Source organism: Clostridium sp. AM58-1XD (genome assembly GCF_003464085.1).
In the GTDB taxonomy this organism is placed as follows: Bacteria; Bacillota; Clostridia; order Lachnospirales; family Lachnospiraceae; genus Lachnoclostridium_A.
The window spans coordinates 1-57,671 of the sequence record NZ_QSDR01000026.1 but is presented as its reverse complement, the minus strand read 5'-3'; the positions used below and the strand labels follow the sequence as shown (position 1 = coordinate 57,671).

Sequence of the window (57,671 nt, the reverse complement as noted above, 5' to 3'; positions counted from 1 at the left end):
GGGCAGCAGTCTGCGGATATTCGTAAAGATCCGGAACTGAACCAGGCGATTACCAGGAAAGTGTCGGAGACTCTGATTAATATGCTCCACAGCAGCATAGGAAACAGCGTGTTCCTGGTGCTGGACGGACCGGCGGCAGAAAAAGCGGATCAGATGCGGGCCGGGATTTATATCAGGGACCTGGATTCCAGCAGCCATACACAGGATAATTCAGATCTTCTTCTGGAGAGAGGGCTTCCGTCTATTTCAAAAGAGCTGGGGATCGCTCTGGACAGTTACTGGAATATCGGATTCTCTTCATTGGATCAGTTTCTGCCGTATGATCTGCCGGTGGAGTATGCAAGAAGCCATGGAGCCGGTCCGAAAGAAGCGGCAAATTATGGATATTTCAGCCGGCCGTTCGCCCTGTCTCCGGAAGATGTAGATGTGGTGACATATTCGGTCCCGCTGATTATGCCTGACGGCGATGTGATCGGAGTAGTCGGTTATGATATCACTCTGCCGCAGCTGGAAAAAATAATTTCCGATATGGAAACGGAACTGGACGGCAAAACGATCAACCTCATCGGTTTTCACCAGGCTGGTACGAACGAGGTAGAAGTAGCGGCGGTGAACAGAGGGGGATATGAGTGGTATTTTAAAGACGAACCGATTCTCGCCTTTGAGCAGGAAAGCAATTCAGAAATCCGTCTGACAAGTGATTTTAACGAAAATTCATGGTATGCCGGCATAGGGAAGCTGGAAGTGTATAATCACAACACGCCGTTTGAAGACAACGAACTGGTTCTTGTGCGCATGCGGCCCAAAAAGGAGGTCCTTTCCTTCTACCAGGAAATTCAGTCCATGCTCTTTGGTTTCATCATCGTCTGCCTTCTGTTGAGCCTGACGGGCGGGATTCTGGCCGGTAAGCGTGTGACGGCGCCGATAAAGAAAATGATGGATGAGATACGGGAAAAGCAGCAGCGGCGTAATATCCAGGGACTTTCACTCAAACGTCTGGGAATCAGCGAGATCGATGAAATGGGCGAGACAATCGAAAAATTGAGTGCGGAAGTGGAGAAATCCAGTTCAAAAATTTCGCATATTCTGGAGCTGACGGAAGTGCCGATTGGAGTTTACGAGTATCTGGATAAGGACTCTCCTGTATTCTGCAGCCGTACGCTGATTTCCATGCTCAATTGGGGGAAGACGGATAAGGACTATATCTATATGCCTCCTGGTGAATTCCATGAGCGCATGAAAGAACTGAACAGCTACCTGTGGAAAGCCAGCCCGCAGATTTATTACCTGGATAAGCCAAAGCCTCACTGGGTCAAACATCTGACTGTGGAAAATAAGGGAGGCAGGGGTACGCTGGGAGCGTTTATGGATGAAACTGCCGGCATTTTGGAGAAAAAGAAGCTGGAATGGGAGCGGAACTACGATATTTTGACCAGCATTTATAACAGACGTGCATTCCGGGAAGAAGTGGAACGGATTATTGCAGAAAAGGCAATAGAAAGCTTCGCTGTCGTCATGTGGGACCTGGATAATCTGAAGTATATTAACGACACATTCGGCCATGAAGAAGGCGACAGGTATATTGCCAGATTTGCCGGAACTTTAAGAAAGCTGGAGCGGGAAGGCGGAATTATCAGCCGTTATTCCGGAGATGAGTTTGTAACCATTATTTTTGATGAAAACGGAAAAGACAGGATTCGAAGCAGACTGAAGAAATTCATGGAAGAGCTGCAGGCGGATAATTCAGTCCCCATAGGAGATCAGAAGATGACGATCCGTGTATCGGCCGGGCTGGCATGGTATCCGGAGGATGCAGAAGATTATTCAACCCTCGTGCATTATGCGGACTTTGCAATGTACGTGGTAAAGCACAGCGTAAAAGGAGCGCTTCAGGAATTTGACAAGAAAACGTATGAAGGCAACTACTATATGCTGGAAGGACGGGAGGAGTTAAACAGAATTCTGGAAGAGAAGAGAGTGAAGTTCGCTTTCCAGCCGATTATTGACCGAAAGGGAGAAATTTACGGTTACGAGCTTCTGATGAGACCGCAGACGGATAAACTGAAGGGAATCGAAGAAATGCTCAGGCTTGCGAAAGAGCAGGCCAAGAATAGCCAGGTTGAACGGCTCACATGGATGGAATCACTGAAAGTCATTCGAGAGAAAGTGAAAAATGGAGAGCTGCAGGGCAATGAAAAACTGTTTATCAATTCCATTGCAAATGTCAGCCTGACTTCTGGTGAACTGAACGAGATCGAAGCAGCGTATCCGGATATACTTCCTAGAATCGTTATGGAGATTACGGAAAGCGAACCGCTGTCTGCGAAGTCTGCCAAATTTAAACGCGATTACATCGACAGATGGAATGCGATGGTTGCCATCGATGATTTTGGAACGGGGTACAACAGCGAAGCAAATCTCCTGGAAATGCGGCCGCATATTGTCAAGATCGACATGCACCTGATTCGGGATATCAATGACGACGCCAACAGGCAGCTGCTCCTGCGCAACATCATGTCCTATACGAGGGAAGCGGAAATCAAGGTACTGGCTGAAGGCGTGGAAACAAGAGAAGAAATAGAACTCTTAATGGAGTTTGGAATCGACCTGTACCAAGGGTATTATATTGCCCGGCCGCAGCTGGAAATTACAGGAATTCTTCCCGAAATAAGGGAAGAGATCAAAAAAATAGAAGAAACCTGCCAAAAACAAGGATGAAACTGAAAAAATAAGCAAATTAGTATTGATATTTCAAGATGCGGTATGTTATAATGCTAACTTGAAGTGTAACGCCCTGTAGGCAGGCGGTTCACATATAGATCAAGGAGGAACCCATATCATGAGTTTACAAGTAGAGAAATTAGAAAAGAACATGGCAAAGCTGACAATCGAAGTACCGGCAGAGCAGTTTGTCGAGGCTATTAAGACTGCATATAACAAGAATAAAAACCAGTTTAATATTCCTGGTTTCCGTAAGGGAAAAGCGCCTCAGGCTATGATTGAGAAGATGTACGGAGCAGAAATTTTTTATGAAGATGCCGCTAATGAAATCCTGCCGGTTTCTTTTGACGCTGCTGCAAAGGAGAGCGGACTTGATATCGTATCCAGACCGGACATCGATTTAAAGCAGATGGAAAAGGGAAAACCGTTCATCTACGAAGCAACCGTAGCGTTAAAGCCGGAAGTAACTCTGGGAGAGTACAAAGGTGTTGAGGTAGAGAAGGCAGCTGCAGAAGTGACAGACGAAGATGTTGAAAAAGAGTTAAAGAAGGTACAGGATCAGAATTCCAGACTGATTTCCGTAACAGACAGACCTGTAGCGGACGGCGATCAGGTAATTATCGACTTTGACGGTTCTGTAGACGGACAGCCATTCGACGGCGGCCAGGCAGAGGATTATCCGCTGACAATCGGAACTCATTCTTTCATCGATACGTTTGAAGAGCAGTTAGTTGGCAAGAATGTAGGTGAGGAATGCGAAGTAAACGTTACATTCCCGACAGAATACCATGCAGAAAACCTGGCAGGAAAGCCGGCAGTTTTCAAAGTAAAGATCAATGAAATCAAGTACAAAGAGCTTCCTGAGTTAAATGATGAGTTCGCAGCAGAGGTTTCCGAGTTTGAAACTCTGGACGAATACAAGGAAGATATGATGAAGAAGCTTCTGGATGCAAAGCAGAAACAGGCTGCAACAGAGAATGAGAACAGGGTTGTTGAGAAGGTTATTGAGAATGCAACGATGGAAATTCCGGAAGCAATGATTAATACTCAGATCAATAACATGATCAACGACTATGCCCGCAGAATGCAGAGCCAGGGATTATCCCTTGACGACTACATGAAGTACACAGGCATGACCATCGAAAAATTAGGAGAGCAGATGAAGCCTCAGGCTGTCAAGAGAATTGAGACACGTCTTGTTCTGGAGGCAGTAGCAAAGGCTGAAAATATCCAGGTTTCTGATGAGGCGATGGACGCAGAAATCGAAGGAATGGCAGCAGCCTACAAGATGGAGCGGATAAGCTTAAAGAGTACATGGGCGAGGCAGAAATTGCACATATGAAGGAAGACCTCGCTGTTCAGAAGGCAGTAGATTTCCTTGTGGCAGAAGCAAAATTAGTTTAACCAAAAATGAAAGGGAGGCCGTTGCAGGGAGCTTTTGCGTAAATGCAGCAGCCTCTTTCCTTAGACAGGAGGCAAAACATGAGTTTAGTACCTTATGTCATCGAATCCACCAGCCGTGGAGAACGTTCCTATGACATTTATTCCCGTCTGCTGAAAGACAGAATTATCTTTCTGGGCGAGGAAGTGACAGACGTGTCCGCAAGCCTGATTGTTGCTCAGCTTTTATTCCTGGAATCGGAAGATCCCAGCAAGGATATCAGCCTGTACATCAACAGTCCGGGCGGTTCCGTAACAGCAGGTATGGCAATTTACGATACGATGCACTATATTAAATGCGACGTATCCACGATCTGCATCGGAATGGCAGCCAGCATGGGTGCATTCCTTCTCGCAGGAGGCACAAAGGGAAAGCGTTATGCCCTTCCGAATGCGGAAGTTATGATTCATCAGCCGTCAGGCGGCGCTCAGGGCCAGGCTACGGAAATTCAGATTGTAGCAGAAAAAATTCTGCAGACAAAGAAAAAGCTGAACGAAATCCTGGCAGCGAATACGGGACAGCCATACGAAGTGATTGCGAGGGATACGGAGAGAGATCATTATATGACGGCGGAAGAGGCGAAAGACTATGGCCTGATCGATGCTGTAATTGCAGGCAGATAATAATTCCCGCCCTGCATTTCCGGATGAATCGTCCGGATAAGGATGCAGCATGTAACGTAAAACGAGGAGTATGAAAGAATCGAGGTGCGACGTTAATGCCAGGAAGACCAGACGATAAGGTCAGGTGCTCTTTCTGCGGAAAGACACAGGACCAGGTGAAGAAATTAATCGCCGGTTCCAACAATGTTTACATTTGCGATGAATGTATTGATTTATGTGCAGAGATACTGGAAGAAGAATTTGACGGCCATGGAGAAGAAGAGTTTGATCTGGCGAAATCAACCTGATGAAGCCGAAGGAGATCAAAAATTTTCTGGATGAATATGTAATCGGACAGGAGGACGCGAAGAAAGTGCTGTCCGTTGCCGTTTACAATCACTACAAGAGAGTTACTTCTAAGAAAAATATGGACGTGGACGTTCAGAAAAGCAATATTCTGATGCTTGGTCCAACCGGCTCGGGAAAGACATATCTGGCCCAGACGCTGGCAAAGATTCTGAATGTACCGTTTGCCATTGCAGATGCAACAGCGCTTACGGAGGCCGGATATGTAGGCGAGGATGTAGAGAATATCCTGCTGAAGCTTATTCAGGCGGCAGATTACGATATCGCAAAAGCAGAGTACGGTATTATTTATATAGATGAAATTGATAAAATCACGAAGAAGTCTGAAAATGTTTCTATAACGAGAGACGTTTCAGGCGAAGGCGTGCAGCAGGCGCTCCTTAAAATTCTGGAGGGCACGGTTGCAAGCGTTCCGCCTCAGGGAGGCAGAAAACATCCTCATCAGGAACTTCTGCAGATTGATACGACGAATATCCTGTTCATCTGCGGCGGTGCGTTTGATGGTCTGGAAAAGATCATTGAGCGGCGTATGAATGTGAGCGCAATCGGATTTAATTCGGAAATTCACGATAAGAACCAGATGGATATTGACGAACTGCTCCGAAAGGTGCTGCCGGAAGATCTGACAAAGTTCGGCCTGATTCCTGAGTTTATCGGCCGTGTTCCGGTAACCGTATCGCTGGAACTTCTTTCCAGAGATGCTCTGATCCGGATACTGAAGGAACCGAAGAACGCCCTTACAAAACAGTATCAGAAGCTGTTTGAGCTGGATGATGTAAAACTGGAATTCACACCGGATGCGCTGGAGTCCATTGCGGATCTGGCGGTTGAGAGAAAGACGGGTGCCAGAGGTCTCCGTTCGATTATGGAATCTGTAATGATGGATCTGATGTATGAAGTTCCGTCGGACAGCAATATCGGAATCTGTACAATTACGAAGGATGTGGTGGATAAAAAAGGCGAAGCGGATATCGTATACCGTGATACGACTGTGCCGAGAAAGACCATCGCTCAGAGATTCAAAAAGGATAAGACAGGCGAGATCGCCTGATTTAGACAATGCCTGGGGCGACCAGATATCATCTGTAAATACGGTGTCTGGCCGCCCTGTAATGTCTGATTACAAAAGGAGGAATAGGAATGGAAGAAAGAAAAACCATGCCAGTCATCGCCCTGAGGGGACTGACGGTTCTTCCCAAAATGATGATACATTTTGATGTCAGCCGGGCCCGCTCCATTGCTGCTGTAGAGAGAGCCATGATCGACGATCAGAAGGTTTTTCTGGTAACGCAGAAGAATCCTGACGACGAGAACCCATCCCAGGAGCAGCTTCATCAGATCGGCACGATAGCTGTCGTTAAGCAGCTGGTGAAACTTCCGGGAGGACTTATCCGGGTTATGGTTGAAGGTTTATTCAGAGGAGAACTTCTCTGCCTGGAATCTACAGATCCGGCTTTGACTGGAGAAGTTGCCGTTCTTACGGCACAGGAGGATGAACTGGATTGTATAGCCCGTGAGGCAATGGCCAGGGTTTTAAAAGATAAACTGGAAGAATACGGACAGGAAAACCAGAGGGCGGCAAAGGAAATACTGCCGAATCTGATGATAATTATGGAGCTGGACGAACTGATGGATCAGATCGCGATTCAGATTCCATGGGACTATACGGTCCGCCAAGAGGTGCTGGATCATATCGCGCTGATGGACCGGTATGAAAAACTTCTTCAGAATCTGACAAAAGAGATTGAAGTTCTGCGCATCAAACGGGATTTTCAGGCCAAAGTTAAGGCCGCAATCGACAAGAACCAGAAGGACTATATTCTCAGGGAACAGATGCGCATTATCCGCGAGGAGCTGGGAGAAGATAATCCGGATACTGAGGGAGACGAATATCAGGAACAGCTGAACAAGCTGTCGGCAGATAAAGAGACAAAGGAAAAAATCCAGAAAGAGATCAACCGATTTAAGACCATGCCCAGCGGAAGCCAGGAAGCCAACGTCCTGCGTACTTACATTGAAACACTGCTGGAACTGCCCTGGAACAAGGTGTCCAGAGATAATCAGAATCTGAAACATGCGGAGAAAATTCTGAATGAAGATCACTATGGCCTGGAAAAGGTAAAAGAGAGAATTCTGGAATATCTGGCGGTAAGAATCTTACGAAGAAGCAGAGCAGTACGATTCTATGTCTTGTAGGGCCGCCTGGAACCGGTAAAACTTCGATTGCCCGTTCGGTAGCAAGGGCGCTGAATAAAAAGTATGTGCGCATCAGCCTTGGAGGAATCCGGGATGAGGCAGAAATCAGAGGCCACAGAAAGACTTATGTGGGAGCTATGCCGGGGCGCCTTGTTGAGGGATTAAAGCAGGCAGGAGTGAGCAATCCGCTCATGCTTCTGGATGAAATAGATAAAGTGAGCAGCGATTATAAGGGAGATACAGCCTCCGCTCTTCTGGAAGTACTGGACGGAGAGCAGAACGTAAAGTTCCATGATCACTACGTAGAGACGCCGATTAACCTTTCCAATGTGCTTTTCATCGCTACAGCCAACACGACGACGACCATTCCAGGTCCGCTTCTGGACAGAATGGAGATCATTGAAGTAAACAGCTATACGGAAAATGAGAAATTCCACATTGCGAAGGAATATCTGGTAAGCAAACAGCTGGAACGCAACGGGCTGAAGGAAAATCAGGTGATTTTCGATGATGAAACGCTCCAGAAGATTATCCACAATTATACGAGGGAGGCAGGAGCCCGAAACCTGGAGAGAAGGATTGGGGATGTCTGTAGAAAGGCTGCTAGGGAAATCGTAGAAGACAAGGATAAAAAACGGGTAATCCATGTGAAAGTGGATGATCTGGAGAAATATCTGGGCAAGGAAAAGGTTTCCTTTGAAGATGCCAATGAAGAAGATGAAGTGGGAATTGTCAGAGGCCTTGCATGGACAAGCGTAGGCGGCGACACGCTGCAGATTGAAGTTAATGTGATGCCTGGAAAAGGCGAACTGAAGCTGACGGGACAGATGGGTGATGTGATGAAAGAATCAGCTCAGACAGCTATGAGCTATGTTCGTTCCATCTGCAGTACATATGGAGTATCGGATGAATTTTTTGAAAAACACGATATCCATATTCACATTCCGGAAGGCGCCGTTCCTAAAGACGGTCCGTCTGCTGGAATTACAATGGCTACAGCCATGTTTTCAGCGATCGCCGGCAAAAAAGTATCGGCAAAGACGGCGATGACAGGAGAAATTACATTGAGAGGCCGTGTCCTGCCGATTGGAGGACTGAAGGAAAAAATACTGGCGGCCAAGATGGCTCATATTCAGAAAGTGCTTGTGCCTGCGAAAAACAAGCCGGATATTGAAGAACTGTCTGATGAGATCACAGGAGGCCTTTCCATCATATTTGTAAAGACAATGGAAGACGTGCTGAAAGAGGTTCTTGTTTAAAGACCGCGCCGGCCCCTTTTGAAATGAAAGGGAAAAAAGAAAGGAATTTGAGTATGGTAATTAAGAATGTGGAACTGGAGACTGTCTGCGGCGTTACGAGCACGCTTCCGGATAACGAATTCCCGGAGTTTGCATTTGCGGGAAAATCGAATGTAGGAAAGTCCTCTCTTATTAATGCGCTGATGAACAGAAAATCCTTTGCCCGTACTTCATCACAGCCGGGAAAGACTCAGACAATCAACTTCTACCGCATAAATGATGCCTTTTACTACGTGGATCTTCCAGGGTATGGCTATGCGAAGGTGTCGGTGGAAGTGAAGGCAAAGTGGGGAAAAATGATTGAACGGTATCTTCAGAAATCTCCTATGCTGCGCTGTGTATTCCTGCTCATTGATATCCGTCATGAGCCGTCGGCCAATGATAAAATGATGTATGACTGGATTGTCCATAACGGATATGAACCGGTTATCATTGCAACAAAACTGGACAAGGTCAAGCGGAGCCAGGTGGCAAAACAGATAAAACAGTCCGCACGGGCCTCGGTCTTCCGAAAGAGGCGATCGGTAATTCCATTTTCCTCTGAAACAAAACAGGGAAGAGACGAAATATGGGATTATATTGAAGGTCTGATGGAAAATTCAGCCGGCTGATACAAGACGATCACCCAGTGCTCTGTTGAATTAAAATGGCCAAGTGCGGAAGCGTTAAGGTTGGTAGTTTGCCTTGTGAGTCAGGCCGTACCTGAGATGATACGTTCAATCTCACTTCTGCAGAAGAAAAAATCATGAAACAAGAAGGTTTATGGAATGCATGCTGAAGGAAATGTAAATCTTAATATTGTCTTGATATACATTAGGCCAGTGGTGTATTATGATATCAGCAGAGAAAAGGTGTTATGTGCATTGCAACACAAGCGAATCCCCGAAGAGTGGCGACTCTTCGGGGATTCTTTTTTCCTTTTAGGGAGGGAATATCCCAGGCTAGCTGTTGATAGTTACTTCCTGTCTAGCCATTTACCGATGTAATAGCAAATCACACCGGCCAGGACAGAAATGAGAAGAGATGTTATGTATTGCGCCACCCCCTTTCCACTGGAAAGAGTCAACAGCAGTATTAATAGAATCTATTTAGGAAAACAGCTAGTAGAATTTACTTAAAAATATAAGGTCATCATTAACTCGACACAATTCTGGCTCCAGAAATGATATAAAAATAGGGCATGAAACAGAATAAAGCATGAAATCACAGAGTCGGAAGTTAAGATTCTGTTGGCTCTGTTTTGACAATCTTTGAACCGCTGTTCATGGACAACAGCTACGGCTGCCATTCGGAAAGAAGTGCAAAGCCGCCATTCAAAAGATAATCATCCAAAGCGCATTTATATCGTCTCATCCATCCACTTAAGACATTCCTCATAAGCCTTCCGGCCCTCCGGCTGTGTGGTATCACTGTCAAAATCGTGGTCCAAATTATATACGGGATAAAAACGGGAACGGGGAATCTTCCTGGACATGGTTTTGGAAATCCGGAAGGGGACGTCGTGATCGGTGGAGCTGGCGGTCAGAAAAGCGGGAGGCAGACCGACCAACTGTTCCGGAGAGAGAGAGCACGAGGCCAGTTCCTCCGGACTGCCCAGCAGACTGGTCCACGAGCCGCTCTGGCGGGCGTAAAGATAAAGGAGAAGCCGCGGCGACTTTAAGGTGTCTAAATCAGGGGAGTTTTTGACCGCCAAAAAGGCGTCGTTTCTGGTCACAGTGGCAAATGAAGTCTGATAATACGCATTCTCCCTGGAAAATTCCGGTTCCTTCAGGCCGTGATATCCGTAGAAAAGGAGCAGGCCCAGAGGTGCACGGAAATTCTTTTGAATATTCGCCTGAACATCAACTAGAACACTGTCCCGAACCGCTTCATGAACATCCGCCTGGCTTAACGCATAGGCGGTCATCAGGGCCAGATAAGCTCCGGCGGAGCGGCCGAAAAGGATATATTCCGGAGACGTTAGTCCAGGGAGCTTTTGCCAGCCGTCAAGAAACCAGGACAGGCATGCCTGACAGGCTTCAATAATCTGAGGCACGGTGGACTCAGGAGCCAGCGGATAGTCGAACGCCAGAAAATCATATCCGTCTGCCAGAAACAGGTTCAGATACCGGACGGGCAGATCTTTGCGGCTGCCGCAGAGCAGGCCGCCCCCGTGAAAATACAGGATCGTTTTGTTTCGTCTGATTCCTGACGCAGGATAGAAGTCGGCTTCCAGGGAGAGTCCGGAAAATGAAATCGTATATGTATCCATAGATATCAGTCCTCCTGACGGAGCAGTTTTAACAGGCGGAATGCGATCTGCGCCTGAAGAACCTGTTCGGAATCATCAAAATCAAAATTCAGAATATCCTGTATTTTTTTCATCCTGTAGTGAATGGTTTTCGCATGAAGATACAGCCGCTTTGCCGTTTCGGAAAGATTCTGCCCCGCGTCCAGATAGGTGGACAGTGTTTCGGACAGCTCCGGATAATCTCTGGAAAAGACCTGGAATTTCTGAGGTATAAAATCATCCAGGCGGCTTAAATTATCACCGCTTAGGAATATTTTATAAATTCCGAGATCGTCGTAGGAAAGAATATTGCCATGTTTTCCAAAAAGCCGCATGAGGCGCTGGATTTCCAGAATCTGTCTGCCTGCATCCGGAAGGTGGAAGCGGTTTGTCTCATTGCTGATAGCGATATCATACTGGAAGGAAAACTCATGGTATTCCTGGCGGACGGATGAAAAGATACTGCGTATCATGCCTGAAGAGAGGCAGGCTGCTTCCTGACGGAAATTGACAATCAGTGTCAGGGAGTCTTCCTTTTCCTCGAAGGCTGTATCGTAGCCTGCCGTTTTCAGCCTGGTGAGGAATGTATGGAAGATTCTGTGAGACTGATCTCTGCGCCATGATTCCAGTTCAGACGGACTGTCCTCTCCCAGAATCAGCCGGAGAGCCATAGCCTGATAGCGGGGATAGTGGTTTAAATGAAGACGATCCAGAGCACTGTCTACTTTTTCCGCAGAATAAAGGTTTTCCTGGAGAAGCTCATTTACAAGAGCATTTGCGTGGAGGAAGAGATTCTGTTCCACGGAATGGCGTTTCAGGAATTCCATCTGCAGGAAAAAGACGAAGTTTTCAACAGTCATGAAATCATCGCTTGTGAGAAGAATTCCATTATTATGAATTAACAGTTCAAAATCTTCGTTATCTACATTTGGAATGGATACGCCGATCCAGTCTGCGGAGAAGAGCTCCGAAGAAGCCAGATCAGGGGAAGAACCAAGGAGAATTCTGTTGTGAAAATAGTTGAAATTCATATACTTTGACGGCGGAAGCGGCCATTTTCCGATTATACGGAAGGAACCCTCCGCAGGGGCTGTGCTCACAAATAACCCCTTTGACGTATTAATGAGTGAAATATCGTAGGAAATAAGACGCTTCAGTTCCCTGAGAATTTCTTCCAGGGATGGTTCTTTCATCGCGAATTTCATCAGCATCTGGTGAACGGAGTAATGTTTGTCCAGAATTGCTGCGTTGGAATTAATGATCGGGCTTAGAATTTCCAAAATGATGGTCTCGTATTTTGTGTCTTTTGGAATCTGAAGAAGGGGAAGGCCATATTCTTCGCAGCTTTCAATCAAACATTGAGGGATGTCGAAGAGCAGGCGTTCCGGTTTGACGGCCAGTGCGCTGATTTCACAGGCACTGAGCTTTTTAATGAATTCCTTCAGGTCTTCTTCTGGCAGATCCTTCAGGGCAAAATAACTGGTAAGGATAATTTCCCCGGGGCGGCTCCATTTTTCCACGTCCAGAGCTTCCAGGACCATAACACCGGTGATGGGGGTGTTCATGCGGGATCTGCCGGCCATCACGAGGGACCCGGTAAGGGAAGGGAGTTTCAATGCTTCATTTAGATTCATAACAGCCTCCTGTAGTGGTGATTCGTAAGTATTTTACGAAAGGTGCTGAAAAAGCTTTTCCTTTTTTAGCAGCACCGTACTCTTTTCCTACCATATTATCGCCAGAAAGAAATGAAGTCAATAGTTATTCGATAAAAATTATCCTTTATGGATAAAAAAACACAAAAATCTTATACTTATGCGTGGATGAAAAAAGTGGGAATGAGGGGTATAATAAAAATTAATGACGCGCATGAATTGAAGCGCAATTAACAGGAGGCAGACAAATGATTTTTACCGTAGTAAAGAAGAATTCCTATCAGGATTCCATCAATCTGATGCTTCTGACAAACCGTATCAATACACTTGACGGCGTTGTAAGAAGCCAGATTATGATGGGAACAGACGCGAACAAGGATATTTTTAAAAATTCCGGCCTTTATAGTGAAGAGGTGGGGAAAGCTGCTCCAAGCGACATGGTTGTCGTAGTGGAAGCAGATGATGAAAAGATTGTGGACAAGGTGCTGGAAGAGACAAAGACGTTCCTTAACGATCTCTCAGTAAAGAAGAAAGAAAACAACGTCAGAACAGCCAGAAACTGGGATGAGGCGTCGGAACTGCTGCCGGATGCAAATGTGGCTTTGTTTTCCATTCCAGGGGAATATGCGGCTCCGGACCTGGAAGAGGCGCTGGATAGAGGGCTTCACGTGTTTTCATTTACAGATAACGTTTCCTTAGAGGACGAAATCAGGCTGAAGAGGAAAGCTCATGAGAAAGGCCTCTTTTTATGGGACCTGACTGCGGTACAGGAATTATTTCCAGTATCCCTGTGGCCTTTACAAACGTGGTAAAACCGGGGAATATCGGTATTGTAGGAGCTTCCGGAACGGGTATCCAGGAAGTGACTACGATCATAGACCGTCTCGGCGGCGGCGTTGTCCATGCGATCGGCACAGGCGGACGCGATCTGAATGAAAAAGTGGGAGCAATTACAGTTAAGGATGCAATCGCTGCTCTGGATAAGCATGATCCGACAGACATCATCGTAGTGATCTCCAAGCCGCCGGCTAAGGAAGTGCGCGATGAGGTAGTAGAGCTTCTTCAGAACGTGAGCAAACCTGTCGTTGCAATTTTCCTGGGCGAAAAACCGGATCATCATGAGGGTAACGTATATCTCGCCCATACGCTGGAGGAAACGGCACAGATGGCTGTAGACCTGGCAATGGGCAGAGAAGTAAAGAAAAATTACAGTACGCCGGCAGTAAGCCCGGTCGGACATGCTCTTTCTGAGGATAAGACGGTAAAAGCCTTTATTCCGGAGGAACTCTGGCGGCAGAGGCAGGAATGATGATTTCCGAAGCACTGGAACTTGGCGGCCTGATTAAAGAAGAGGGATATATTTTAAAGGCCAATGGATATGAAGTCATTGACCTTGGAGACGATATCTATACACAGGGCAAGCCTCATCCGATGATCGATCCTGAGGTGCGTATCAGGAAGATCAGGGAATACGCCCAGGATAAGGATACGGGTGTCATTCTTCTGGACTGCGTACTCGGCTATGGCTGCCATCCGGATATGGCAAAAGAGCTTGCGCCCATTGTGAAAGAATCCATGGAGCTTGCGAAAGCAGATGGTAGAGAGCTGTATTTCGTTGCTTCTGTATGCGGTACGGAAAGCGACCCTCAGGATTATTATCAGTCTGTAGAGACACTGAAAGAAAGCGGAGCATTTGTGGAAGAGAGCAATGCCCAGGCAGTTCGTCTGGCGCTGAAATTAAAAGGAATTGACTGCGTTGAGGAAGATAAGGAAATGATCCCTTATGACGGACCGAAGTTCGAAGTCCCGGCCGTTAGCGAGGCCATTCTGGATCTTCTGAATACGAAGCCGAGAATTATAAATGTAGGTGTAGAAAGCTTTAATGAATCTATCGTAAAGTACCAGGGCAAATCTGTTCAGTTCACATGGAAGCCGGCAGCCGGCGGCAATAAAGAGATGATAAAAATTCTGAATATCCTGAACAGAATGAAGGAAATTGACGAATACAACAACGAGGTTGTGGACCGTCTGAAGGATGCTCAGCCATTCCTGATCGATGTCGTACCGGCTAAGACGGTTATTCCGGAGCTGAACGGCAAGGTTCTCCTCCACGCAGGTCCTCCGGCGATCACGTATCCGGAAATGACAGGGCCGATGCAGGGCTCTTGTGTCGGCGCAGTATTGTTTGAGGGATGGGCGGAAAACGAAGAAGCTGCAAAAGCGATGCTGGAAGCAGGTGAAGTTCAGTTTATTCCGTGCCATCACGTTCATGCGGTCGGACCGATGGGAGGAATTACATCGGCCAATATGCCGGTTATGGTAGTGGAAAACCGTCTGGACGGAACGAGAGCGTACTGTATTATGAATGAAGGAATCGGCAAGGTGCTCCGCTTCGGCGCATATTCCAAAGAAGTTGTGGACAGGCTGACATGGATGAAGGACGTTCTGGGACCTGTTCTGGGTGCTGCCGTTAAACAGATTGAGGGCGGTCTGAACCTGAACGTAATTATTGCCAGGGCAATTACCATGGGAGATGAGTTCCATCAGAGAAATATTGCAGCATCTCTTGTGTTCCTGAAAGAAGTAGCTCCTGTGATCGTCAGCATGGACTGGGATGCTAAAGAAAAGGAAGAAGTAATCAGCTTCCTGGCGAAGACGGATCAGTTCTTCTTAAACGTTATGATGGCTACTGGCAAATCCATGGCTGACAGTGCGAGAAAGATCGAAAAGGGATGTATCGTAACGGCCATGACGAGAAACGGACGCAACTTCGGTATCCGCATCAGCGGAATGGGAGACCAGTGGTTTACGGCTCCTGTCAACACGCCGAACGGCCTGTATTTCACAGGATTTTCAGAGAAGGATGCAAATCCTGATATTGGTGACAGCGCAATTACGGAGACTGTGGGCGTAGGCGGAATGGCTATGGTAGCAGCTCCAGGTGTGACACGGTTTGTAGGTGCGGGCGGTTTCGAGGACGCGCTGAGGGTATCCAACGAGATGGAAGAAATCTGTATCAGTCACAACCCTAACTTTACGATTCCAACATGGGATTTCAAGGGATCACCTCTCGGGATTGATATCAGAAGAGTTGTAGCTACAGGCATAACACCATTGATCAATACGGGAATTGCCCACAGAAATGCAGGTGTAGGACAGGTTGGTGCAGGCACGGTACGCGCTCCGTTAGGCTGCTTTGAAAAAGCGCTGACCGCTTACGCAGAGCATCTCGGAATCATCGGCCGGCAGTCCGGAGATAAATAAGGATTTTATTGATGATAGAAATCATACATGGGGAGCTTAGCAATATGCTCCCCCAATGTTTTGAATCCTGCCTTATGGAGCCGGAATCGCTTCGGGAAACGGGAATCCGCAGAACAGGCAGAATCTGCGGGAAATTTCAGAACAGCTTCAATGTGGAGTTTTCTGCGATGCAGAACAATGGTGAAACGAGTTTTTTGCTTCACGTGGGGAGTCTTTCCAGACCGCTCTGCTGTTTCGGGCTGTCTGTAGCTGCAGAGGAGATGGAACGGCTGCTGCTTTCCTGTGAAGAGGGCTCTGCCGTGACGTTTAAATGCGGAAAGCTTATGGTTTATGGAAGAGGCGTACAGTTTCGCATGGATTTGGCGGACAGGGCAGGTTTCAAAAGAAAGAATCTGCGGATCAAAGAAAATGGAATTTCCGGCGTTTCAACAGCTGCTGGCCTGAAAACGGAATATGAAAACGGAATATTCGGCCTCCTGAAGAGAGAAATAGAGGGAGGCGGATGGCAGGGCAGAATGGGGCTTTCATGGGATAATGATTTTCGTAAATACGCGGCAGTTCTGGCAGGCAGAAGCGGAGCGGCGGACAAACAAAAAGCAGCGGTTTATTTCGCAGGAAGAGGCCGGGGACTGACCCCGGGTGGCGACGATATTCTGCTGGGATATGCAGCCGTGATGAAGGCGGCGGGGCAGGAAGAGGTATTTTCTCTTTCTGAATATCTGCCCCTTCAGCTGCGCCTTGGAACAACTGCAGTGAGCAGAGCTTATTTCAGAGCACTGGACGACGGATTTGTAAATGAGGATTTTCGTGATTTTCTGCTCTGCATTTTTGAAGGTGGAGAGAACAGAGCAGAAGAAGTCATAAAGCGGATAAAAGGCCTGGGTCATACGTCCGGGCACGATACGCTGTTTGGAGCTTATCTGGCTCTTATACGGCTGATAGAACAGGATAGGAAGGAATAGGATAAGATGAATGTACCGGTAACGATATTTACATGGATGATGGCGCTTCTGCCGATAATTCTGCTGCTGGTTCTGATGGTAAAATTTCAGGTTCCGGCAATGAAGGCGGCGCCTCTTGGTCTGCTGGTCTCACTTGTGACAGCTGTTGCCATTTATAAGGCAGGTCCCGGTCTTCTCATATATGAAAGCATAAAAGGAGCATGGAGCGCCATGGTGGTGCTGGTTGTTGTCTGGACTGCAATTCTCCTGTATGAGATGGTAAATGAGGCGAATGCGTTTCAGATTTTCAGAAAGGGACTTCAGAAAGCAACTCCGAACGAGCTGCTCCAGATTCTCATAATCGGAAGAGTATTCGTCAGCTTTCTTCAGGGAATTACCGGCTTTGGTGTGCCTGTAGCAGTTGGGACGCCGCTGCTGATCGGCCTTGGGGTCAATCCCATATGGGCGATCTGCATCTGCCTTCTGGGCCATGCGTGGGGGAATACGTATGGAACGCTGGCTGTTGCGTGGGATGCTCTCGTGCTTCAGACTGGAATTGCATCCGATCCTGCTGTCCTGATCCGGACGGGTCTCTGGGCAACAGCCATTATCTGGGTGTGGAATTTTGTGACGGGAATTGCAATCTGCTGGATGTATGGGAAGTGGGAAGGACTGAAAAAGGGATTCTTTGCCGTTGCGGTACTTTCTCTCGTTCAGGGCGGCGGTCAGGTAGCTATGAGCGCATTTAACTCTACGCTGGCCTGTTTCGTTCCGTGCTGTATTTCCTTTGCAGCCGTACTGATCCTAAGCAGGATGAAAATGTATTCCTCTCCATGGAAGATTGAAGACAGCCAGGTAATGAACCGGGAGACGGAGGGAGGCGCGGACGGTTCTGAGGAAGCAGATAAGGACCTGCCGTCTATGACGTTCCATCAGGCATTTTCTCCATATTACGCACTGACGATCATTACGCTGTTCGTGCTTCTGGTGGGGCCGGTTAAGAATTTCCTGGGACGGTGGCAGATTGGGCTCTCCTTTCCGGAGACGTCTACAGGATATGGCTTTACAAATGAGGCGGTAGCCAGCTTTTCTCCATTTGCGCCATTGACACATGCAGCGTTTTTCCTGCTCTTGTCAGCGCTGTTCGGCTACTTTTATTTCAGTAGGAACGGATGGATCAAACAAGGGGGCGGAAAAGCCGCCTTCCAGAGGACAAATAAAAAGACGCTGCCTTCTGCGATTGCCGTTACGGGATTTATCGTGATGTCAAAAATCATGGGAGGAACGGGGCAGACATCCGTTCTTGCCCAGGGAATTGCAGATGTTCTGGGCAGAGGATATATTATCCTGTCCCCGATTGTCGGTATGCTGGGATCATTTATGACAAGCAGCAACATGGCATCCAACATCCTGTTCAGCAATTTCCAGTATACGACGGCAAAGCTTCTGGGACTTGATGTCGCCGCCGTACTGGGAGCACAGACAGCGGGGGGATCGATTGGCGCCACCATGTGTCCGGGAAATATCGTTCTGGGTACGACGACGGGAGGCGTATCCGGAAGTGAAGGCGTGGTATTAAGGAAGGTCCTTCCTATTTCAGTAGCAATGGCAGTTGGTGTGGGCGTGTTCCTGTTCCTCGTATTTGTTGTATTTGGAGCGTAGAGGTGAGTCTATGAATAAAACAGTAGTTGTTGCAATCGGCGGAAATGCCATCACACAGAATAACCAGAAGGGCACTCTGGAAGAGCAGTTTGCCAATGTGGCAAAAGTCTGCGATTCCATCATCAATCTGATCGAAAGCGGGTACAGAGTAGTGCTGACTCACGGAAACGGGCCTCAGGTGGGGAATCTTCTGATTAAAAACGAGGCGGGAAAACTGATCGTTCCAGAACATACGCTGGATGTATGCGGAGCAGAGACGTCAGGAAGCATCGGATACATTATCGAGCAGTCTCTGCAGAACCGCCTGGTAGAGAGGCATATTGACAGAAAGGTGGCTACAGTCATTACAGAGACAGTAGTCGATCAGGACGACGAGGCATTTCATCACCCGACAAAGCCCATTGGCCCGTTTTTTACGGAAGAAGAAAGCGCATTTCTGGAAAAAGAAAAAGGATATAAAATGATTGAGGACAGCGGAAGAGGATACCGCAGAGTGGTGCCTTCTCCAAAACCTCTGGAAATCGTTGAAAAAGACGTAATCAAGACATTGAGCGACGCCGGATATGTGGTGATCTGCGCAGGCGGCGGCGGAATTCCGGTCATCTATGAGAACGGTAAGCTGAAAGGAATCGAAGCCGTAGTGGACAAGGACAGGGCGTCTTCCCTTCTGGCGGAAAAAATTGAAGCGGACTATCTGATGATTTTGACAGGAGTTGAGAAGGTGGCCGTCAATTACGGAAAACCGGATATGAGGGAGCTGGATGTGCTGACCCTTGCAGAAGCGGACCGGTATATGGCGGAAGGGCAGTTTCCTCCGGGAAGTATGGGGCCAAAGGTGGAGTCTGCCTGTGATTTTATTAAACATAGCAAAGGGCGCTTTGCATGTGCGATCATTACTTCTCTCGATAAGATGGAAGCCGCTATGGATGGCGAAACAGGAACGAGAATTGTTCTCGAAGATATTCGTTCATGACTATATGAGGTTGTTGGGAAATGGCAGTGACATGCCATGGAACAGCAGCCTTTTTTTCTGCGCTTTTAAGCAGAAACGTGATCTTACGATACGATAAAATGCAAAAATGTATTATAAATATGCATATAATAGCTGAACCATGCAGCCGGAAAGCCGGCGCCCCTGCTTAATCCAAAAAATGCCGAAAAAAAAGAAACGTCCGCTTGTGATATTGATTTGTTATGAAAAAAATGGAGAAAAAATCGTTTTATAAACGGACTTAACACCTGCGTCTGCACAGGCTTTCCGCAGCCCGGATTGCCCGCATAAAATAAAATTACAGGAAGATATTGCATTTTATTCAGATATGCTGTATAATTATGAAAATTTATTTTGTTGATGACTGAGAAAGATGTCTGTAAAGTCAAAGGGGAGAAAAATATGAAAGTTGGAATTATCGGTGCTACGGGATATGCAGGAGAGGAGCTTGTAAGGCTGCTGCTCCAGAGGGAAGACACAAAAATCGTATGGTATGGATCGAAAAGTTATGTGGGACAGAAATATGCCGCAGTTTATCCGAATATGTTCCAATTCGTACCTGATTTCTGCAGAGAAGACGACATGGAACAGCTGGCTGAAGAAGCAGATGTGATTTTTACGGCAACGCCACAGGGACTGTGTGCTTCGCTTGTCAGTGAAGAAATCCTGTCAAAGACTAAAATAATCGATTTGAGCGCAGATTACAGAATCAAGGATGTGGAAATCTATGAACAGTGGTATAAAATAAAGCATGCATCGCCTCAGTTTATCAAAGAGGCTGTTTACGGGCTTCCGGAAATCAACAGGGAAGATGTAAAGAAGGCCAGACTGATCGCAAATCCGGGCTGTTATCCTACATGTTCCTTCCTGACCGTATATCCTATGGTGAAAGAAGGGATTATCGATGAAAACACTCTGATTATCGATGCCAAGTCCGGCACATCCGGAGCGGGCAGAGGTGCAAAGGTCGACAACCTTTACTGTGAAGTGAATGAAAATATGAAGGCTTACGGAGTGGCCTCCCATAGACATACGCCGGAGATCGAAGAACAGCTTTCCTATGTGGCAGGAAAGAACGTAACGATCAGTTTTACGCCTCATCTCGTTCCGATGAACAGAGGAATTCTGGTAACCGCTTATGCTTCCCTTAAAAAAGATGTATCGGAAAAGGATGTAAGAGATATCTATGAAGCATATTATGGCAGTGAATATTTTGTAAGAGTTCTGGAGGACGGTATGGTTCCTCAGACGAGGTTTGTGGAAGGCAGCAATTTTGCAGATGTGAATTTTAAACTGGACCGGCGTACAGACAGAATCGTGATGATGGGCGCAATTGATAATTTAGTGAAAGGTGCGGCAGGCCAGGCAGTCCAGAATATGAATCTGATGTTTGGACTTCCGGAAAATACGGGTCTGAAGCAGATACCGATGTTCCCGTAAGGGAAAAGAAAAAGAGAGGTGGCTTTTATGGCAGGGACGGCAGACGTAACGATCCGGCAGATGACAATTGAAGATTACGATGAGGTATATACATTGTGGAAGGAAACGAAAGGCTTTGGAATCCGGTCTGTAGATGATTCCAGAGAAGGTGTGGAACGGTTTCTGAGACGGAATCCTCTGACCAGCGTTGTAGCTGTCTGTGGAGGCAGGATTATCGGAGACGTACTCTGCGGCCATGACGGACGCCAGGGGAGCTTTTATCATGTGTGTGTCCATGAAAAATACAGGAAACGCGGGATTGGGTCAGGAATGGTAAAATATGCCATGGAAGCTTTAAAACAGGAAGGAATCAATAAAATTACCCTGATCGCATTTAAGAACAACATGGTCGGAAATGATTTCTGGAAAGAAATTGGATGGAATTTCCGGTCCGACGTGAATTATTATGACGCAGTGCTGAATGAAGGAAACAGGGTGGAATTTATCGCATAATCATACAGACATATCATTCCGTATATGTGCGGGAGGATCAAGGAGGAAAACGGATGAAGAGGATAGAAGGCGGCGTTACGGCCGCAAAGGGATTCGCAGCGGCTTCGACGGCGGCAGGAATCAAGTATGAAGGCAGGCAGGATATGGCTCTGATATACAGCAAGGAACCGTGCAGGTCAGCCGGTACGTTTACGACGAATCTTGTAAAGGCAGCTCCTGTGAAATGGGATCAGGCGCAGGTGAACGGCAAAGCAGCGGCACATGCCGTAGTGGTGAATGCAGGGATTGCCAATGCGTGTACGGGGCAGGAAGGTATGGAGTATTGCGGTGCCACGGCAGAGGCGGCAGCAGAAGCGCTGGGCATTCCCAAAGAAAGTGTGCTGGTAGCGTCTACGGGAGTCATCGGTATGCAGCTTCCTATAGACAGGATCGCAGCCGGCGTAAAGGCCATGGCGCCGCAGCTTTCTGAGGCTGTTGAGAGCGGAACGAAGGCGGCAAAGGCTATCATGACAACGGATACAAAAAAGAAGGAAGCCGCCGTGCAGATAACAATCGGAAAAAAGACGGTTACGATCGGCGGCATGTGTAAAGGTTCCGGAATGATCCATCCCAATATGTGCACCATGCTCAGTTTTCTGACTACTGACGCTGCAATCAGCAAGGAACTTCTCATGGAAGCGCTGAAAGAAGATATCAAGGATACATACAATATGATTTCCGTAGATGGGGACACATCGACGAATGACACCGTTCTTCTGCTCGCCAACGGAATGGCAGGGAATGAAGAAATCACCGAAAGAAATGAAGACTATGAGGAATTCTGCAGGGCGCTTCGCTGTGTAAACGAAACGCTGGCAAAGAAAATTGCGGGAGACGGAGAGGGCTGTACGGCTCTTTTTGAAGTGAAGATCAAGGGTGCGTCCGATAAGGAGCAGGCGGTAAAACTGGCAAAATCGGTAATCACTTCCAGCCTTACAAAGGCGGCGATCTTCGGCCACGATGCCAACTGGGGACGGATTCTATGTGCTATGGGTTATTCAGGAGCAATGTTCGATCCGGATCAGGTAGACCTGTTCTTTGAAAGTAGGGCGGGAAAGATGAAGATTATAGAAAACGGCGTAGCTCTTGACTACAGTGAAGAAGAAGCGACGAAGATCCTTTCAGAACCGGAGGTTACGGCAATCGCAGATGTGAAAATGGGAACAGGTGAAGCAACGGCCTGGGGCTGCGATCTGACATTCGATTACGTCAAAATCAACGCGGATTACCGCTCATAAGAAAGAGGAGGAATAATTATGAATCTGGATCCGTCCATTATGCAGAAAGCGGAAGTGCTGATCGAAGCCCTTCCGTACATACAGAGGTTTAACAGGAAAATAATCGTCGTGAAGTACGGCGGAAGCGCCATGCTGGATGAAGAGCTGAAAAAGCGGGTGATTCAGGATGTGGTGCTCCTGAAACTGACTGGATTTAAGCCGATCATCGTTCACGGCGGAGGAAAGGAAATCAGCCGTTGGATCAACAAAGTGGGCATGGAGCCTAAATTTGTGAACGGACTCAGAGTAACGGATGAAGCCACTATGGAGATTGCAGAGATGGTTCTGAACAAGGTTAATAAGAGTCTTGTTCAGATGGTCAATGAACTGGGTATAAGGGCGGTTGGAATCAGCGGTAAAGACGGCATGATGCTCAAATGTGAGAAGAAATATTCAGGCGGCGAGGACATCGGATTTGTGGGAAATATTAAAGAAGTAAATCCTAAAATCATCTATGATCTGCTGGAGAAGGATTTCCTGCCGATCATATGTCCCGTGGGCTGCGATGACCATCTGACCAGTTACAATGTAAATGCGGACGACGCAGCGTGTGCGATCGCTTCTGCCGTACAGGCTGAAAAACTGGCTTTCCTGACGGATGTAGAGGGGGTTTACCGGGACTTTGAAGACAAGAGTTCCCTGATTTCCGAAATCACGGCTGATGAAGCCCAGGAGTTCGTATCGGGAGGCGGAATCGGAGGCGGAATGCTACCGAAGCTGCAGAACTGCATCGATGCCATTCGGAGCGGCGTATCCAGAGTGCATATTCTGGACGGAAGAATTCCGCACTGCCTGCTGCTGGAAATCTTTACGAATAAAGGAATCGGCACGGCAATCATTAACTCCAGAGAGGAGAAATTCTATCATGAATCATAAACAGCAGATTATCGATGAGGCAGAGAATACATTTTATAAGACATATAACCGTTTCCCGGTCGTATTCGACCACGGTAAGGGCGTTCATCTGTATGACAGCGAGGGGCAGGAATATCTGGACTTCGGAGCGGGGATTGCCGTCATGGGCCTTGGCTATGACGATGAGGAGTTTAAAACAGCGCTGAAAGACCAGATCGACAAGCTTCTTCACGTGTCCAATCTCTTTTATAACCAGCCGTCTGTGGAAGCAGGAGAAAAGCTTCTGAAGGCTTCCGGTATGGAAAAGGTATTCTTTACAAACAGCGGTACGGAGGCGATTGAAGGCGCAATGAAGATCGCCATCCGCCATGCGTATAATAAAACAGGAAACCATGAGCATGAAATCATCGCCATGAAGAATTCGTTCCATGGACGCAGTTTGGGAGCCCTGTCCGTCACCGGAAATGACCACTACCAGGAGCCGTTTAAGCCACTGATACCAGGCATCAGATTTGCCGAATTTAACAATCTGGAGAGCGTAAAGGCCTTGGTCAATGAAAAGACGTGCGCAGTCCTTATGGAAACGATTCAGGGAGAAGGCGGTATATATCCGGCTTCGGAAGAATTTATAAAAGGTGTGAAAAAGATATGCGATGACAACGGAATCCTGCTCATGCTGGATGAAATCCAGTGTGGTATGGGCAGAAGCGGAAAGATGTTCGCATGGCAGTGGTACGGAGTGAAGCCGGACGTGATTACGGTGGCGAAAGCTTTGGGAAACGGCGTTCCAATCGGTGCATTCCTCGCACGCGGGGAGGCTGCAAAAGCCATGGTACCCGGTGATCACGGCACGACATACGGAGGCAACCCGTTTGTGACAGCGGCGGCGTCCAAGGTACTGGATCTGTTCGAAAAGAGAAATATTCCAGAACATGCAGCGGCGATGGGAGAGTATCTTCATGAAAAGCTCAAGGCGCTAAAAGGAGAATGCAGCGTAATAAAAGAATGTCGCGGAAAAGGGCTGATGCAGGGGATTGAACTGACCGTTCCTGCTGCGCCTGTGGTAAATAACGCGCTGTTAGAGCAGAAGCTGGTACTGATCAGTGCAGGCAGCCATGTAATACGGTTTGTGCCGCCGCTGGTTATCGAAAAAGCAGATGTGGATGAGATGATTCTGCGATTGAAAGAGGCGCTGAACGCAGGCGCAGAATAAGCGAAACCGATTATGAAAAGAGTGCTGTAAATGCAGAAAAAACGCAGCCTCTGCACCTGATTGTGTGACATGGCAGAGACATGCCGCAAAATCGGGTGCAGAGACTGCGTTATTTTCGCTTAAAAGTATTGGCAGTTTACAGCCCTTCAGTGATTGTGACGGAAGGTACCGATCTGCATTCGCCCACAGGCTGTCCTGCGGGTTTCCCCACCTGTACCGGGGGAATGAATTCCGTTTTGACCGGTTCTTTCTCGAGAGGAGTGACGGTATGCGGTTTTTCAACCGGCTTTTTTTCAAAAAACTGACTGGAAGAACAGGCGCTGCGGTCTATGATCCTGCAGCCGCCTCTTTTCTCTGGAATGGTTTCAGAAGTTTCCCTGTCCAGTTTCCTGTGCAGTACACACTCTGCAGTACGGTAAGCGAGCATAAACAGAAAAAGGGGTAGCGTAATATACCAAAATCCTGATTTCTTTATATCGATTGTGTGATTTTTGCTTTTGTAAAAAGAACGATTGCCGGAACGATAACGCATAAGAGCCTCCTTTTAACCTTCTTTTTATGATGGGCTCATGAGAGCCTTCATGACATAGGAATAGATTTCCTGGTTTTTCGCCTTCCACTGGCTGCACATGGCTTCAGCCTGTTCTTTATCCGGTACGGCCAGATTCAGTTCAATCAGGCTTTCCTTGCCTTCCCGCACCTCACAGTGAACGATGTAATCCTGGCCGGTGGATTTATAGAAATCCGCGATTGTGCTGGCCTCATTGCGGAGGCGGAAACGGTTCTCCTTCAGATACTGATCCATGTCGTCGATAATGGCAGGGGATATCTTTTTGCAGAAAAATCCCAGAGTGTCCTCGCCTTCCTTTGTAATCTCATAGCGGGTGCTGTTGTGAAGAGATTCCATGCGGATCAGACCGGCCTCCAGAAGCTCGTTCAATGCCTGCTGGAGAGTAAAGTAAGTCGTGTACTCTTTTTCCAGAAAGAAATTGGTGAGCTGTCCGTTGGTCAGCGGGAAATTTACCTGCTTTAGCATATAAAGATTCATTAATTTGTATAGTGTAATCGGTTCTGATAGCATAACATACCCCGTCAACGATTGAAATGTGGTTTTTCAGATATCTGAAATAATAGGATTCATTGCATACGCCAGAGAACGAAGCGCCTTGCAGGGGCCTCCGGCAAAAGAGAGCTTCAGCCGGATCATCTGCAGACAGGAACGATCAGATGTGTTCCTTGACAGCACGGCTGACAACGTCGGCTACACGCGGATCGAAAGCCTCCGGCAGAATATTGTTTTCATTTAAGTCACAGTCGTCTACGAGCCCGGCAATTGCTGAAGCGGCAGCCAGTTTCATCTCTTCGGTGATCGCGGAGGCACGTCCCTCCAGAGCGCCTTTGAAGATTCCGGGGAATACGACAACGTTGTTGACCTGGTTTGGAAAATCGGAACGACCTGTGCCAACGACCTTTGCACCTGCGGCCTTTGCCAGATCAGGCATAATTTCCGGAACGGGGTTGGCCATGGCAAACAGAATGGCATCCTTGTTCATGGAAGCGACCATCTTCTGGGTAACGATTCCGGGAGCAGAGACGCCCACAAAGATATCGGCGCCATGTAAGGCATCTGCCAGGCTTCCGTGATGGTGTTCCAGATTGGTGACATCCATCATTTTTTCCTGCATCCAGTTCAGCCCGTCCATACCCTTGCAGAGGATTCCTGCCCTGTCACACATGGTGATGTGGGGAAAGCCATAGGTGAGAAGCAGTTTTGTTATGGCAACACCTGCGCTTCCGGCGCCGTTGACAACGATTCTGCAATCTTCTTTTTTCTTTCCTGTCACTTTAAGGGCGTTGATGATGCCAGCCAGAACGACGATTGCTGTTCCGTGCTGGTCGTCGTGGAAGACCGGGATGTCCAGCAGTTCTTTCAGCCGCTCTTCGATCTCAAAGCAGCGGGGAGCTGAGATGTCCTCCAGATTGATCCCGCCAAAACCGGGGGCAAGATGAACCACGGTTTTAATGATTTCCTCCGTATCCTGAGTATCGAGACAGATGGGAACGGCATTCACGCCTCCGAATTCTTTAAATAAAACGGCCTTTCCCTCCATAACCGGCATGGCGGCTTTTGCTCCGATGTTGCCGAGGCCGAGTACGGCGCTTCCGTCAGAAACGACGGCGATGGTATTGGATTTCCATGTATAAGTATATACCTCTTCCGGATGTTCGGCAATGACCTTGCATGGTTCTGCTACGCCAGGTGTATAGGCGAGAGCCAGATCTTCCCGTGTTGTTACCTTTGCTTTGGAAATTGTTTCCAGTTTTCCCTGCCATTCTTTATGAAGAAGTAAAGCTTTATCACTGTTTGTCATGATTTTTCGTCCCTCTTTTGTCATTTTTCTTCTATCATAGCAAGTTTCCACTTTCAAATCAAGAAAAAATATGATAAAATGGCAGAGATAACGATCATTAGAACAGGTGATACTATGAGAGAAAGAATCAACCGGCTTGCCAAGGGAATTCTCGATATGGAGATTCCACAGTGCAGTCTCCGCCCGGATCTGATTGAAGAAACAATCGCCGCCGGCGGGACAGTGAAAGACGAATTTTATGTCCAGAGCGACAATCATTTAAATATAAAAGGTCTGGTGTATTCCTCCTGCGAGAGGGTCACCGTACTGAATCACGCATTTGGGGGGCTTCGCAACCGCATCGCCTATGAAGTGGATACCCGGTATCTTGAGAACGGCGACAGGATTGAGGGAGCTTTTTATCTTGTGACCAACAGCGGGGAAAAGAAAATCCCATATGCCTTTACGGTGGAAAAGGGGATTTCTGCGCAGATTCTGGAACAGTTAAAGGAGCCGGGAGACTTTGCCAAGGTGGCAAAGGAGGATATGGATCTGGCTATGCGCCTGTTTGAATACCAGGATTTTGTCCGTGCGCCGTTTATGCAGGATATCCGCGTAAGAGCCGTATATGACGGTCTGAAGGGCCACGGGGACAGGAAAAATCTGGTAGAAGAGTTTATGGTGGCTCTCGATATGAAGAAGCCGGCCGAACTGGAGATCAGGGAAGAGACCAGGGCGTATACAAAATGTGAAAATATGTTTGAAGATTCACTGACCATCCGGAAAAAGGGATGGGGATATGTGAATATAACCATAGATACGGACGGTGGATTTATCGACCTTCCGGTAACTAGCTTGACGGATGAAGATTTCGAAAATGGGACTTGCGTGCTGAAATACCGCATATGCCCGGAACGCATGCACAGAGGAAAGAATCTGGGCTGTATCTCCCTTAGAACGGTGCGGACGTCAGCGCGTATCGTCATCTCGGCCGAGGGAAGGGCAGAAGGGGAGACGTCGGAAGAGGTCAGCGTCCTGCGCCTCAGAGAGTTCCGCAATTATATGGAACTCCGTCTCGACTATGAAAGCGGGGTTTACGACGAGGGGACTTTGACGGATCAGATGCTGGGAGAGCTGGAGAAGCTGAAAGCCCAGTATGGGGATCATGAGATGGTTTCCCTTTTCACCGCAGAGGCATGGCTTATGAAAAACAGAGCGGACAAGGCAGAGCAGATTTTGTCCTGGTGCCGCGACCGCGTAGTGGCTTTTCGGCAGGAAAAGCCGGAGCTGTATTGCTTTTATCTGTATTTAAACGCCCTTGTACAGAAGAGGCCGGGTCAGAAAGAGGCCCTTGTGTCCCTGCTGCATCAGTACGTGGATGAATCAGAAGACCATCCCTACCTGTTTATTCTTTTGCTGCGCCTGGACGCACAGATGTATGACAATCCGGGAATGCTTCTGGAGAAGATGAGAAAGCTTTACGAAGCCGGCTGCTGCAGCCCGTTCCTCTATATGGAAGCATGCAGGCTTTTCAATGAAGAACCGGGATTTTTAAGATATATGGATCACTTCTTCCTCCATGCGCTTTATTTCGGAGCCAGAAGAAATCTGATCGGCGAGGAACTTGCGATACGGACGGCCATGGTGGCATCAGGGGCGAAATATTATCACAGGCTCTTTTACCGCCTGCTGACAATCCTGTATGAGAGTTTTGAGGAAAAGGAAATTCTTTCTGCCATCTGCTGTATGCTGATCAAAGGAGAAAAGCGTACACTGGAGGCGTTTGAGTGGTACGAGAGGGGACTTTCGGAAGGAATCAGTCTGACCAGGCTGTATGAATACTTTCTGTATTCCCTGCCGTCAGGATACGACCACCTGCTGCCCAAGGAAGTGCTCCTGTATTTTTCCTATGCAAAAGAGCTGGATATGCACACCAGATGCGTGCTTTACTGCAATATACTCCTGTATCTGAAAGCCGACAGCCCTATTTACAAGGAATATGAGAGAGAGATAGAACAGTTTGCCATGGAGCAGCTGTTTGAAGCCAGGATCGATGACAGGCTTGCAGTAATCTATGAACATATGATTTACCGGGACATGATTGATGTTCCGGTTGCCAAAGTGCTCCCCGCAATCCTGAAGTCATATAAAATTGAATGCCGGAATCCAAACATGAAATACGTCATTGTAAGGCAGGAGGAACTGGAGCGGGAAGACGCGTTTCTGCTCGTAGACGGCGTAGCTTTTGTTCCGCTGTTTTCCGGCCATCACGTCCTGATTTTCCAGGACAGCTTCGGTAACCGCTATTACAATGTACGAAGTATGAAAACAAGAGTCATGACGGAGCCGGAACTGGAGAAACGCTGTTTCGAGGTCTATCCGGAGCATTCTACACTGCAGCTGGAATCGTGCCGCAGGATTGCAGACCGGGGACCGGAGACGGAAGAAGAGATAGCAGAACTTAAAAATGTTCTGGACGGCTCGGAGCCGGGACAGCTTTACCGGAAAAAAATAATTTCGGGTATCATCGCCTATTATAGAAAAGAGGCGGAACGGAATGAAGAATGTGATGTCAGCTATCTGCTGAAGCTGCCGAAGGGACAGCTGGACAGCTCGGAGCGGATCGCGTTGTGCGAAACAATTATTATAAAAGGATATATGCAGGAAGCATATGATATGATTGCAGCATATGGATTGAGCGGCGTGAAGCCGGAATATCTGTACAGCATGTGCTGCCGCCTTGTTCTGCAGAGAATGTTCGACCAGGACGAACTCCTTCTCCACCTTTCTTTCCGTGTATTTCAGGATGGAAAAGCCGACAGTATTCTGCTGGATTACCTGTGTGAGCATTTCAACGGCACGACCGACAGCATGTATCACATTCTGGAAGACAGTGTAAAGCTGAGAGTGGAAACGTATGATCTGGAAGAGCGGCTTCTTGCACAGATGATGTTCACCTGCGAGACCGGCCACATGGACAGGGTGTTCGAACTGTATGTAGGGAAGCGGCGTGTCAGCGAAAGCCTGGTCAAGGCATTTTTTACCATGAAAAGTATGGAATTCTTTCTGAAGGACCAGCAGGCCAGCGGGGAGGTAATGGCCTATCTAGAAGGTGCGGTGAACAACAGTATGGAGCGGAACAAAATTCCGGTGATCTATCTGCTTGCTCTGACCAAGTACTATTCCACCGTGAAAAAGCTGGAATCAGATCAGAAAAAACTCTGCAGTTCCATGATGGAAACGCTTCTGGAAAACGGCATGGTATTTCCTTATATGAAGAATTTATCCAGACATATTCCCGTGCCTGAGGAAATCATGTCCAAAGTTATGATTGAATACAAGGGAAGAAAAAGTTCAAAGCCCGAACTTTTCCTGAGGGTTCTGCCGGAGGAAGAAGAATTCCACAGGGAAGACCTGCGACGTGTATACCAGGGGATTTTCGTAAGGCAGATGCTGCTGTTTGACGGGGAAGTTCTGGAGTATAAGATTTACGACATGGAAAATGGAAAACGGACCTGTATGAAGATGGGCAAAATCGACGTTACGGCTCTTGGAGACGATGACAGCCGCTTCAGCTGTCTGAATGAAATGGGCAAGTGTCTCGCGAAGAATGACGAGGAAGGCCTTAAAAATAAAATGAAGGAATATTTGGTAAAAACCGGAGCGCTGGAAGAACTGTTTCAGACAGTGTAATGCGGTTTGAAGGAGACTTGAAATGGATGGACTGGTGCTGGGCCTGGATTTGTGTGATACATATACGAAGGTCAGTTGTTTAGAAGAGGAAAAAATATGGACGGTTCCGACCGTAATCTGCAAGAAAAAGAATGAAGCGGAGTGGTTTATCGGCGAAGAAGCTTATGCCCATACTCTTACTGGGACGGGCACGCTTGTGGATAAACTGATCAGCCAGGTGCAGAAGGAAGGAACGGCGACGATAGACGGGACAAAATTTGAGGCGCAGCAGCTTTTGAAGCAGTTTTTGGGAGAGGTGCTCAGCCTTCCTGTCAGGGAGTATGGAACGGACAGAATTCTCAGCCTTGTTGTGTCAGTCCGGGACTTTAACATGAAGCTCATGCAGGCGGTTGTCAAGAGCGCAGCAGAACTGGGGATCCGGAAGAAGACGTCCATGTAATCAGCCACACGGAAAGCTTCGTCTATTATGTGCTGAGCCAGAAACGGGACGTATGGTCTACACAGGTGGGAATGTTTGACCTATCCGAGGAGAACCTGCGTTATTATGAAATGAAGGTACAACGAGGTCTTCGCAAAAACATGGTTGTGGCCGAATATGAAAAGCTGGAGGAAGGTTTTAATCTGGATATCCTGGAAAATGAATCAGGAGCGAGACTGGCAGATAAAATTCTTCTGTCATTCGGAGAACGGATGATGGGACGAAAACTGTATTCGGCAGTGTTTCTTTGTGGACAGGGCTTTGAAAAGCGGGAGTGGGCCGGAGAATTCATGCAGTTTGTATGCAGTAAAAGGCGTGTATTTCTGGAAACAGATATTTTTGTGAAGGGAGCGGCCTATAAAGCGGCTGATTATTTAAAAGACGCCACCTCCTTTCCCTATATCTGCATCTGCGAAGGCAGGCTGAAATCGACGGTTTCTGTCAGCGTACAGCAGAAAGAAAGAGAAAGCCAGCTGGTGATGGCGGCAGCTGGTGAAAGCTGGTATGAGGCAAAGTCGACCGTAGAACTTCTTACAGACGGTCAGGATTATGTGGAGTTTTTAATAACGCCTCTCGATCCGAAGAAAAAGAAAACGGTAAAAATTGAGCTGGAAGGATTTCCGAAACGGCCGGATAGAACCACTAGAATTCTGGTCAGCGTGGGATTTTTGGACGAACATACCATGTCGGTAGGAATTAAAGACAGGGGATTTGGCGAATTGTTTCCCGCCACGGACGCAGTTGTTAAACAAGAGGTTATGATATGAGTTTGATGCTTTGCAGGCAGGAGAATGCGGAACATCCGTTTTATCTGGATGTATTGGGAGTGAATATTTATACGTCCCAGGAGCTTTGTTATGTAATCTATCATCATCCGTTACTCGTATTGGATGATTTTGTGGATGACCATCTGATTGATTTCATCCGCGAAGAACTGAATATGGCAAACCTGGCCGGCCGCCTGGAAAAGTGGAAGAAAAGTGAAGAGAACCAGGATGAACTGCTCCTGATTATTCTTCAGGAATGCTTTTATTACAGGCCTTCCGAGGTTAACGATTTCCGCCAGCATATCGTCGGACTGAGAAAGAAGCATTCGGCGGAATACAGCAAACTGAGGGCGGATTATCTGTTTGGCTTGAGGCAGTATGGCAGGGCGGTTCCTATCTATGAGAAGTGTCTGGAATTTCCGAGGGACGGATACGTAAATGATGAGTTTCTGGGGAAAATCTGGTGCAATATGGGTTCCTGTTATGCCAGGATGTTCCAGTCGGAAAAGGCAGTCCGTGCTTTTGAGAAGGCTTATTACTATCTCAAAGATATTGCAGTGATTCAGAAGATGTACTATATGACCATTCTCAATCCTAAATTGTCGCTGAAGGAGAAATTCGGCGCAGCTGCTACTGCGGAGCAGAAGAAAGCGTGGGATGAGGAACTGGCAGGAGCCAGGGAACACGCCTCCCAGTCGGAGAGCGTGCAGAGTCTGGAAAGGCTTTTTGAAAAGGACCCGTTAAAGAGGACAAGCGGAGCAGCCAGGCTGATCCACCAGTGGAAGCAGGAATACAGAAATATGATCTAAAGAATGGAAGCGCCTTTCTTGAGGTAGTTGGAAGAGACGGGTATAAAACAAAAGGTTGTTGAAGAAATTCGGGATATGGCGCGGAAATATGATGCTAGTAAGGTGATTTTATTTGGCTCCCGCGCGTGAGGCGACTTAAAAAGACCAGCGATATTGATTTGGCAGTAGAGGGAGGGGATTTTGACCGTTTTGCATTAGATGTGGAAGAATTAACCTCAACTCTCCTGGAGTATGATATTGGCTTTAGAGAAAATCTACTTTGCAGAGTCCGGTTTGTCTTGACAAAAAAGGAAAAAGTCATTATGATATTGTGATATATAGATACCAGGGTCAAAAACCTTATGACCCCGACACCATATATAGAGAAAAGGCGAAGAAAAAGAGGAGTACGTCTGCAACCCTGTCAGAGAGGAAGGTCCATTGGCTGGAAGACATTCCAAGGAAGTGCATGCGGAAGGTAGCTTTGGAGCCGGAATGCCGAAGGCCAGAAATGAGTGAGTAGGTATTCTCGAATGGTCCACGTTACAGGACTTATGAGATTGCTAAAGTGACCTAACTAAGGCGGAGAATCCCTCGAGCGGACTCCTTTCTTGTCAGCTTTTAGCAGAATAAAGGTGGTACCGCGGATTTTCGCCCTTTGCTTGCATTGCAGGCAGAGGGTTTTTTGATTTAATAGGAAAAATAGGAAAGTGCTCCTATCGGACAACGAAAAAGGAGGGGTTATGACAGAAAAGAAGGCAAAAAGCAAAGCGGCTTTCCAGACCGGTTGTGAAACATGCAGCAATTATGTCTATGATGAAGAATACGGCTATTACGTCTGCGAGGCCAGCCTCGACGAGGACGAGATGGCGCATTTCCTTTCCGGCAGGCAGTTTGCATGCCCTTATTACCAGCTGGATGACGAATACCGCATAGTTAGAAAACAAATATAAAAAAAGTGACGCGCCGGAAAAGCGCGGAACTTTTGCTACGCAAACGGAGCGCAGCGTAGTTGGCGTTTCCCGAGTGACGCGCTGGAAAAGCGCGGAACTTTTGCTACGCAAACGGAGCGCAGCGCAGTTGGCGTTTCCCGTATAGGATACGCGAATGATAAGCACATAATAAAAGAAAAGAGGAAAACTTAGATGAAAGAACTGGAAAAGACCTATAATCCTGCCCAGATTGAAGGCAGACTTTATGAAAAATGGCTTCAGAAGAAGTATTTTCATGCGGAGGTAAACAAAGATAAAAAGCCGTTTACTATTGTAATGCCCCCGCCAAACGTAACGGGCCAGCTTCATATGGGACACGCTCTTGACAATACCATGCAGGATATCTTAATCCGTTATAAGAGGATGCAGGGATATGAGGCTCTGTGGCAGCCTGGAACGGACCATGCCGCAATTGCCACGGAAGTCAAGGTTATCAACAAATTAAAAGAAGAGGGAATCGACAAGCATGACCTGGGACGTGAGGGATTTCTGGAAAAAGCCTGGGAATGGAAGGAAGAATACGAAGGCAGAATCGTGAGCCAGCTCCACAAAATGGGCTCTTCGGCAGATTGGGACAGACAGCGCTTTACTATGGATGAAGGATGTTCCAAGGCTGTGCAGGAAGTCTTTATCAAATTATATGAAAAAGGATACATCTATAAGGGATCACGTATCATCAACTGGTGTCCGGTCTGTCAGACATCGATTTCTGATGCGGAAGTAGAGCATGAAGAGCAGGACGGATTTTTCTGGCATATCAATTATCCAATCGTGGGTGAAGAGGGCCGTTTCGTAGAAATCGCTACTACGAGGCCGGAAACGCTTCTGGGAGATACGGCAGTGGCTGTGAACCCGGAAGATGAAAGATATAAGGACCTGATCGGCAAGATGCTGAAACTTCCGCTGACAGACAGAGAGATTCCTGTAGTTGCAGATGAATACGTAGACAAGGAATTTGGAACGGGCTGCGTGAAGATTACGCCTGCTCATGATCCGAATGACTTTGAAGTGGGACGCCGCCACAATCTGGAGGAAATCTGCATTTTAAATGACGATGCCACCGTAAGCGCTTCCGGCAAATATTTCGGCATGGACCGCTATGAAGCCAGAAAAGCTATGGTAGAAGATCTAAAGGAACAGGGACTTCTCGTTAAAGTGGTTCCCCATTCCCATAACGTTGGCACTCATGACCGCTGCGGTACGACCGTAGAGCCTATGGTGAAGCCACAGTGGTTCGTAAAGATGGACGAGATGGCAAAACCGGCGGTTGAAGCCTTAAAGAGCGGCCGCCTTAAATTCGTTCCTGAAAGCTTCGGAAAGACGTACCTTCACTGGCTGGATGGAATCCGCGACTGGTGTATCTCCCGTCAGCTGTGGTGGGGCCACAGGATTCCCGCTTACTACTGCGAGGAGTGCGGGGAAATGGTCGTTTCAGGAACTGCGCCTGATAAGTGCCCGAAGTGCGGCAGCGCCCGCATGGCACAGGATGAAGATACGCTTGATACATGGTTTTCTTCCGCGCTGTGGCCGTTCTCAACATTAGGATGGCCGGAGAAGACGCCGGAGATGGATTATTTCTATCCGACAGACGTTCTTGTAACAGGATACGATATCATTTTCTTCTGGGTCATCCGTATGGTATTCTCAGGCATCGAACAGACAGGGAAAGAACCGTTCCACACCGTTCTGATCCATGGACTGATAAGGGATTCCCAGGGACGCAAGATGAGCAAATCCCTTGGAAACGGTATCGATCCTCTGGAAGTAATCGACAAATATGGCGCAGACGCCCTGCGCATGACTTTGATGACAGGAAACGCCCCCGGAAATGACATGCGTTTTTATTGGGAGAGGGTGGAAGCCAGCCGTAATTTCGCCAATAAGGTATGGAACGCTTCCCGTTTCATCATGATGAATATCGAAAAAGCTCCGGCAGGAGAGGTCGCGCTGACTGATCTGACTATGGCCGACCGCTGGATTCTTTCCAAGGTAAATTCCCTGGCTAAAGATGTTACGGACAATATGGATAAATACGAGTTGGGAATTGCCCTTCAGAAAGTCTATGACTTTATCTGGGAAGAATTCTGCGACTGGTATATAGAAATGGTGAAACCAAGGCTATGGGATGATGCAGACAGCACAAAGGCGGCTGCAATCTGGACGCTGAAAACGGTACTGATCCAGTCTTTGAAACTGCTTCATCCGTACATGCCGTTCGTTACGGAAGAAATTTTCTGCAATCTCCAGGACGAAGAGGAATCCATCATGATTTCCAGATGGCCGTCTTATCGTGAGGAGTGGGATTTTGCTGGGGAGGAAAAAGCCGTTGAGACCATCAAAGAAGCGGTCCGCGCAATCCGTAATGTACGTACGAACATGAATGTGCCGCCGAGCAAAAAGGCAAAGGTGTATGTTGTATCAGAAAATGAAGGCCTTCTGCAGATATTTGAACACAGCAAGGTATTCTTTGCAACCCTGGGATATGCCAGCGAAGTTATGATTCAGAAGGATAAATCGGGAATCGGAGAAGACGCCGTATCCGTAGTGATCCCACAGGCGAATATCTATATTCCATTTGCGGAGCTGGTCGATATTGAAAAGGAAATTGAGCGCTTGAAAGGTGAAGAAAAGCGCCTGAAAGGCGAGCTGGCCCGTGTAAACGGCATGCTGAATAATGAAAAATTTATGAGCAAAGCCCCGGAAGCCAAGGTAGCGGAAGAGCGTGCAAAGCTGGATAAATATGCTAATATGATGGAGCAGGTAAAAGAAAGGCTGGAACAGCTTCAGAAATAAAAGAACAGAAAACAACCGGAAAACAGTTAGAAAAGGAGCAGATGCAAGACGCAATAAACGTTTTGTATCTGCTCTTTTTTGATGCACTTGTTTCGCTGACACTGAAAAACGTTCGTCAAAACAGATGAATTCCTCCAAAATCATTTAAATCATAGGACAGGGCAGTAGTCGCATCGTCCAGATTGTGTTCTTCCAGAGCGCGGATCAGTTTTATATGATATCTGGTGTCCATATCGGGAATCGTAGAATTCCATTTGTCATGATAATACTGGGCATAGGCGCGGCGGAGAATGGACATAGCGCGGTGCAGCTCCTTATAGGCATATGTATTCTGAGAGAGTGAGATCAGATAAAGGTGAAAATCCGTATTGCAGCTCCAGTGATTCCATATGCCGTCAACGGTGCTGCAGAGTTTATCGAGTTCGTTTAATTTTTCTCTCTGCTCATCGGTCGTCTTATTATAGTAAAAGCGTAGCATGCCGCATTCCAGAGCCAGACGGTATCTCTGAATGTTTTCGATATCTTCCAGCGTGATATGGATGATCTGATAGCCGCACCGTGGAATATTGCGCAGAACATCATCGCTGCACAACGAAATCAGCGCTTCCCGCACGGGAGACCGGCTGCAGCCGTAACGCTGTAGAATTTCCTTTTCTGTAATAATCTGGTTCGGTTTATACGTTGCATTTATAATATCCTCCAAAATGGATGTATAGATATAATCCTTTAAACTTTGTTCATTTTGCATAACGGGTCCCCTTTTCGAAGAGTAGAAGAATGGAATGATGTATTCTATTTTACCAGAGAAATGAAATGATGGAAAGATCAAAAACCATTTTTATCCGTATTTATTTAACCATATACGTCAGAAAATTAACTGAATTGGCTAAAAAGACGAAAAAAGGCCCCGTTTATTATCCAGTATTGGCGTACATTTTGGCAAAACGTTGTACAAAATGTGGAAAACTGTTTAAATTGCATAAAAATATTGACTTATTATGCTGAATAATATATTATTGTCATAAAGTTATTACTGATATGATTAGAAAGATGTTTACAAACTGTATTATAAATATCGTTTGCAGAATATCAAAAGTAACTGAAACCGTAGGAGGATGGAATGGAAGAGAAGCTGTATCAAAATTATCTTAATATACTGAAAAGTGAATTGATACCTGCTCTTGGATGCACGGAACCGATCGCAATCGCATACGCAGCGGCAAAGGCCAGAGAACTGCTGGGGGATATTCCGGAACATTTGGAAGTTTTCTGCAGCGGAAACATTATTAAAAATGTGAAAAGCGTTGTTGTGCCGAATTCAGGGGGAGAAAAGGGAATTGACATCGCGGCTGTCCTCGGGGCAATCGGAGGAAAAGCGGAAAACGGACTGGAGGTGCTGGAAGGAATTACGGATGAGGACAGAAAGCGTGCGAAAGAACTGGTAAAAGCGGGCTACTGTACCTGCAGACTTCAGGAAAATGTAGAGAACCTGTATGTGAGAGCTATTGTAGAGGCAGGTGGCCACAGTGCCGAGGCGGTGATCGCCAACCAGCACACCTTTGTGGCAAAGCTCGTTAAGGACAATAGGGTGATTTATGAAAAAGAACCGGGAGAAGACAAGGAGTATAAGGTAGACAAGTCACTGATGACTGTAAAAGGAATCCTTGAATTTGCCGATATCGTCCGGATTGAGGATATCAGGGAGATTCTGGACAAACAGATTTCCATGAACAGTGCGCTGGCGGATGAAGGACTTCAGAAACACTATGGAGCAGAAGTCGGAGCCATGCTGAAAGAAAAAGGAAACAGCGGCATTGCCAATCTTGCAAAGGCAAGGGCAGCAGCGGCTTCCGACGCAAGAATGGGAGGATGTTCACTGCCGGCAGTTATCAACTCTGGAAGCGGCAATCAGGGAATTACGGTTTCCGTGCCGGTTATCGAGTATGCAAAGGCGTGGGATGTCGGAATGGATAAGCTTTACCGTGCACTTGTCGTCAGTAATCTGCTTTCGATTCATCAGAAAAGCTATGTAGGAAGGCTGTCGGCTTACTGCGGAGCCGTGAGCGCGGCATGTGGGGCTGGAGCGGCGATTATGTACATGCACGGAGGCGATTATGACGCCATTTCCAAGATTATTACAAATACGGTGGCAAATGCCGGCGGAATCGTATGTGACGGAGCGAAAGCTTCCTGCGCCTGCAAGATTGCCGTATCGTTGGAAGCGGCATTCATGGCATACGAAATGAGTCTGGAGGGTCATGTATTCCAGCCTGGAGAGGGAATCGTAAGGGAAGACGTAGAGAACACGATAAAAAGCATTGGTTATATCGGGCGTGTCGGGATGAAGCAGACAGATGTTGAAATCCTGAATATTATGCTGAACCACACAGATGTAGAGAATATTTTAGCCGATTCATAAGAAAGACGGCTGAAAATAAAAAACAATTTAAAAGCAGGAGGTATTTATTTATGAAAAAGAAATTGATTTCACTGGCACTTACCCTGGCAATGACTGTTTCACTGGCAGCATGCGGATCATCGGGTAAAACGGCGACGGAGGCCGAAACAAAAGCAGCTGAGAGCAATCAGACAGAGGCTGGAGGAAGTTCTGAAGGATCTGCAGAAGGTACAGCAATAGGCCCGGTTAAGGAGCAGACAATTAAACTGACACATCCACAGCCGGAAGGCACGCCGGAAGATCATGCATTAAAGACGATGGCAGCGAAAATTGAAGAGCTGTCAAACGGAGCTATCAAATGTGAAGTATACCCGAACGGACAGATCGGAAGCATTCCGGAGTCGATTCAGAGCGTACAGATGGGCGTTACACAGATCGCTATGGGACCGTGTGCAATCATCGCTTCCTATTGCGAAGACATGGCGCTGATGGATATGCCTTACCTTCTGCCACGCGATACATCAGTTATCAGCGGCGTTTTAAACAGTGATGTGGGAAGAGAATTCCTGGACCGTTTAGATACTGCAGGAATTCACGGCATGGGCTTCTGGTTTGCCGGTTTCCGTCTTATGAGTTCCAATAAAGACATCAACAGTGTAGCAGATATGAAAAACATGAAAATGCGTATTATGGAGTCCAATATTCTGACATCTACATATAAGGCACTGGGAGCGCAGCCGCTCGTTATCGCTTATGCAGAAACATATAATGCACTTCAGAACGGTACTGTTGACGGCCAGGAAAATCCGGCACAGTCCATTTACACAATGAATTTCCATGAAGTACAGAAATATCTTGTGGATACATACCACGATGCACAGACACACGTACTGATGGTTAATAAGAAATGGTGGGACAGCCAGGATGACGCAACAAAAGAAATCATCAGACAGGCAGAGCTTGCAGGACGCGAGGTTCTGGACAGCGAAATCGATCCATATATCCAGGACTGCATCGACAAGATGGTAGAATCCGGCTGTACATATCATGCACTGACAGACGAGCAGATCGAAGAATTTAAAGAAGCCACAAGCGTTGTATACGACGAGTTCCTTACAACCGACTGGAGAAAGAGCTACATTCCAAAACTTCAGGCAGCCTTCGACGAAGCCGTCGCAGCAAAAAAATAATCAAAAATATCTGAGCGCTGTGAAAGCGCGAAGATATTTGCTACGCAAACGGAGCGAAGCGGAGTTCGCGTTTCCCGGCCGTTTGTGAAGCGAAGCGGAATAAAAGGCTGAGCGCTGTGAAAGCGCGAAGATATTTGCTACGCAAACGGAGCGGAGCGGAGTTCGCGTTTCCCGGCCGTTTGTGAAGCGAGGAAACGAGCGAAAGGAAAATGTCACAAAGAGGGTGTTGCAAAAAGGAATAAAAGCATTGCCACTGATACCAGATGTAGTGATTTGGGTACTGCCTGGAACGGAATCGTGTATCAGTGGCACGGCTAATTCAACGTTTTGCAACATCCTCATTAAAAAAAGGGGGAATATCAATGGCAGTATTTATGAAATACGTAGTAAAGGCAGAAAAAATACTCTTGGGATTTTTCATATTGCTTGCTACAGCTATTATAGCATATAACGTTATCGCAAGGCGTCTGGGCGTCGCACCACAATGGGGAGAGGAAGGCGTTCGTTATTCCATGATCTGGATTACATTTATCGGTAGTGCGGTCTGCTTCAGGCGTTCCGCTCATTTCGGAATCGATGTAATCCGTCGAGTGAAGAGCGACGCTTTTCAGAAATTTGTAACGGTCTTTGTGCTGGCCTCATGTGCACTGTTTGTAGGCCTTTTATGTTACTATGGATGGAAGTATACAGCGTTTGCATTTGCTTCCCAGCAGAAGACGCCGGCATTGGGATGGCCGATTTATCTGATCTATATGAGCGTTCCGATTGGCGGCATACTGACAGAGATTCATCTTCTGGAAGTGCTGCTGGACAATGTGCTCGGCGTATATAAAATACAGGAATAAGGGGAGGGATGCGATATGGTACCTATTTTATTAATTGGCTTGATCGTTTTATTTATCAGCAGCACTCCGATTATGGTTGCGCTGGGATTATCTGGCTTTCTGTCGCTGATTTTTGGTTCAGATGTAGACGCAATGGTCATTATTCAGCGTCTTGTAGGTGGAATTGACTCATTTGCGCTTATGGCACTTCCATTCTTTATTTTTGCAGCAAATCTTATGGACAGCGGCGGACTCTCCAAACGTCTTCTGGACTGGGCCCGCGCATTGATCGGCCATGTATGCGGAGGAATTGCGGCTTCCACACAGCTGGCCAGCATGTTCTTCGGAGCGCTTTCCGGCTCCAGCCCGGCGACAATTATCGCCATTGGTAAACTCATGTATCCGGAACTGAAGGAAAGAAAATATCCGAACCGCTTTATCGCAGGCCTTCTTGCTTCCTCCGGTTCTGTAGCTCTCGTTATTCCTCCAAGCGTTACGATCATCGTTTTCTGCGTAACAACGGGTGTATCCGTAGGAAAATGCTTTATGGCAGGTATTACAGCCGGCATTATCCTGGGACTGAGCAGTTTGATTTACATCTATTTCTTTGCGAAAAAGCATAACCTGCCAAGAGATAAAAAGGCAACGAAAAAGGAACTTCTCGTTGCAACAAAAAGAGCTGGAGCAGCTCTCATGGTTCCAGTAATCATCCTTGGTGGAATCTATTCCGGAATCTGTACTCCTACGGAATCTGCGGCAATCTCAGCTGTATATGCGCTGTTTGTAGGAATGTTTGTATATAAAGAACTCACTTTGGACCGTCTTTGGAAAGTTGCAATCGAATCTGCAATCGGATGCGCACAGGTACTCGTGCTGATTTCAGCAGCTACCGTACTTGCATGGATTCTGACAGTCAGCCAGATTTCTACCGTTATCACAACCGTGCTTCTTTCAAAAGTTACATCTAAAATTGTATTCCTTTTAATCCTGAACCTGATTCTTCTCGTTATGGGAATGTTCATGGATGGTTCTGCAGCGATCCTGATTATCGCTCCGCTCGTGTTCAATATGGGAATTAATCTGGGAGTGGACGGCGTTCATATGTGTATTATCATGATTTCCAACCTGGCTCTGGGCATGTACACACCGCCGTTTGGAATGAACCTGTTCGTAACTAATTCTATTACAAAGATGGATATGCTGGATATGCTGCCCGGCGTCTGGCCGTTTTTAGGCGTAAACCTCGCCAGCTTGCTGATTATTACTTATTGTCCTGCTCTGATTATGGCTCTGCCAAATCTGGTAGGGTAAGAAAATTATATACTGTTAAGGAGGATGAACATGTTAGAAAAAAGAAACCAGTTGGCAGTTCAGGAGAGGCTGCAGTCATGCATGGCAAAGACAGGTCTGGACGCGATGATCATTACTTCTCCGGAGGCGATCTTCTATAGCACCGGTTTTGCAAGCCAGTTTTTGTACTTGTCTAATCAGATTGGTCTGACGGCGGCAATTGTTCCGAAAGAAGGAAAAATTACTCTGATCTGCAATGAATTCGAGAAGCAGGCCGCTGATTCCAGCTGCAAAGATATCGAGATCATTTCTTATCCTGTATGGATTTATATTGAAGATTATGCAAAGGAAGAAGAGGAAGACAAGCCTGCGCAGCCGGACCTGTTCCGTACCTTCCGCATGGCAGCCGAGGTGGTGCTCGATCAATACAAGGCACCGAAAGTAGGCGTGGAGAGTGAAGTGATTTCCCATTCAAAATGGGATTACTTAAAGGAGGTATTTGCAGACGGAGAGCTGACAGACTGCAGCAGTACCCTTGTAGAATCCAGAATGATTAAGACACCGTGGGAGATCGATGTGCTCCGCACAGCGGCAGAGATATCGGAAGTAGCCATGTACAAAACGGCAAAAGAGTGCGTACCGGGAATGACGGAAGCAGACATCATGATGCTCTTTAAGAATAACTGCCAGAATCAGTCTCCGGATGTGATGTGCGCCCTTCAGGCCCACACGATTGGAGCAGACTTCGCCCCGGCAGTCGTTCCGCGCCACAACAGGATTCAGCTGGGAGACATCGTAAGGCTGGACGGCGGCCCGATGTACTGCGGATACGGCGCCGATTTGGCAAGAACATTTGCAGTTGGAAACCATACGGACAAGCACAGAGAAGAGATTTATGCAAGCCTCTGGAAAGGCGTGGAATGTGCCAGAAGGATGCTTGGACCAGGAGTCAGAATGTGCGACGTGTTCCAGGAAATTCAGAATACGATCAAAGCTGATATCCGGGGATATAAGAGAGGCCATCACGGCCATTCCATCGGCTGTAACCGTTTTACGGAAGAAGCGCCGTTTATCGCAGGAGATGAAAAGAGGATTTTCGAACCTGGCATGGTATTCTGCCTGGAGATGCCTTATTACAGCAGCAAAAACCACAGCTATAATATTGAAGACACCTTCCTGATTACAGAGGACGGCTGTGAATTCTTTACACATCCAAACGAGACGCTGTATATTTTCTAAGGGATAAGAAGGCAGGGAGACTATGGAATACACGAGAGATTATTTTAACCGGTATGTAGAGAGAAAAGGCACCAGAAGCATAAAGTGGGACGGCTGCAACGCAAAGTTCGGCGTGGATGAATCTGTAGAAATGATACCGATGTGGATTGCTGATATGGACTTTCAGGCTCCGAAGGAAGTGATTGATGCTGTTAAAAAGAAAGCAGCTGAAGGCATTTACGGCTACTCCACAAAACCTGACAGCTTCTACGAAGCGATTATGAGCTGGGTGAGCCGCAGATATCACTGGGAAGTCAAAAAAGAATGGATCATTTTTACACCGGGTGTTATTCCGGGATTTACCATTGCAATACAGAACTTTACGGAGCCCGGAGACGGAATCATCATTCAAACGCCAGTATATTATCCATTTATGGACGGCATACGCAATAATGAACGCAGAATGGTAGAAAACGTCCTGAAAGAAGAAAACGGATATTATACAATTGACTTCGAAGATCTGGAGGAAAAGGCAAAAGACCCGAGGAACAAGCTGATGATCCTTTCCAATCCTCACAATCCGGTGGGCCGGGCCTGGACCAGGGAAGAGCTGGAACGGCTTGGAAATATCTGTGCCGACAACGGCGTAGTGCTGGTATCGGATGAAATTCATGCCGACCTGATGATGAAAGGTGTTCATCACCAGGCAGTGTGCAGCATTTCTGAGAAAATCAAAAACAATACGATTACTAATTATGCGCCCAGTAAGACATTTAACCTGGCGGGACTTCAGACGGCATATACCATTATTCCTAATGATGAAATGAGGAAAGCATTTGTAACCGGCTTAAACGCCAACCGGATATTTAATATGAACTGGTTTGGCCCGGTGGCTATGGAAGCGGCATATAATGAGTCTGGAAATTATGTGGAAGCGCTGAATGAATATCTGGACGACAATATGAATTACATGAAGAAGTATCTGGAAGAAAATCTGCCGATGCTGCATATGCAGAAACCGGAAGCGACCTATCTGGTATGGGTGGATTTCAGAGATACTGGTATGAATACAGAGCAGATTGAACATTTTATTGCCCATAAAGCCCACATAGGCGTAGACATGGGAAGCTGGTTCGGATCGGGAGGTGATGGATTCCTGCGCTTCAATGTAGCATGTCCAAGATTTATTCTGGAACAGGCTATGGAGCAGTTGAAGCGTTCTATTGAAGAAATCCAGTAAAACGAAACGAATCAAAAATGAAGAGATCCGGCACAGGGTTCCCCTTTTCCCTGTGCCGGATTTTTTGCTTTCCAGGAAAGACCCTGTTCTTGTAAAGTATTAAGGTGCTTGATTTTTGGAAAGTAAAAAGCGCTCCGCCATGGACAGCTCGTGCCCCGCTTTATCGGGTACCGCGCTCAGTGCGGGAGTTCGCTAAAGCGAACTCCATGCTGTCAGAAATGCCGCGGCCCGGGAATCCGTTTGAATTCTAATCCGCGACAGAATAAAACCTTTCAGTTGTCATTTTTTGACACTTTCTGTATAATGAAGAAGAAAATAAATACAGAGCTTGACATAAGGTGCATATTATGGCAATTTTAATCGAAAGAATATCCTTGCATATTCACCGCTTTATATTATAATATTCATAGTGTGCGGACAGGAAAGATATACCAGTTTTGCCGCTTTCGTCTGCTACTGCAGACGGAATACCTGTCAGAAGATCATGAGGATAACAGTCGAAAAAATGGAAAACAGAGAATTCAGACCAGAAGAAATCAGATTTAATGGAGATGCACAAGAGTATCTCCTACAGATACCAATGTTTACAAAGGAAAAGCACTCCATCCCGGTTATCAGGAAAGTTTTTGAGCGAATTGGAAGAATTCCTGAAGGCAGGATCATCCATGTGGCGGGGACGAACGGAAAAGGATCTGTATGTGCGTTTCTTTCTTCCGTTCTGAAAGAGGCAGGATACCGCGTAGGAACTTTTACATCGCCTCATCTGGTAAGCATGAGAGAACGAATCTGCCTGAATGGGGAAATGATTGGAAAAACAGATTTTGAACATTGTTTCCGTCAGGCTTTGGGAGACATTCGGGCATGTATGAAAGATGGAATCTCTCACCCGGCATTTTTTGAATTCCTGTTCTATATAGCTATGATTTATTTTTGCGAGGAAAAGGCGGACTACATTATTTTGGAAACAGGCCTTGGCGGCCGTCTGGACGCTACGAATATCTGTATGCCAAAGATAAGCGTCATTACCTCAATCGGCATGGATCATATGGAATTTCTGGGCAATACCATAGAAGAGATAGCCGGGGAAAAAGCAGGAATTATAAAAAATAATGTCCCCGTCGTTTTTTCTGCGTCATCAGAGGCAGCGGAACAGGTGATCAGAAAAAAGGCTGAAGAGCACAATGCGCCGTATTATCCGGTATATCCTTCCGATTATGAGGCGGAGCTTACAGACGGCAGTGTTCTTGTAAGAACAGGATGGAAACACGGTGAGAGGGAAGATCAGATTCTCGTTACAGTACCGTTTCCAGCCCTTTATCAGGCAGAAAACGCAGTCACGGCGATCAAAGCTCTGGAGGTCCTGGGAGACGGTCGGATCGATCGGGACGCAGTTCTTATGGGAATAGAACGTACTAAATGGCCTGGAAGAATGGAACAGGTACTGCCGGGAGTTTATCTGGATGGAGCTCATAATGCGGATGGTATTTTAAAATTTACAGAAACCGTGAGGCAGATTGGTGGAACGGCAAAGCTGCTGTTTTCAGTAGTTGCGGATAAAGAATATGACAGAATGGCGGAGATTTTGTGCGGCGGCGTAGAATGGAAGGAAATCACCATAGCACATATAGGAAACAGCCGCGGACTGGATACATATACGATTCAGAAGGTGTTTGAAAAATATGCAGCCTGTCCTGTAAAAGTAAGCGGTTCGGTAAAAGAAGCGTTTGAAGACAGTCTAAGAGACAGGAAAGAAGATGAAACTTTGTATTGTGCAGGATCCCTCTATTTTGTGGGGGAAGTAAAGGAGGCGCTGAAAGAATATGGACCAGATTAATTTTGATGAAGAAATCGCCAGATTTAAACCGAGTATGGATGTGGAAGAAGTAGAGGACGCCATCGTTAAAAGCGATTTGACGGATATGACAGATATCATGATGGAAATGATGAAGGGAAAAAGGGAATAGGGATACCTATGGATTATGTAAAAAGAAACGGACAGATTGCAAACAGTTTTTATAATCTAGGGCTGGAGCGGGCGCAGATCAGGGATCTGACGGGCGCGGCGGAAGCTCTGAAAAAGAGCCTTCATTTCAACAAATATCAGACGGACGCCAGAAATCTTCTGGGTCTTATCTATTATGAAATGGGGGAAGTTTCCGATGCAATTGTGCAGTGGGTGATCAGTCTCAACCTGCAGCCGGACAACAACCGATGTGACTATTATCTGGAAGAGATACAGAGGAAGCCAGGCCGCCTGGAAGCCGTTGACCAGAATATAAAGAAATACAACCAGGCTCTTTGGTATGCACAGCACAGCAGTGATGATCTTGCAGTGCTTCAGCTGGCTGGCATCGTGGAAGAGAATCCTAATTTTGTCAAAGCGCATCTCCTTCTGGCCCTCTTATATATGGCTCATGAAGATTATACGAAAGCGGGAAAATCCCTTTACCGGGTGCTTCAGATTGATAAAAACAATCCGAAGGGGCAGTGGTATATGTCCATTGTCAAGTCCCATACGGGAAGAGCGGAAATCGAAAAGCGGAAGCTGGCCAACGCGTTTTCCCATAAGCAGATGCAGGACGATGATGTAATTATTCCGCCTTCTTATAAAGAAAATACGGGCGGCCAGATGATCGTCAATATACTGATCGGACTCGCTCTGGGTATGGCGGCATTCTTTTTCCTGGTCATGCCGGCAAAAACGAAGTCGCTGAATAACATTCACAATAAAGAAATTCTGAACTACAGCAGCATGCTGAATGAAAAGAGCATGGAAATCGACAAGCTGACGGAACAGCTGGAGAATACGACAGCTGAGAAGGAGCAGGCAGAGGAATCCCTGTCGACGGTTGCGGACACGAGCGGAGGCATTATCACCCAGTACAGTATGCTGGCACAGATACTTCAGGCTTATCGAAACGATGACTTTAAAACGGCTGTACAGATCTATGCCAATATGGACGGATCTCTGATTACAGACGGTGCGGTGCAGCCGATTCTCCAGCTGGTAAATGAAGATATGGCAGCCAACGGCTATCAGGTTCTGGCAGAGCTGGGAGACCAGGCACAGGAAAACGGAAACCATGAGCAGGCGATCGATTTTTACGAAAAGAGCCTGAGAATCAAACCAGATAATCCGCAGGTTATTTTCAGCGAAGCCATGGTCTATAAGAGTATGGACCAGACGGATAAGGCCAATGAACTGTTCGGCCAGATTATAATGAATTACGGCAATTCCGATGTGGCCGCAAAGGCTAAGGAAGAACGCGGTTATTAATCGTCAGAGAAAAGAAAGAAGACACTACGAAAGATAAGATTTTTTGTGGTGTCTTCTTTTTTTTATATATTTTAATCATTCAGGACGGCGGGAACATATGCTGCCGTCCAAACTGTTGCAACTAATTATGGAAGGAGTATGAGGAATGGACAGAAATACGTTTACTTATGAGGCACACGGAACGACGCTCGTCGTTCATCTCCCGAAAGAACTGGACCATCATAACTGCAGAAATCTGAAGTATGAAACAGATCTTTTACTGGCAGAAAATTATATTAACCGGGTAGTATTCGATTTTTCAAAAACCGTATTTATGGATTCCTCCGGAATCGGCGTGCTTTTGAACAGGTATAAGCAGATGGCGGGCAGCGGAGGAAAGGTGACGATTTACGGGGCAGGAAGCCAGGTGAAGAGGATTCTGAATATAGGAGGAATCCCCAAATTTGTAAGTTTATTCGATACGAAAGAAGCTGCGCTGGCAGGATAGAAAGGAGGATATTTGTGGAAAAGGGGAAGAAAGAGACGATGAGACTGGAGATAGAGAGTCTGTCGAAAAACGAGGAATTTGCCAGAGTCGTGGTGGCCGTGTTTATGAGCCGGCTGGATCCGACTCTGGAGGAGATTGACGATGTAAAAACTGCTGTTTCCGAAGCGGTGACAAATGCTGTCATTCATGGATACCAGAATAGAGAGGGAAAAATCATCGTGGAAGCAGAAGTAGAGAAAGAAGAAAAAATGCTGACCGTCATTGTTTGCGATAACGGAATAGGAATCGGAGATGTGAAGAAGGCGATGGAGCCGATGTATACCTCCGACACGACGGGAGAGAGATCCGGAATGGGATTTTCTTTTATGGAAGCCTTTATGGATGAGGTGGAAGTCGATTCAGAGCCGGAAAAAGGCACCGTAGTGAAAATGAAGAAACGCATAGGAGGTTGACCCCTATGGATGAGACCATGAAGAGGATTGAAATGGCTCACGAAGGGGATAAAGAGGCGCGGGACCGGTTGGTAATGGATAACGTGGGACTGATCTGGAGCATCGTAAGGAGGTTTTCCGGCAGGGGGTATGAACTGGAAGATCTGTTTCAGATCGGCAGCATAGGACTCATGAAGGCAATCGATAAATTCGATATGTCTTTTGATGTGAAGTTTTCCACCTATGCCGTGCCTATGATTACAGGAGAGATAAAACGCTTTTTAAGGGATGACGGAATGATTAAAGTCAGCCGTTCAATCAAGGAGTTGGGAACGAAGGTAAGCATGACGAGAGAAAGCCTGTCCTACAGCCTGGGACGGGAACCGACGATTGAAGAGATCGCCGGAAAACTGGAGGTGAGCAGTGAGGAGGTTGCAGCCTCCATGGAGCTGGAGCAGAAGTGGAATCCCTGTATAAATCGATTGGAAAAGGTGATGAGAGCGGAATTTGTCTGATGGACAGGATCGAAGAAGGGACGGACAGGGAGGAAGCCCTGCTGAATCGAATGGTGTTAAAAGAACTGATTTCATCGTTGGGGGAAAAAGAACGTGAAATTATTGTTAGAAGATATTTTTATAATCAAACGCAGAGCACAATTGCTGCCGATCTGAATATATCACAGGTTCAGGTTTCCAGACTTGAAAAAAAGATTTTAAAACAGATGCGTGAAAAGCTGTAAAAGGTTACCATGTGGAATAAATTGAAAATGACTCCGTATACTACTCATAGAAAACCCGAATAGAAAAGGATGTGAGCAGATATGGAAACATGGAGACAAAAAGCAGGAATACTTGTTATGGTTCTCTGCCTGGGCATGGTTTTAGCGGCGCTTTGGTACTGCCTGTTCGTAATGCCGGGGAGAGGAAGAGAGCGCAGTGGGACTCTGGTCCAGGTTATGGAAGAGGGAGAAAGCAGCATGGCACAGGCGGCATGGCCGGGAGCAGCTGTAGCAGTTGACGCTGCTGCAGCATGGGAATCCGGAAAGACGGTGAACCAGTGAGCGCAGGAAAGACCCTGTATCTGAACGTAAGCCAGATTACGGAAGTCCACAGCAAGGATGTTCATTTAAAAGACATCGCCACCATTTTTTGCGATGATAAAAATGCCGAAAACCGCTGCAACACCATTAAAGTGAAAGCGATCCGTTCGGACAGGGACAGACGGTATGTGGAGAACGTGCTGGATATTATTAATAAGATACAGACAACCTATCCTGATATTCAGGTGAACAATGTTGGCGAAGTGGACTACATCATTGATTATCATGCCCCGAAAAAACCGAAATTATTGTGGGAGTGGTCAAAAACCATTTTTGTCTGTGCCATCAGCTTTTTTGGGGCAGCGTTTGCAATCATGACGTTTAACAACGATGTCAACGTGACCGACGTGTTTAAGGAAATCTATATGATTGTAACAGGAAAACAGTCAAATGGTTTCACTGTGCTGGAGGTATCCTACTCCGTCGGTCTGTTCATCGGAATTGTCGGTTTCTTCAATCACTTTGCAAAATATAAGATCAACACGGACCCGACACCGCTGGAAGTGGAAATGCGGCTTTATGAGGAAAATATCTGTAAAACGCTCATAGACAATGACGGAAGGAAGGAGTCTGATATCGATGTTACTTAAATATATCCTTCTTACCTTTATCGGTCTTTCAGCAGGCGGTGTGATTGCAGCCGGGGTATTTGCATTTCTGGCTATCATTGGAGTATTCCCGAGGCTGATCGGGAGCACGCAGACAAAGGGCCGTATCATGCTTTATGAGACGGTCATTATCCTGGGCGGGACGGTTGGAAATATCCTGGATATTTACGAATTTCCGCTGAATTTCGGCGGAAATTTTCTTTTAACCGCATATGGGCTGTCTGTAGGGATTTTTGTCGGCTGTCTCGTTATGTCGCTGGCGGAAACGCTGAAAGCGCTTCCGGTAATCAGCAGACGAATCCATCTGGCCGTTGGGCTGCAGTACCTGATCCTTTCTATCGGAACAGGAAAGCTGGTAGGGGCCCTCATATATTTTGCAAAGGGACTGGGAGGATGAAATGGCTGACCCCACGGTCTGCCGGAAATACTGCATGAAGAAAGGAGAAGCAGCATGGAGATAAATAAGAAACTATATGATTCCTATATTAAACAGGTGACGCCGACACACAACAAATGGCTGAATCTGCTTTGGGCGTTTCTGGTAGGAGGTCTGATCTGTACGTTGGGACAGCTGATCTTCAACACATTTAAGGCTTATGGTATGGACAAGGAGACGGCAGCAGCCTGGGAAACACTCAGTCTGATCGCTTTAAGCGTTATTCTCACAGGGTTTAATATCTATCAGAAGATTGTAAAATTCGGAGGAGCAGGAGCGCTTGTACCAATTACAGGCTTTGCCAACTCAGTAGCAGCTCCGGCAACGGAATTCAAGATTGAGGGCAATGTCTTCGGGACAGGCTGTAAGATATTTACGATTGCTGGTCCTGTCATTCTCTACGGAATCTTTTCCAGCTGGGTTTTGGGTATTCTATATATCATACTGAAGCAGTTTGGAATTTATTGACATCAGAGAAGGGAGAAAAGAATATGCAGAAGGGAAGTGCAAGCCTTCAGTTTGAACATGCTCCGCTGATTATGGGGGCGGCGTCCATTGTAGGGAAAAAAGAAGGGGAAGGACCTCTGGGAACGTATTTTGATGTAGTGGAACAGGATGACATGTTTGGAGCAAACAGCTGGGAAGAAGCGGAAAGCGCCATGCAGAAGCAGGCGTGCGAACTTGTTTTGGAAAAGGCCGGAACGCAGAAAGAAGATGTCAGGTACCTGTTTGCAGGAGACCTGCTGGGGCAGCTGATTGCCACCTCATTCGGCACCGTGGATCTGGAGATTCCGATGTTCGGGCTTTATGGTGCTTGCTCAACTATGGGAGAAGCGCTGTCGCTGGCTTCCATGACGGTGGCGGCAGGATATGCCGATCAGACGGTCGCAGCAGCTTCCAGCCATTTTGCCACGGCTGAAAAACAGTTCCGTTTTCCGCTGGGTTACGGAAATCAGCGGCCTTTTTCTGCAACGTGGACCGTGACGGGCTGTGGGGCAGTTGTCCTGGCCTCAGAGGGCTGGGTCAAGAACAGAAAAGAAAATGACGGCTGTGAAGGGATGGGAAGAAAACCGATTGCGAAGGTTACGGGAATTACGACAGGAAAAATAGTAGATTTTGGAGCGACGGATTCCATGAATATGGGAGCGGCAATGGCTCCGGCCGCATATGACACGATCAACCGTAATTTTGTGGATTTTGACCGGACGGAAGCAGACTACGACAAGATTATTACAGGAGACCTGGGAGAAGTTGGAAGAACGGTACTGCTGGACTTTATGAGAGAACAGGGGCGAAATCTGGAAAACGTCCATATGGACTGCGGTATTGAGATTTATGATAAAAACAGCCAGGATACCCATGCGGGAGGAAGCGGCTGCGGCTGTTCCGCCACGACTCTGTGTGCTTATATTCTGAAAAAAATCCAGAATAAAGAGTGGAAGAGGGTTTTGTTTGTGCCGACCGGCGCGCTGCTTTCTACAGTAAGCTTTAATGAAGGACAAAGTATTCCGGGAATTGCTCACGGCGTTGTTATAGAATCGGCGGAATAGGAGGGTTATGATGGATTACGTAAAAGCATTTGTTGTAGGAGGAGGAATCTGTCTTCTCGTACAGATTCTGATGGATAATACAAAACTCATGCCTGGCAGAATCATGGTGCTGCTTGTGGTATCAGGAAGCATTCTGGGATTTCTGGGGATTTATGAACCATTTGCGGAATGGGCCGGAGCCGGTGCTACCGTTCCCCTGCTGGGATTTGGCAATACCCTGTGGAAAGGCATATCGGAGGCTATATCGAAGGATGGCTTCTTGGGAATCTTCAAGGGCGGTTTTACGGCAAGCGCAGTAGGTATATCTGGAGCTTTGATCTTCGGATATCTGGGAGCGCTGATCTTTAAGCCTAAGATGAAATAGGAAATAGATATGCGAACTTTGAAAAGTTCGGAAAAATAAAATCAGCCATGTCATCGATACCAGAGTCCGTTTTCAAGGCGGCGGCCGGGTCACTGCCTCTGGTATCGGCGGCATGGATTTTTTTCTGCAGATTCTGATACTGACAGCAATTGTTTATTCTTCTTTTTTTACAGCGATGAGTTGTGTCATGATATAATCTCCATACTCTGTTAAAGACCAGTAATTTGCTGTGTCCTTTACGCTTCTATTTTTTGTACTTGTGGTAATCAGACCGAGTGCCTTGAACTGAATTTTTATATTTTGAAATTCCTCATTTGAAACTTCAAATCCACTGAAGCTTTTATATTTTTTATTCAGGGCTTTTAGTTCCTCTTTGATTAATTTATGGAGGTATTCCGAAATCGCACTTTTCATCTGTGCTTCAGTACATTCTGTAACCATGTAAGGCGACACGATAGAAAACAAATTATTCCATGTAGTTGTGATTGGTGATGTAATATTATACCTATCGTAGTCGGAAGTAGTACCTACATAATTTAATGTTAATGTAGTAGCATCATCACCTTGTGCTAATTTTTCACTTCCGGTTGGAGCGGTTATTTTACTTAGATGTAATTGATTTTTCAAATCTTCATTTTCCTGCTTTATTTTTAAGAGCTCACGCATTGATGTTTCATCGACTATGCTATCAGACCGGACCCACCCGATTGCAGGAAATTGTTTCATTAATTTTACCATGGAACGAGAAACAACACTGCCTAATTCACTGGAACTTGACCAGTATTTTACCATTTTTCTTTGAGCGAGAGTACGAAATTCTCCTAATTTTTCTTTTCCTTCAGGCGTTTGTTCTGTATATTTTGATTTAATATCATCGGGGCTTTTGTGGAGAAATGCTATGATTGGCTTCTCCGTTTCGACCGCATAACGATACTCCATTTCGGTGTAGCTTATACCGCTCTCATTTGTAGAACCGTAACGTCCGCCTATTATAACTATGTAGTAGTCGCTGTCATCAATAACCCGTTTAATCAGCGACCACTGGTCTTCGTCAGAAGCGGGAAATAGTTCCATACCGGCAGGAATGCAATCTAACTCCAAAAGGGCCTGCATGACTTCGCGCCGTTCTTCTTGTAAATCCTCGTAAGTTGAACTAACAAAAACCTGAAATCTTTTATCCATTAGAATTCTCCTTAGTATTCATAAAATATTCCAAATACGAAATCACTGTTCTATATGATATATCAGTAAGACTCTGATGACATTTATCATACCATAGACCTACAGAAAAGTCATTATCACTTGTATATACTTATTTTAGATAAGATTAAAAACGATTATGTTTGAGCATGTTTTTCCATGGTAGGGTCTTTTCTTGGTTTCTAAATTCTTTAGAAGGAGGCTGGATCAATGAGAGAGGTAGCGGGGGAGTTTTGCTGCCAACTAAAAAATGTGTTTTATCAAAAAAGAAAAAGCAAAGTATATTTAGTAATCATTTAATATACTCTGCTTTTTCTGTTATTTATGATATTAGCAACTGAATTGAAAAAGAATCTGGTATCGGTGGCAATGCAGAATTTACTTCGTCACACACTCTTTTATTTACTGATAATAGTCATAGAACGGCCAGCCCGTATTCTTTCTCGTCTCAGATGTCGGCTGCTTGGAAGGAGACGTAGGCTTCGGCGGAGCTGAGCTGCCAGCCTCAGATGACGGCTTCGTCGGAGCGGCAGATGGCTTTGTTGGAGAGGCGGAGGGCTTTGTCGGTGCAGCCGATGGTTTCGTCGGTGCTGTGGTGGATTCCTCCGGTACATAACCAGGTCCCGTATAAGAAGGCGAATAATCCGGCGAACTTCCAGGTGCATCGAAGTCGATGATAGTACCTGTGCCCGTATGAATGGTGCACGTTCCAGGAAGGGCGAATACGGAATCGTCTGTCTCAGCAGTTTCGCCGGCAGGAATGTTCATAAAAATACCGGTTGTCTTTTCCGGGCAGTAAGGCGTCGGAAGCTTGCCTGATTCCGCACAGACGGTTGCCCGTACGTGATTGCTGCACACTTCTGTAGGAACGCTTCCTTTGGCAAAATATTCCGTATAAACGGCGCTGCCTCTCGGATCGGCGGAGCATACGCCGGATACGGCCAGTTTGCCGGATTTGCGGCAGATTTCAGCAGTCTCGATACTGTCAGGCACAGGGAATCCAGGGTCGCTCATGCCTTCATGAACCCTTGTCATAATCTTGCGCCATATATCCTTATGGAAGGAGGTTCCGCCGTTATTCGTGCCGGTAGCCTTGTCGATCAGTTTCTGGTTATTGTCACAGCCGCCCCATACGCCAGCCGTATAGTACGGGGTGTATCCAACAAACCAGATATCGTTGTTGGCCGTAGTGGTTCCGCTCTTGCCTGCCGCCGACATATTAGTCAGTGCGGCACGGGTGCTGGTAGAGCTGACAGAGATACCGGAACGTGAAAATTTCCTGTTGCTCTGCATGGATTCCGCCATGGCATCCGTTAGAAGAAATGCTGTAGAATCTTTCAGTACGCGTTTTGTCTCTGGTTCGTTACTGATCAGAACCTTGCCGTTGTGATCCAAAATTTTAGTAAAGAATACTGGTTTTGTATAGACGCCGCCGTTGGCAATGGAAGCGAATGCGGACGTCAGTTCCAGATTAGTTACACCTTTTGTCAGGCCGCCGAGAGCGGAAGCAGCAGTGACGTCTTCCGGGGTCAGGGTAGTGATTCCAAAGTTCTTTGCATATTCGATTCCAAGCTGAGGACTGACCGTTTCCATGAGGCAGCGTACGGCGACGATATTCATGGAATAGATAATCCCCTCACGGATACTGGAGTACCCCAGATATCCCTGGCTGTACCAGTTGGAAAATGTCTTTGTTCCCACAGTAAACGGAGCGTCGTAATAGACAGTGCCAAGCGTTGATCCGCATGTATCGAGAGCAGGGGCAAAGGCGGTAATTACTTTAAAGGTGGAACCAGGCTGACGGGGAGTATCGCATGCGCGGTTCAGGGTAAGGCTGTCCGTCTTTTCACCGCGTCCGCCACTGATGGCCTTTACCTCACCTGTTGCCTGATCCATGATAACGAAGGATACCTGAGGCTGAAGCGTCTTATGAACACGCTCTCCAATAATCTCATCACCTTCTTTGAGCAGCCACGCCTTATAGCCGTCTATATCCGCCTGTGCGGCTTCTTCCGTAGGATAAAGGCCGTCATAACGTGTTTCTCCAAGGACATTTTTATGATATTTTTTGATATCCTCTTCTGAAAAATGCTCCGTCGTCCCGTCTGCATGGGTGATGGAGAGTCTGTATTCAATAGAATACTTGGCAACAGTATAATTTTCTGGATTGTTCACCTCTTCATCTACAATGGACTGGATTCTGGGATCCTGAGTCGTATAGATCTGAAGTCCGCCGCTGTAGAGCAGGTTGTAGGCCTGTGTTTCCGAATATCCCAGCTTTTCCATCAGAGCGTCCTTAACCTGATACGTAAGCTCGTCCGTAAAATAACTGTAAGGGGTGGAGTTTTCCTTGGAAACGAGATCGACGTCCTGGATTCTGTCGTATACATTATCAGCCAGAGCCTCTTCCTGTTCCTGCTTTGTGATAAGCCCTTGATCCACCATGTACTGAAGGATGATTTTTCGCTTCTTTTCATTTTCTTCCCGTCCGCTGATTGGATTCAGCTTTTGGGGACTCTGGGTAATCCCTGCAATAACGGCGCATTCGGAGAGGGTGAGATCAGAAACCTCTTTATTAAAATACCGCTTTGCGGCGACTTTGACGCCCAAAGTATTATTGCCCAAGTTAATCGTATTCAGGTAGTTGGTCAGGATCAGCTTCCTGTCCATGGATTTCGTAAGCTGAAGGGCGAGGTACTGTTCCTGTATCTTCCTTTCGATTTTAGCGCCCCAACTTTTTTCATTACCGCCTTTTAATACATTGTTTTTAATCAACTGCTGGGTGATCGTGCTTCCGCCGCCCTTGTAATCATTAGTCAGGACGCCGACGGCAGCGCGGGTGATAGAACGAAGATCGATGCCGTTGTGGCTCCAGAAACGGGAGTCTTCAATGGCAATAAATGCATTTATCAGGTTTTCGGGGAGTTCCTCATAGGTGGCTTCCTCGCGGTTGGAACCGGACTTTACGAGGGTATCGGTCAAAGCACCCGAACTGTCGTAAATGGTAGTGGCATAACCGCTTGGAACGATGCTTTCCATATTGATCTCCGGAGCATCGTCAATAATTCCCCGGATCATCCCGAATCCGACGCTGGCACCGATCAGGCCCGCGAATAGACAAAGGATGAACACCGTCTTGACAAGCGAAAAACAGAGCTTGGAAAAGTATTTCCGTCCTCTGGAATTCATCGATTTTATCTTCTGTTCTGTCGCATATTTTCCGTAGTTCATAGAAGTCCTCCTTTATCGCATATGCGGAACAAACGATTTATACCACAGTATACCAAAATTTCCCTGACAATTCAACAAAACTTAATCTTAAAGAATTTCTCCTAAAATGAAATTTTAAATTCCGCTCCCATATTCCCCAGTGGAATTTACTTTCGCACAGTTGATATTTACTCTTTCATATATTAGTGATACGGTTATGTCTCCTTCTGACAGCAGTAGAAGGACATTTTATGAGCAACTATATTCC

General features: G+C 46.8%; 45 protein-coding genes, 4 pseudogenes and 1 other annotated feature (1 of these 50 running past the window's edge). Of the genes and pseudogenes, 41 read left to right on the top strand and 8 right to left on the bottom strand.

Annotated features, from left to right (window positions below; translation table 11 throughout):
* The 6 genes and pseudogenes from DXA13_RS15480 to yihA form a co-directional block, all read left to right on the top strand.
* Positions 1 to 2,718 carry the 3' portion of an EAL domain-containing protein gene (locus DXA13_RS15480; protein ID WP_118245740.1) on the top strand. Its footprint begins 264 nt before the window's first position, so only the last 2,718 of its 2,982 coding nucleotides appear in the window; the start codon falls outside the window, past its left edge; it ends in the stop codon at positions 2,716 to 2,718.
* A 121-nt stretch (positions 2,719 to 2,839) separates the two neighbouring features.
* A pseudogene (tig, locus tag DXA13_RS15475) lies at positions 2,840 to 4,125 on the top strand (trigger factor).
* A 78-nt stretch (positions 4,126 to 4,203) separates the two neighbouring features.
* Positions 4,204 to 4,785, top strand: a complete 582-nt coding sequence (clpP, locus tag DXA13_RS15470) for an ATP-dependent Clp endopeptidase proteolytic subunit ClpP (RefSeq protein ID WP_118245738.1) — start codon at positions 4,204 to 4,206, stop codon at positions 4,783 to 4,785.
* Positions 4,786 to 4,880: 95 nt separating this feature from the next.
* A pseudogene (clpX, locus tag DXA13_RS15465) lies at positions 4,881 to 6,181 on the top strand (ATP-dependent Clp protease ATP-binding subunit ClpX).
* An 89-nt stretch (positions 6,182 to 6,270) separates the two neighbouring features.
* Positions 6,271 to 8,585, top strand: a pseudogene (gene lon / locus DXA13_RS15460) (endopeptidase La).
* A 53-nt stretch (positions 8,586 to 8,638) separates the two neighbouring features.
* A complete protein-coding gene (gene yihA / locus DXA13_RS15455) occupies positions 8,639 to 9,235 on the top strand; it encodes a ribosome biogenesis GTP-binding protein YihA/YsxC (RefSeq protein WP_243009172.1) in 597 nt (198 codons plus the stop codon).
* 728 nt (positions 9,236 to 9,963) lie between these two features.
* Here yihA and DXA13_RS15450 read toward each other — a convergent pair.
* Complete coding sequence (locus DXA13_RS15450; protein ID WP_118245734.1) at positions 9,964 to 10,875, bottom strand: alpha/beta hydrolase; 912 nt, start codon at positions 10,873 to 10,875, stop codon at positions 9,964 to 9,966.
* Positions 10,876 to 10,880: 5 nt separating this feature from the next.
* A complete protein-coding gene (locus DXA13_RS15445; RefSeq protein WP_118245732.1) occupies positions 10,881 to 12,527 on the bottom strand; it encodes a PucR family transcriptional regulator in 1,647 nt (548 codons plus the stop codon).
* 266 nt (positions 12,528 to 12,793) lie between these two features.
* On the opposite strand from DXA13_RS15445, the gene DXA13_RS21985 reads away from it, so the two are divergent.
* The 11 genes from DXA13_RS21985 (at position 12,794) to DXA13_RS15395 (ending at position 24,719) form a co-directional block, all read left to right on the top strand.
* The gene (locus DXA13_RS21985) at positions 12,794 to 13,357 is read left to right on the top strand and encodes a hypothetical protein (protein ID WP_243009171.1); all 564 of its coding nucleotides are present in this window, start codon (positions 12,794 to 12,796) and stop codon (positions 13,355 to 13,357) included.
* Positions 13,351 to 13,854 (top strand): hypothetical protein, encoded by a 504-nt coding sequence (locus tag DXA13_RS21980; RefSeq protein ID WP_243009170.1) that lies wholly within the window; start codon positions 13,351 to 13,353, stop codon positions 13,852 to 13,854. The genes DXA13_RS21985 and DXA13_RS21980 overlap by 7 nt, the downstream gene beginning before the upstream one ends.
* Positions 13,851 to 15,809 (top strand): DUF1116 domain-containing protein, encoded by a 1,959-nt coding sequence (locus DXA13_RS21975; RefSeq protein WP_243009169.1) that lies wholly within the window; start codon positions 13,851 to 13,853, stop codon positions 15,807 to 15,809. Before DXA13_RS21980 ends, DXA13_RS21975 begins: the two co-directional genes overlap by 4 nt.
* Before the next feature lie 11 nt (positions 15,810 to 15,820).
* Entirely contained in the window at positions 15,821 to 16,771 is a 951-nt protein-coding gene (locus DXA13_RS15435) for a DUF2877 domain-containing protein (RefSeq protein WP_118245730.1), read from the top strand.
* 6 nt (positions 16,772 to 16,777) lie between these two features.
* The gene (locus DXA13_RS15430; protein ID WP_118245728.1) at positions 16,778 to 18,412 is read left to right on the top strand and encodes an L-lactate permease; all 1,635 of its coding nucleotides are present in this window, start codon (positions 16,778 to 16,780) and stop codon (positions 18,410 to 18,412) included.
* Between the two features lie 10 nt (positions 18,413 to 18,422).
* On the top strand, positions 18,423 to 19,385 hold the full coding sequence (gene arcC / locus DXA13_RS15425) for a carbamate kinase (RefSeq protein WP_118245725.1): 963 nt from the start codon (positions 18,423 to 18,425) through the stop codon (positions 19,383 to 19,385).
* Positions 19,386 to 19,805: 420 nt separating this feature from the next.
* On the top strand, positions 19,806 to 20,843 hold the full coding sequence (gene argC, locus DXA13_RS15415) for an N-acetyl-gamma-glutamyl-phosphate reductase (RefSeq protein WP_118245721.1): 1,038 nt from the start codon (positions 19,806 to 19,808) through the stop codon (positions 20,841 to 20,843).
* 27 nt (positions 20,844 to 20,870) lie between these two features.
* The gene (locus DXA13_RS15410; protein WP_118245719.1) at positions 20,871 to 21,335 is read left to right on the top strand and encodes a GNAT family N-acetyltransferase; all 465 of its coding nucleotides are present in this window, start codon (positions 20,871 to 20,873) and stop codon (positions 21,333 to 21,335) included.
* 53 nt (positions 21,336 to 21,388) lie between these two features.
* The gene (gene argJ, locus DXA13_RS15405; protein WP_118245716.1) at positions 21,389 to 22,612 is read left to right on the top strand and encodes a bifunctional glutamate N-acetyltransferase/amino-acid acetyltransferase ArgJ; all 1,224 of its coding nucleotides are present in this window, start codon (positions 21,389 to 21,391) and stop codon (positions 22,610 to 22,612) included.
* 18 nt (positions 22,613 to 22,630) lie between these two features.
* Positions 22,631 to 23,527 carry an acetylglutamate kinase gene (argB, locus tag DXA13_RS15400; RefSeq protein ID WP_118245714.1) on the top strand — a complete coding sequence of 299 codons (897 nt, stop codon included), beginning with the start codon at positions 22,631 to 22,633 and terminating at the stop codon, positions 23,525 to 23,527.
* Positions 23,517 to 24,719, top strand: coding sequence for an aspartate aminotransferase family protein (locus tag DXA13_RS15395; protein ID WP_118245712.1), 1,203 nt, complete (start codon positions 23,517 to 23,519; stop codon positions 24,717 to 24,719). The genes argB and DXA13_RS15395 overlap by 11 nt, the downstream gene beginning before the upstream one ends.
* A gap of 136 nt (positions 24,720 to 24,855) precedes the next feature.
* Here DXA13_RS15395 and DXA13_RS15390 read toward each other — a convergent pair whose 3' ends face one another.
* From DXA13_RS15390 to DXA13_RS15380, 3 genes are all read right to left on the bottom strand, one after another.
* Positions 24,856 to 25,251: a hypothetical protein gene (locus tag DXA13_RS15390; RefSeq protein WP_118245710.1), complete on the bottom strand. Its 396-nt coding sequence runs from the start codon at positions 25,249 to 25,251 to the stop codon at positions 24,856 to 24,858.
* 24 nt (positions 25,252 to 25,275) lie between these two features.
* Complete coding sequence (locus tag DXA13_RS15385; protein ID WP_118245708.1) at positions 25,276 to 25,800, bottom strand: DUF4364 family protein; 525 nt, start codon at positions 25,798 to 25,800, stop codon at positions 25,276 to 25,278.
* A 142-nt stretch (positions 25,801 to 25,942) separates the two neighbouring features.
* The gene (locus DXA13_RS15380) at positions 25,943 to 27,091 is read right to left on the bottom strand and encodes an NADP-dependent malic enzyme (protein WP_118245706.1); all 1,149 of its coding nucleotides are present in this window, start codon (positions 27,089 to 27,091) and stop codon (positions 25,943 to 25,945) included.
* A 114-nt stretch (positions 27,092 to 27,205) separates the two neighbouring features.
* On the opposite strand from DXA13_RS15380, the gene DXA13_RS15375 reads away from it, so the two are divergent.
* The 6 genes from DXA13_RS15375 (at position 27,206) to DXA13_RS15350 (ending at position 36,581) form a co-directional block, all read left to right on the top strand.
* The gene (locus DXA13_RS15375; RefSeq protein ID WP_118245703.1) at positions 27,206 to 30,763 is read left to right on the top strand and encodes a DUF5717 family protein; all 3,558 of its coding nucleotides are present in this window, start codon (positions 27,206 to 27,208) and stop codon (positions 30,761 to 30,763) included.
* A 22-nt stretch (positions 30,764 to 30,785) separates the two neighbouring features.
* Positions 30,786 to 31,202: a hypothetical protein gene (locus DXA13_RS23230; protein ID WP_347559885.1), complete on the top strand. Its 417-nt coding sequence runs from the start codon at positions 30,786 to 30,788 to the stop codon at positions 31,200 to 31,202.
* A gap of 29 nt (positions 31,203 to 31,231) precedes the next feature.
* Positions 31,232 to 32,008 carry a DUF5716 family protein gene (locus DXA13_RS23225; RefSeq protein ID WP_347559884.1) on the top strand — a complete coding sequence of 259 codons (777 nt, stop codon included), beginning with the start codon at positions 31,232 to 31,234 and terminating at the stop codon, positions 32,006 to 32,008.
* The gene (locus DXA13_RS15365) at positions 32,005 to 32,817 is read left to right on the top strand and encodes a hypothetical protein (RefSeq protein WP_118245701.1); all 813 of its coding nucleotides are present in this window, start codon (positions 32,005 to 32,007) and stop codon (positions 32,815 to 32,817) included. Before DXA13_RS23225 ends, DXA13_RS15365 begins: the two co-directional genes overlap by 4 nt.
* A 364-nt stretch (positions 32,818 to 33,181) precedes the next feature.
* Positions 33,182 to 33,458 (top strand) — a binding site (T-box leader).
* Positions 33,459 to 33,539: 81 nt separating this feature from the next.
* Positions 33,540 to 33,749, top strand: a complete 210-nt coding sequence (locus DXA13_RS15355; protein ID WP_118245697.1) for a DUF6472 family protein — start codon at positions 33,540 to 33,542, stop codon at positions 33,747 to 33,749.
* Between the two features lie 192 nt (positions 33,750 to 33,941).
* Positions 33,942 to 36,581 carry a valine--tRNA ligase gene (locus tag DXA13_RS15350; RefSeq protein WP_118245695.1) on the top strand — a complete coding sequence of 880 codons (2,640 nt, stop codon included), beginning with the start codon at positions 33,942 to 33,944 and terminating at the stop codon, positions 36,579 to 36,581.
* Between the two features lie 115 nt (positions 36,582 to 36,696).
* On the opposite strand, the gene DXA13_RS15345 is transcribed toward DXA13_RS15350, so the two are convergent.
* Entirely contained in the window at positions 36,697 to 37,329 is a 633-nt protein-coding gene (locus DXA13_RS15345; protein ID WP_118245693.1) for a GntR family transcriptional regulator, read from the bottom strand.
* A 372-nt stretch (positions 37,330 to 37,701) separates the two neighbouring features.
* Here DXA13_RS15345 and DXA13_RS15335 point away from each other — a divergent pair, with 372 nt between their 5' ends.
* The 18 genes and pseudogenes from DXA13_RS15335 (at position 37,702) to spoVAE (ending at position 52,993) form a co-directional block, all read left to right on the top strand.
* Positions 37,702 to 39,000, top strand: a complete 1,299-nt coding sequence (locus DXA13_RS15335; protein ID WP_118245687.1) for an L-serine ammonia-lyase, iron-sulfur-dependent, subunit alpha — start codon at positions 37,702 to 37,704, stop codon at positions 38,998 to 39,000.
* A 50-nt stretch (positions 39,001 to 39,050) separates the two neighbouring features.
* Positions 39,051 to 40,169 (top strand): TRAP transporter substrate-binding protein, encoded by a 1,119-nt coding sequence (locus tag DXA13_RS15330; RefSeq protein WP_118245685.1) that lies wholly within the window; start codon positions 39,051 to 39,053, stop codon positions 40,167 to 40,169.
* 362 nt (positions 40,170 to 40,531) lie between these two features.
* A complete protein-coding gene (locus DXA13_RS15325; protein WP_118245683.1) occupies positions 40,532 to 41,014 on the top strand; it encodes a TRAP transporter small permease in 483 nt (160 codons plus the stop codon).
* A 15-nt stretch (positions 41,015 to 41,029) separates the two neighbouring features.
* Positions 41,030 to 42,304 (top strand): TRAP transporter large permease subunit, encoded by a 1,275-nt coding sequence (locus tag DXA13_RS15320; RefSeq protein WP_118245681.1) that lies wholly within the window; start codon positions 41,030 to 41,032, stop codon positions 42,302 to 42,304.
* Between the two features lie 30 nt (positions 42,305 to 42,334).
* Positions 42,335 to 43,522, top strand: a complete 1,188-nt coding sequence (locus tag DXA13_RS15315; RefSeq protein WP_181995701.1) for a Xaa-Pro peptidase family protein — start codon at positions 42,335 to 42,337, stop codon at positions 43,520 to 43,522.
* A 22-nt stretch (positions 43,523 to 43,544) separates the two neighbouring features.
* Positions 43,545 to 44,741, top strand: a complete 1,197-nt coding sequence (locus tag DXA13_RS15310) for a MalY/PatB family protein (RefSeq protein ID WP_118245677.1) — start codon at positions 43,545 to 43,547, stop codon at positions 44,739 to 44,741.
* Between the two features lie 505 nt (positions 44,742 to 45,246).
* On the top strand, positions 45,247 to 46,575 hold the full coding sequence (locus DXA13_RS15305) for a folylpolyglutamate synthase/dihydrofolate synthase family protein (RefSeq protein ID WP_118245758.1): 1,329 nt from the start codon (positions 45,247 to 45,249) through the stop codon (positions 46,573 to 46,575).
* Complete coding sequence (locus DXA13_RS21085) at positions 46,562 to 46,705, top strand: hypothetical protein (RefSeq protein WP_181995700.1); 144 nt, start codon at positions 46,562 to 46,564, stop codon at positions 46,703 to 46,705. Before DXA13_RS15305 ends, DXA13_RS21085 begins: the two co-directional genes overlap by 14 nt.
* Positions 46,706 to 46,713: 8 nt before the next feature.
* Positions 46,714 to 48,018: a tetratricopeptide repeat protein gene (locus DXA13_RS15300; protein ID WP_118245675.1), complete on the top strand. Its 1,305-nt coding sequence runs from the start codon at positions 46,714 to 46,716 to the stop codon at positions 48,016 to 48,018.
* A 145-nt stretch (positions 48,019 to 48,163) separates the two neighbouring features.
* The gene (locus DXA13_RS15295) at positions 48,164 to 48,505 is read left to right on the top strand and encodes an anti-sigma factor antagonist (RefSeq protein ID WP_118245673.1); all 342 of its coding nucleotides are present in this window, start codon (positions 48,164 to 48,166) and stop codon (positions 48,503 to 48,505) included.
* A gap of 38 nt (positions 48,506 to 48,543) precedes the next feature.
* Entirely contained in the window at positions 48,544 to 48,957 is a 414-nt protein-coding gene (spoIIAB, locus tag DXA13_RS15290) for an anti-sigma F factor (RefSeq protein ID WP_118245756.1), read from the top strand.
* 5 nt (positions 48,958 to 48,962) lie between these two features.
* Positions 48,963 to 49,675 (top strand): annotated as a pseudogene (gene sigF / locus DXA13_RS15285) (RNA polymerase sporulation sigma factor SigF).
* An 81-nt stretch (positions 49,676 to 49,756) separates the two neighbouring features.
* Entirely contained in the window at positions 49,757 to 49,996 is a 240-nt protein-coding gene (locus DXA13_RS15280) for a hypothetical protein (RefSeq protein ID WP_118245671.1), read from the top strand.
* Entirely contained in the window at positions 49,993 to 50,625 is a 633-nt protein-coding gene (locus DXA13_RS15275) for a stage V sporulation protein AA (protein ID WP_243009168.1), read from the top strand. The genes DXA13_RS15280 and DXA13_RS15275 overlap by 4 nt, the downstream gene beginning before the upstream one ends.
* Positions 50,615 to 51,040 carry a stage V sporulation protein AB gene (locus DXA13_RS15270; protein ID WP_118245667.1) on the top strand — a complete coding sequence of 142 codons (426 nt, stop codon included), beginning with the start codon at positions 50,615 to 50,617 and terminating at the stop codon, positions 51,038 to 51,040. The genes DXA13_RS15275 and DXA13_RS15270 overlap by 11 nt, the downstream gene beginning before the upstream one ends.
* Positions 51,041 to 51,094: 54 nt before the next feature.
* On the top strand, positions 51,095 to 51,547 hold the full coding sequence (locus tag DXA13_RS15265) for a SpoVA/SpoVAEb family sporulation membrane protein (RefSeq protein ID WP_118245665.1): 453 nt from the start codon (positions 51,095 to 51,097) through the stop codon (positions 51,545 to 51,547).
* 23 nt (positions 51,548 to 51,570) lie between these two features.
* The gene (locus tag DXA13_RS15260) at positions 51,571 to 52,629 is read left to right on the top strand and encodes a stage V sporulation protein AD (protein WP_118245663.1); all 1,059 of its coding nucleotides are present in this window, start codon (positions 51,571 to 51,573) and stop codon (positions 52,627 to 52,629) included.
* A gap of 10 nt (positions 52,630 to 52,639) precedes the next feature.
* Positions 52,640 to 52,993, top strand: coding sequence for a stage V sporulation protein AE (gene spoVAE, locus DXA13_RS15255; RefSeq protein ID WP_118245661.1), 354 nt, complete (start codon positions 52,640 to 52,642; stop codon positions 52,991 to 52,993).
* Between the two features lie 153 nt (positions 52,994 to 53,146).
* Here the strand turns inward: spoVAE and DXA13_RS15250 are convergent, their stop codons facing one another.
* Both DXA13_RS15250 and DXA13_RS15245 read right to left on the bottom strand, forming a co-directional pair.
* Positions 53,147 to 54,175, bottom strand: coding sequence for a DUF4062 domain-containing protein (locus DXA13_RS15250; protein ID WP_118245658.1), 1,029 nt, complete (start codon positions 54,173 to 54,175; stop codon positions 53,147 to 53,149).
* A 420-nt stretch (positions 54,176 to 54,595) separates the two neighbouring features.
* Entirely contained in the window at positions 54,596 to 57,424 is a 2,829-nt protein-coding gene (locus DXA13_RS15245) for a transglycosylase domain-containing protein (RefSeq protein ID WP_118245656.1), read from the bottom strand.
* Between the last annotated feature and the right edge of the window lie 247 nt (positions 57,425 to 57,671).

Excerpts from the sequence above, each read along its gene's own strand:
- clpP (WP_118245738.1), top strand. The coding sequence starts at position 4,204 with ATGAGTTTAGTACCTTATGTCATCGAATCCACCAGCCGTGGAGAACGT.
- yihA (WP_243009172.1), top strand. The coding sequence starts at position 8,639 with ATGGTAATTAAGAATGTGGAACTGGAGACTGTCTGCGGCGTTACGAGC.
- DXA13_RS15450 (WP_118245734.1), bottom strand. The coding sequence starts at position 10,875 with ATGGATACATATACGATTTCATTTTCCGGACTCTCCCTGGAAGCCGAC.
- DXA13_RS15445 (WP_118245732.1), bottom strand. The coding sequence starts at position 12,527 with ATGAATCTAAATGAAGCATTGAAACTCCCTTCCCTTACCGGGTCCCTC.
- DXA13_RS21985 (WP_243009171.1), top strand. The coding sequence starts at position 12,794 with ATGATTTTTACCGTAGTAAAGAAGAATTCCTATCAGGATTCCATCAAT.
- DXA13_RS21975 (WP_243009169.1), top strand. The coding sequence starts at position 13,851 with ATGATGATTTCCGAAGCACTGGAACTTGGCGGCCTGATTAAAGAAGAG.
- DXA13_RS15435 (WP_118245730.1), top strand. The coding sequence starts at position 15,821 with ATGATAGAAATCATACATGGGGAGCTTAGCAATATGCTCCCCCAATGT.
- DXA13_RS15430 (WP_118245728.1), top strand. The coding sequence starts at position 16,778 with ATGAATGTACCGGTAACGATATTTACATGGATGATGGCGCTTCTGCCG.
- arcC (WP_118245725.1), top strand. The coding sequence starts at position 18,423 with ATGAATAAAACAGTAGTTGTTGCAATCGGCGGAAATGCCATCACACAG.
- argC (WP_118245721.1), top strand. The coding sequence starts at position 19,806 with ATGAAAGTTGGAATTATCGGTGCTACGGGATATGCAGGAGAGGAGCTT.
- DXA13_RS15410 (WP_118245719.1), top strand. The coding sequence starts at position 20,871 with ATGGCAGGGACGGCAGACGTAACGATCCGGCAGATGACAATTGAAGAT.
- argJ (WP_118245716.1), top strand. The coding sequence starts at position 21,389 with ATGAAGAGGATAGAAGGCGGCGTTACGGCCGCAAAGGGATTCGCAGCG.
- argB (WP_118245714.1), top strand. The coding sequence starts at position 22,631 with ATGAATCTGGATCCGTCCATTATGCAGAAAGCGGAAGTGCTGATCGAA.
- DXA13_RS15395 (WP_118245712.1), top strand. The coding sequence starts at position 23,517 with ATGAATCATAAACAGCAGATTATCGATGAGGCAGAGAATACATTTTAT.
- DXA13_RS15390 (WP_118245710.1), bottom strand. The coding sequence starts at position 25,251 with ATGCGTTATCGTTCCGGCAATCGTTCTTTTTACAAAAGCAAAAATCAC.
- DXA13_RS15385 (WP_118245708.1), bottom strand. The coding sequence starts at position 25,800 with ATGCTATCAGAACCGATTACACTATACAAATTAATGAATCTTTATATG.
- DXA13_RS15380 (WP_118245706.1), bottom strand. The coding sequence starts at position 27,091 with ATGACAAACAGTGATAAAGCTTTACTTCTTCATAAAGAATGGCAGGGA.
- DXA13_RS15375 (WP_118245703.1), top strand. The coding sequence starts at position 27,206 with ATGAGAGAAAGAATCAACCGGCTTGCCAAGGGAATTCTCGATATGGAG.
- DXA13_RS23230 (WP_347559885.1), top strand. The coding sequence starts at position 30,786 with ATGGATGGACTGGTGCTGGGCCTGGATTTGTGTGATACATATACGAAG.
- DXA13_RS15365 (WP_118245701.1), top strand. The coding sequence starts at position 32,005 with ATGAGTTTGATGCTTTGCAGGCAGGAGAATGCGGAACATCCGTTTTAT.
- DXA13_RS15355 (WP_118245697.1), top strand. The coding sequence starts at position 33,540 with ATGACAGAAAAGAAGGCAAAAAGCAAAGCGGCTTTCCAGACCGGTTGT.
- DXA13_RS15350 (WP_118245695.1), top strand. The coding sequence starts at position 33,942 with ATGAAAGAACTGGAAAAGACCTATAATCCTGCCCAGATTGAAGGCAGA.
- DXA13_RS15345 (WP_118245693.1), bottom strand. The coding sequence starts at position 37,329 with ATGCAAAATGAACAAAGTTTAAAGGATTATATCTATACATCCATTTTG.
- DXA13_RS15335 (WP_118245687.1), top strand. The coding sequence starts at position 37,702 with ATGGAAGAGAAGCTGTATCAAAATTATCTTAATATACTGAAAAGTGAA.
- DXA13_RS15330 (WP_118245685.1), top strand. The coding sequence starts at position 39,051 with ATGAAAAAGAAATTGATTTCACTGGCACTTACCCTGGCAATGACTGTT.
- DXA13_RS15325 (WP_118245683.1), top strand. The coding sequence starts at position 40,532 with ATGGCAGTATTTATGAAATACGTAGTAAAGGCAGAAAAAATACTCTTG.
- DXA13_RS15320 (WP_118245681.1), top strand. The coding sequence starts at position 41,030 with ATGGTACCTATTTTATTAATTGGCTTGATCGTTTTATTTATCAGCAGC.
- DXA13_RS15315 (WP_181995701.1), top strand. The coding sequence starts at position 42,335 with ATGTTAGAAAAAAGAAACCAGTTGGCAGTTCAGGAGAGGCTGCAGTCA.
- DXA13_RS15310 (WP_118245677.1), top strand. The coding sequence starts at position 43,545 with ATGGAATACACGAGAGATTATTTTAACCGGTATGTAGAGAGAAAAGGC.
- DXA13_RS15305 (WP_118245758.1), top strand. The coding sequence starts at position 45,247 with ATGGAAAACAGAGAATTCAGACCAGAAGAAATCAGATTTAATGGAGAT.
- DXA13_RS21085 (WP_181995700.1), top strand. The coding sequence starts at position 46,562 with ATGGACCAGATTAATTTTGATGAAGAAATCGCCAGATTTAAACCGAGT.
- DXA13_RS15300 (WP_118245675.1), top strand. The coding sequence starts at position 46,714 with ATGGATTATGTAAAAAGAAACGGACAGATTGCAAACAGTTTTTATAAT.
- DXA13_RS15295 (WP_118245673.1), top strand. The coding sequence starts at position 48,164 with ATGGACAGAAATACGTTTACTTATGAGGCACACGGAACGACGCTCGTC.
- spoIIAB (WP_118245756.1), top strand. The coding sequence starts at position 48,544 with ATGAGACTGGAGATAGAGAGTCTGTCGAAAAACGAGGAATTTGCCAGA.
- DXA13_RS15280 (WP_118245671.1), top strand. The coding sequence starts at position 49,757 with ATGGAAACATGGAGACAAAAAGCAGGAATACTTGTTATGGTTCTCTGC.
- DXA13_RS15270 (WP_118245667.1), top strand. The coding sequence starts at position 50,615 with ATGTTACTTAAATATATCCTTCTTACCTTTATCGGTCTTTCAGCAGGC.
- DXA13_RS15265 (WP_118245665.1), top strand. The coding sequence starts at position 51,095 with ATGGAGATAAATAAGAAACTATATGATTCCTATATTAAACAGGTGACG.
- DXA13_RS15260 (WP_118245663.1), top strand. The coding sequence starts at position 51,571 with ATGCAGAAGGGAAGTGCAAGCCTTCAGTTTGAACATGCTCCGCTGATT.
- spoVAE (WP_118245661.1), top strand. The coding sequence starts at position 52,640 with ATGGATTACGTAAAAGCATTTGTTGTAGGAGGAGGAATCTGTCTTCTC.
- DXA13_RS15250 (WP_118245658.1), bottom strand. The coding sequence starts at position 54,175 with ATGGATAAAAGATTTCAGGTTTTTGTTAGTTCAACTTACGAGGATTTA.
- DXA13_RS15245 (WP_118245656.1), bottom strand. The coding sequence starts at position 57,424 with ATGAACTACGGAAAATATGCGACAGAACAGAAGATAAAATCGATGAAT.